We start from the raw sequence: 56,177 nt of genomic DNA on the forward strand, positions 1-56,177 counted from the left end.
GTCGATGCCGACCATCGCCGCCAGCTCCAGATGTCGGCTATTGCGCATGATCTTGATCATCAGGTCCGTGCCGATGTTGCCGGAGCCGATAATCGCGGCCTTGAGTTTTTCGGAAGCCATATGAATTCCTGTGTCAGGCGGAGAAAGTTGCGCAAACGCTGCCGAGGCCTTCGATTTGCGCGGTGTAGATGCCGGGTTCCCTCACGGCGACCATGGGCCCAAGCGCGCCCGTGAGCACCACGTCACCCGCGCGCAGCGGCGTGCCGAACTGGACCATGCGGTCCGCGAGCCACACGGCGGCGTTGAGCGGATTGCCAAGGCAAGCCGCGCCATTGCCGCGCGAAAGCACCTCGCCATCGCGCGAAAGCGCCATCGCGCAGGCCGCGAGGTCGATCTGCGAGAGCGGCACCGGGCGGCTGCCCACCACGAAGCGGGCGCTCGACGCGTTGTCGGCCACGGTGTCGACGAAGCGGATGTCCCAGTTCTGGATCCGGCTGTCCACCACTTCGATCGCCGCGAGTGCATACGCACTGGCGCGCAGAATATCGACGAAGGTGTGTTTCTCGTGCGTGAGGTCATGCTCCAGCACGAGCGCGATTTCCGCTTCCACCTTCGGCTGGATCAGTTGCGAAAGCGGAATCGCTTCGGCATCGCCATAGGCCATCGAAGCGAAGAGCGCGCCGAAGTCGGGTTGATCGACGCCCAGCTGCTTTTGCACCGCGAGCGACGTGAGGCCGATCTTGCGTCCCACGATGCGCTCGCCATTCGCTACGCGCAGATCGACGTTGGCTTGCTGAACGGCGTAAGCGGTGGCGATATCGTCCAGCGCAATGCCGCCCGCCGCGATCTCGCCGCGAACCGGCTCGATCGTGTTGCGCGACGCTTCGGCTTCGCGCAGGCGTGCGGCCAGCGCCGCGACACGTTTCAAATCTGTCATGGTGAGGCTCCGTACGTTCTGTCAAGCCGCGTCGAGCGTGGCGTGCATGGTGGCAAAACCCGCGATCCACTCGGGAATCTCGCGGTAATAGTCAAGCGTTGCGCGATACGGGCCATAAGCGGCCAGCGCCCCGAACGCCGCAACCCACGTGCGAATCTCGTGCGCCGACTTGCCGCCATCGCGCGTGATCGCCGCGTTGGTCATGCCGTCCACGGAGGTCAGTTCACCCGAGGCGAGCCGCTCGAGGAATGCGCGATCCCATGCGGGGTTGAGCGGATGCAACGGGCTATCGCCGGCCGCGAACGACTTCGCGGCGGCCACGGTGCGCGCCTGGCGCGCGGCGCGCGAATCGGGCGGCGGGTTGCGGCCCGCGATCAGGCGTTCGGCCACTTCAGGCGTCGCGCCAAGGAGTTCGGGCACCGGCGGCTCGTGCGAGATGCCGCCCGAGCCGACCACGAGCACGCGCTTGCCACTGCGCGAGAAGAAGCGGCCAATCGCATCGCCCAGCAAACGTGCGCGGCGCAGCGTCGCCATGGGCGGCGCGACGGAGTTGATGAACACCGGAATCACCGGGTAGCGGTCGAGGCCGCCGGTGAGCACTTCGAGCGCCTGCGCGCAGCCGTGATCGACCTGCATGCGATATGAAAGCGCCGCGTCGATATCGGCGTCGAGAACGCTTTGCGCGAGCGTATGCGCGAGTTCTTCGGGCACCGGCAGCGTGCCGGCCATGCTGTTGAAGTCGCCGATGGCCTCCGCACGTGCGCCGATGCAGAACGGCGGCATGACGTCGTAAAAGAAGCCGTTGAAGTGATCGGGTGCGAACGCAACGATCAGATCGGGGTTGAACGCTTCCACGCGTTCGCGTGCGGCGCCGCACACGCGCTCGACCTCGGCCACGACTTCAGGCGCGGGATCGAAATAGCCATGCAACGGCGTATGCGACAGGCATTCGAGGTGAATCGGCATGCTCATGCTCCTGCGGCGCCCGCGACGGCCACGCCGCGCACGGGACGGTTTTGCGGTGCGGCTGCGCCAGCTTCGCGCAGCGCAGGTTCGGCGGCGTCGGTCATGCCAAGCTTGTCCGCAAGCTCGACGAGCGCGCCGGAAACCTGCTGCGGCGTGCAAACGCCGGCGACAAAGCGGTCCGGACGCAGCAGCACGACCGACTCGGGCAGGCAGCTGAACCACGCTTTCAGCCGCCCCTGCACGTCGCCGAGCGCGAGCACGCCCGGGGGCACGTCGTCGGCGTATTCGAGTTGCACGTCGGGCTTCGCGAACACGAAACGCACGCCCAGCCGCTCACACAGCGCGCGTGCTTGCGGCGTGAGACCGAAGGTCGGGTCCGCGCCCCAGGCGAGCACCGCGAAACCATTGCCGATCGCATCGTCGAGGCGCACTACGCGACCATCGGCGAGCCGCACGCGTGGCTGGATGAACATGCGCCCCACCGGCGAAGCAGCGAGCCGATCACGGCCATGCGCGAGACGGCCGATCAGCGAGTCGCGCTTCTCGCTCATCAAGCCGAGCAGGCGGCCCGGCGCCGAGTTGCCCGAGCGCTCCAGCATGCTCGCGAACCAGCCGCCGGTTTTTTGCGGCGGCGGCAGCAGCACGACGCCCGCTTCATAACGCGGCATCGGCTTGAAGCGCATTTCCACGAAGTAACGCTTGACCGCAGGAAACACATTCATCGAGCGCACGAAGGCGTCGCGAAAGCGCGCGCCAAAGCGCGTGGTCGGCGCGAAGATATCGCCCGCGACTTCGGAGAGGTGGATCATCGAGCGCGCATGCGCGCGGCGCTCCACGGTGTAGCTGTCGAGCAGCCGGCCATCGGCCTGGCCCTTCGCGACCATCGCGAGCTTCCAGCCCAAATTGTTCGCGTCACGAATGCCGCTGTTGTAGCCCTGCCCCTGCCATACGGGCATGATGTGTGCAGCGTCGCCGGCGAGCAGAACGCGGTCTACGCGGAACGTAGCGGCCAGGCGCGCGTTGTGCGTGTACACGCGCTTGCGGATGTAGTCGACCTTGTCGGGATCGGCGACTACCTTGCGGATCAGCGCAGCCATGTTCTCGGGCTTCGAAAGCGCTTCCTCGGTCTCGCCCGGCATCACCATGAATTCGAAGCGGCGAATGCCATGCGGCAGCGCAGCCGAAACATAAGGGCGCCGATGATCGCAATGCATGTAGACATGCGGCGAGCCTATCGGGTCGTTGCGCACATCCACCACGATCCATTGATTCGGCTTCGTGCGGCCTTCGAAGGGCACGTTCAGCGCGCGGCGCACGAAACTGTTGCCGCCGTCGGCGCCCACCATGTACGCGGCGCGGATCGTGCGACGCTCGCCGTTCGCGTCGCTCACGTCGATCGTCACGCCCTGCGCGTCCTGCTCGAACGCGTCGACGGAGTGGCCAAACAGCACTTCCACGTGCTCGAATCGATCGAGGCCTTCGTAGAGCACACGGTCCGCGAGCGGCTGGATGAACGCGTTGCGGCGCGACCAGCCGAATTCGTCGGTGCGCGGCTCGATCGAGGCGAAGCAGTGACCGTCCTTCGTGACGAAGCGCATCCAGTGGTCGGGCGTGGTGTGCGGCAGCAGCGCGTCGGCCAGGCCGATCGACTGGAACACGCGCAATGCTTCGTCGTCCAGACCAATGGCGCGCGGGTAGTCGATGATCTGGTCGAGCTTCTCGACGAGCGTGACACGCACGCCTTGCAGGCCGAGAATGTTGGCGAGGGTGAGGCCGACCGGACCTGCGCCGATGATGGCGACGTCGGTGGCAATCTGGCGGGGGCGGATCGTATCCGCCGCCTGGGCGAGTGGGGTGTTCATGTGTCTCCTTCTCGCGCGACTTATGCGGTCGCTGCGGATGCTGACAGGTCGTGCCTGAAAACGGATCACCCGCTTGAACGCTGTGTCGAAGCCCGGTGAATGGAAGCGAGTCTAGGTTCCACCCGTTGCGCGCTCAACATTTTTAGAGAAATGTGCATAGAATGCACATAGTTGATTTTTAAGGCGTTTTCCGATGACGAAGTATGCAAACGTGCGAGGGCTGGCGCGCGGCCTCCAGGTGCTCCAGGCGCTCAATGCCATGGAGAACGGGCGCGCGACGAGCCAGCAGCTGAGCGAGGCCACCGGCCTGCACCGCACGACGGTGCGGCGCTTGCTGGAAACCCTGGTGGAAGAGATGTTCGTGCGCCGCAGCGCGTCGGACGACAGCTTTCGTCTGACGATGAACGTGCGCGGCCTGAGCGAAGGCTTCACCGACGACGAACGGATCGCGACCATCGCGCCGCCGATCATGGCGCAAATGCTCCAGCGCACCGTGTGGCCTTCGGACCTCACCACGCCCGACGGCGATGCCATGGTCATCCGCGAGACCACGCACCGCTTCAGCCCGCTTTCGTTTCACCGCGCCATGGTGGGCCGCCGCCTGCCCATCCTGCTCACGGCCGCGGGGCGCGTGTACTTCGCGATGTGCCCCGAGGCGGAGCGCGAAGATATTCTCGAGCTGCTACGCGCGGGCACGGGCGGCGAACAGCAGCAAAAACTCGCGGCGGACAAGGCCTTCATCCGCAATCTCGTGCGCCAGACGCGCACGGATGGCTTTGGCTCGAATCACGGCGACTGGGCTGACCAGCGCAAGATCGGCGCACTCGCCACGGCGATCGAGACGCAAGGGCGCGTGCTCGCGAGCCTCAATGTGATCTACCTGGAGCAGGCTATCAGCCCGGCCGAGGCAGTGCGTCGCTTCGTGCCCGAACTGCAGCGCGCCGCGCAGGAAATGGTGGCGGCGCTCGAAGCGCAAGGGGACGCCGGCCGCTAGTATCGGCTTTATCTCCAACCGGGAGGAACCATGGATCAAAGCGGAGACTTCATTGTGCGCACCATGTCGGCTGACGAGGTGGCCATGTCGGTCGAATGGGCGGCTGCGCAGGGGTGGAACCCCGGCTGGCATGACCCGCACTGTTTCAGGGAGGCGGGCCCGGATGGCTTTTTCGTCGGTGTCTGGCGCGGCGCGCCGGTCGCGTGCCTTTCCGCCGTTGCCTACGACGAATGCTTCGGCTTCATCGGTCTTTACATCGTGAAGCCCGGGTTTCGCGGCAAAGGCTTCGGCATGCGAATCTGGCAGCACGGCATGCGTTATCTCGGAGCGCGCAACATCGGTCTCGATGGCGTCGTTGCCCAGCAGGCGAACTATCGGAAGTCCGGGTTCCAGCTTGCGCACCGCAACATCCGCTATCAGGGGCGCGTGAGCGGCATCGGGTGCGCGCATGTCTCGGCAGCGGCCAACGTGCCGTTCGAGCAGTTGCTTGCCTATGATCGCCAGTGTTTTCCCGCAGCGCGCGCGCGTTTCGTCTCCACCTGGATCGCGCAGCCGGACGCCGTTGCGCTCGCGACAGTCGACGCGGGCCGTGTCGCCGGATACGGCGTCGTGCGCCGCTGCAAGACGGGCTGCAAGATCGGCCCGCTCTTCGCCGACGACGCGGACGTCGCCACGGGACTGTTTCGCGCGCTGGCGGCGAGCATGCCCGGCGAGGTCATCGTGCTCGACGTGCCGGAAACGAATCCTGCTGCGGTCGCGCTGGCGCAACGGCACAACATGAGGAGCGTTTTCGAAACCGCGCGCATGTACACGAAGGACGCGCCGGCCATTGCGATCGATCGCGTGTTTGGGGTGACATCGTTCGAGCTGGGGTGAGTTCGGGAGAGTCCCGCCGATGCCTGCATCTATTGCGGGTTGGCGCTGCATTCGACCAGCCGCGCCTCGAGCAGGCGCGCGAGCGCCAGGCCGCCTTCGCGCATGATTGCATCGTGATTCCAGCGAAATGCGAGCCGCACAGGCGGCGCGAGCGCGAGCGCGTTCATCCAGGCACGGGCCGTCCTGACGTGCCAGTCATAGCGCACCACCGTGCGGCTGCCCTCGGCGGCGAAATGCCAGCGGCCCACGCCTTCAAGCGCGCCGCTGGCCTCCCCCTCCAGCGCAACGAGCGGCGCGACGCGCGTCACGCGCACGTCGATGATCACCCGATAGGGAAGCACGCCCTTCCACGTATATCGATGCACGGCGCCCAGACCATCGGTTTCGCCCGCCTGCAACTCGCGCACCGCTTCGACGCTCTTCCACCACCTCGGCCAGTTAATCGAATCGTGGACCGCGTCCCACACCTGCTGCACCGGCGCCTCGATGCACCACAAGGTGGTCAAACGGAATTCCGCCATCGCTCTCCTCCACTTTGCCTGCGATACGGCCACGCGTATTCGCGGGCAGGCCCGGCGCATGCGTGTATGTCCGCGCGAACATTGCGTAGCGCGGTGTTCCGGAATTACCCTTGGATCCACCATCGCATTCATTCGAGTATAGGAGGCACGATGCGCATGCAGGTAATCGGCGCGGGCCGCAAGGGGCTCGCACTCACGGCGGGCATCGCAGCGCAATGAGGGACGCACCGCCACCGGACCGGGATCTCGTTGCTGACGCACAGGCACGCTTCAATGCGCTGGCAAACTATCGGGTCAGGTTGAAATCGATATCGGCGGGCGAGGAAGCGGTCGAGGTGCGCTATGCCTACCGCAAACCGGGCTTCGTCCGGATGGATTTCATCCGCCCGCATGCCGGCGCGACGCTCGCCTACGACCCGGAAGCGGGGCAGGTCAAGCTTTGGCCATTCGGGTTCGATACGTTTCCGAGGCTCATGCTAAGCCCGGACAGCCGCATGATCCAGAGCCCGCAGGGTCATCGCATCGACCAGTCCGATATCGGCACGCTGCTCATCCATGTTCGTGAGCTTCAGCAGCATGGCGAGACGCAGCTCGTGGGCGTTGAGACTATCGGCATGTGCCGGGCGTCGCACGTGATCGTGACGTGCGGGCCCGGACGCGCAATAGCCGGCGTGTTCCGCTATGAGCTGTGGTTCGATATCGTCCATGGGCTGCCTGTCAAGGTCGCGAGCGAGAACCCGTCAGGCAAGCCGATCGAAACGGTGCTGATGGAAGACCTTCGCATCGACTTGCCAGAGTCGCAACTCGAACCGTTTGGCTAGTCACCCGGCCCAACGTGCGCACGCATTCAACTACCGAAATAGAGCGTGCAAAAGCTGACCGGACCGACACAGTTCGGCTCCGCCCTGCCAGCCGCCGAAGGTCCGGCGACGCCTGGCGCGCCCGAACCGATCATCTCTGTGCCGCCGCTTGAATTTTGCGGGTTGCCGGCCGCCTGCTGCACGGAGTCCTGGCGAACTTCTGCACCGGTGTTTTCCTGAGCGAACCCATTGGCCGCGGTGCCAGCCGTTGCAAGAATGGCAATGGAAAAGCCTAAGACAAGATGCGTGTTCATTTCGAATTCCTAAAGTTAAATCCCATGAAATTTCGCTTGCTGCATCATGCAGAACTCAGCTTGATTCGACTTTATTCTGGGCGGATCAGTCGCCAATCCGCCTACTGCACCGTGATGGTTGCCTTCATGTACGGGTGGATGCCGCAAAACACCTTATAGACCCCCGGCTTGTCGAACTTGAACTGAAAGGTGTCGTCCTGGTCGAGTGCCGCCGAGTGGAATACGCCTGCATCGTTGACGATCGAGTGCGGCTCGCCATCCATGTTTTTCCAGGTCACGGTCGTGCCGGTCTTGACCGTCAGCGACATCGGCGAAAACATGAAATTCTTGATGATGATCTCATCGGGGCCCTGGGCCTGCGCGGCAGGCGACGCTGCGGTCAATGCCACGATGAGCATCCCGCTCCAGACGGAGGGAATGCGGGTACGGCGAAAGAAAGCGGATAGCATGGCTTCGATCCTTGTTCAATGAATGAATAGCGTCGTCAAGCGAGGGTTTTGTCGGAGAGCGACGCGGCGAGCGGGTGGCGCGAGACGCTGATGCTGGTTACGCCAAGCATCTTTCGGAGCTGATCGCCTGGCACGGTAAGCGGCCCGGGTCCGGGACCATTGCCGGCCGTCGGCTGCGGATAGGCGGTCGAGCGCGCGGTATGAAAGGTGATATTGCCTTCCACCTTCGAAACGATCTGATGGATATGGCCGTTGATCACGGTGACCGAGCCGAATCGCTTCAAATACTCCATCGCCTGGCCCGCATCGCCGGTGCCCCAGCCCCAGGGTTCGTAGATCGTCCACATCGGCATATGCACGAACACCACGATCGGCGTGCTGGACGTGCGGCCCTTCAAATCGTTTTCCAGCCAGGCAAGCTGGTCCTCGCCCAGGCTTCCCAGCCCGTTTGGCTTGAAATGCATCACATTGACGAGCCCGACAAAATGCACGCCGTGGCTGTCGAAGCTGTAATAGCCCCGGTTGTCTGACGCCTGTCCGAAGCGCTTGAAGTATTCGCCTTGCGGTCCGTCTGTCACATCGTGCTCTCCCGGCACTGTGTGCAGCTCCGTGACGTTCAGCCCGGAGAGCAACTGGGACGCGAGATCGAACTCAGCCGGCTTGGAAAGATGGGTGATATCGCCCGTGTGAATCGCCAGGGCAGGCTTGACCGGCATGGCGTTGACGAAATCAATCGTCTGTTTGAGCGTGCCCGCGACATCGGGATTGGCTTCCTTGTTGAAGCCAATGTGCGAGTCGCTGATCTGCAGGAACAGCGGCATGCCGGAAGCCGCCGACTTGTCCTCGGCGCTGGCCGCGAGGGCTAGATGCACGGGCGTGAGGACGCCTCCGGCCAGCACAAACACGGTGCCCGCGCCACCGAAGGCGAGACATTTCAAGGCATTGCGGCGCGACGGTTGGGAAGGAAGATCTGACGACATGATGTCCTCTCGACTGGGTTCAGGAAGCCGCCCGCCGGTTCGATCCGGAGCGCCTCCAGGGCGGGGTTCAAGTGCAATACCGCCCATGCGGCCGCTTTATTCCCGCTTTATTCCCGATTTATTTCTGCTTTGTTCCTGCTTTGTTCCTGCTTTGTTCCCCAACCTGGATACGTCACCTCATTGTCCGCGGCAACGCGCACGGACGCAGGCCCGATGCATCTGCCTGCCCTCACGTCTCGCTCGTCGAATCCGGGAATAACCGGCACGGGTTCGCGGTATTGCAGTCGTGGCACACGAAATGAGGGAAACGAAATGGACATCATCGACAGGGCTCGCGCATCGGGATTGACCGTGATCCTCGACGGCAGGATTGGCCGCGAGGAATACCAGAGCGTATGCGGTTCGATATCGGCATTACAGCGCTTCGCCGAATCGCTGCGGCAATGCGCTGTGCACGAGCCGGACGGCGCCGCGCAACGGTCGACCGCGGCTGGCGCGTCTGGCCACAAATCTGGCCACGAATCTGGCCGTGGATCTCGCCTGTTAGTCCGGCGCATCGACAAACCTGCGGGAATAGTGGGCGCCATGGCGACGCCCGCTCCAAGGGTGTCGCGCATCGCTTGTCGGAGGCGCAAGTGAGCGTCAGGGTGCAATCCGTTCTGCGCTGGCTTCAACTGGGATCGGGCCTCGTGATGCTGACTTATCTCCTTCTGCACCTGGTCAATCACGCGCTCGGGATCTGGTCGCTCGACCTGGCCGGGCGCGGTCTCGTCCTCGCGCTGCGGCTCTGGCGCAGCGTACCTGGAACGATCGCGCTCTACGGTGCAGCAACCCTGCATTTCGCGCTGGCGTTGCACACGCTATACGGGCGGCGCCAATGGGCGCTGCCGCCTGCGCAATGGATCCGACTCTGGGCAGGGCTCAGCCTGCCGCTCCTGCTTATCCGCCATGCCGTGACGACCCGGCTTGCGTCTTCGCTCTATGGCTTCGAGCCTGACTACGAGCGCGTCATTGTCGTGCTGCTTACGAGCGGCACGCAGGGCCTGCAACTGGCGCTGCTGGCGCCCGGCTGGATCCACGGATGTCTTGGGCTGTGGTTCCGGTTGCGCCACTTTCCGTGGGCGCGTCGCCTGCAGCCGGCGCTGCTGGCGCTCGTTGTGCTGTTGCCGCTGCTGTCCGCAGCGGGCTTTATCCGGATGATGCGAGAAGTCGTTGGGCAGCGTCGCATGCTTGCGCCTGTCGACGCTACGCTCGCGATCCATCAGGCAGCCCTCAATGCCACGCGTCACAATCTCGTCGCTCTGTATCTGGCATTGATTGCCAGCGCGTTGATCCTGGGCCAGTTGCGCAATGCCTTCGAACGTCGAAGGCTGCGAAAACATCCGGTGAGCACCCGCGCCTGAGCTAGCTGTTTTGTTAGTTGTTTTAATGATCAAGCGAAAACTCAAGAACCCGCCAGGCGCTTTGACTGCCATACGGCAGAAGCCGGCGTGGAGGAACAGTGTGGATGAGACCAATAGAGACGCCGCTGGCGCGCCGCGCGACGACGCCGCCCGCAGCCGCCGTTTCCAGCAGATGGCGTTGCCGCATCTCGACGCCGCGTACAACCTTGCGCGCTGGCTGAGCGGCAATCCCAGCGACGCCGACGACATCGTGCAGGAAGCGTTCATGCGTGCCTTCCGCTTCTTCGATACGTTTCGTGGCGACACCGCGCGCCCCTGGCTGCTGGCGATCGTGCGGCGGACCTGGTATACGGAGTGGCGGCGGCGCAAGTCGTCATACGAGGTGGCCGAGCTTGACGACAACCTCGACGACGCCACGATCGACGGCTGGAGCGCCGCATGCGCCGATCCGCAAACGCTCCTCATCCGCGACGAGGACACACGTCTCGTGCATGCGGCGCTGGAGCAGTTGCCGGTCGAGTTTCGCGAGGTGCTGATACTGCGCGAACTGGAGGAGCTGAGCTATCGCGAGATCGCGGAGCTTGCCGACCTGCCCGTGGGCACCGTGATGTCGCGCCTGGCGCGCGGGCGCCGCAAGCTGGCTACGCTGCTGGGCGCATTGCAGGCGCGTGGCGTGAAGCCGCCGTCTCGCAGCGAAGCCGCTAACGACCGGCGAAGCCGTGCATCGGGCGATGCGCGCGACCTGCCAGGCGCGTTACGCGGCGGCGTGGCCCCACGCAACAATCGAGGCGGAATCGGAAAGGAGATGCCAGATGGACTGTAAAGATGCAAGGCCGCTCCTGGACGCGAGCGTCGACCGGGAGTTGTCCCCACCCGATGAACATCGTCTGCAGCAGCACGTCGAGGGCTGCGACGCATGCCGTCGCGAATGCGAGGCGGTGCGCGCGATCAACCGCGCGATGCGCCGCGCCGAGTATTACCGTGCGCCCGAAGGGTTGCGCGCGCAGATAGCCGCCTCGTTACCGGCCGCCCCGCTGCCGGTCGATGTGGATGAAACGCGTGACAGGGAGGCCGCCACGCGTAAACAGAAACGCTTTGCGTGGCTCGACGGCTGGCGGATTCCGCACGCTGGCGGCTTCGGAACAGCCGCCGGCAGCGCTGCCTCCGCCAAAGGCGTGAGCGCCGGCTGGCTCGCGGGGCTCGCGGGGCTGGCGATCGCGCTGTGCGTGGTGGCGGCAAGCGTGGTCCTGACGCTGCCCCGTCCGGTCGGCAACAGCCCGTTCGTCGACGAACTCGTGTCGAGCCATGTCCGGGCCCAGCTTTCGGGACGCGACATCGACGTCATTTCGTCCGATCAGCATACGGTGAAGCCGTGGTTCAACGGCCGGATCGACTATGCGCCTCCGGTCGAGGACCTGACTGCGAGCGGCTTCCCGCTGGTGGGAGGCCGGCTCGACTACCTCGGACATCGGCGGGTGGCGGTCCTGACTTACCACTACCGCAAGCATGTGATCGACGTGTATGTGTTCCCGGACTCCGGCCAGGCTATTGCGGGTCCGGCCGAAGCGATTGACCGCGAGGGCTACGCGCTGGCGCGCTGGCACGATGACGGGATGACCTGGTGGGCGATCACGGACGCTGCTCCTGAAGCGCTGAGCGCGTTCGAAGCGGCGTTGAGGGCTAGACTAACGAGCCCCAACGAATAGCACGCAGTGAATGCGCCCCCTTCTGGCTATTGGCATTCGCGATCCGATAAAGAAATTAAGTTAGCACACGCTTTATTGTCCTTGTCATATACATATCAGTACGCCGAGCAATGACAGATAACTAACGAAAAACCGGAAACGCGACTCGATGTCCACCGCCTTCGCTCATACAGTCGAAGCGAGTTTTGCGACGCTCACGCCCACGGCCAAGCGCATTGCCAGTTATATGCTGGCGAATCTGGAGCGCCTCGGCCTGGAGACGGCGGATCAGATCGCGCAACAGACGGGCACGAGCGGCATTTCAGTCGGGCGCTTTCTGCGCAGCGTCGGCTATCGCAATCTCGACGACCTGAAGCGCGAATTGCGCGGCGCACAAACCCGGCCATGGTGCATCACGGATCGCCTGGACGCCTGGCGCAGCGAGCGCTTCGACGGCTACGCGAACGGCGTGGAAAGCTCGAATGACACGGCGCTCGCACACTCGCTCGATCTCGAGGTCGATGCAATCCGCTACGTGTACCAGCTTGCGCTAGGCGACACCTTCGCCCGCGTCGCGCAGCGCATTGCCGCTGCGGATGCCGTCTTTATTCTCGGCATTCAATCGACGCGCGGCATTTCGAATGCGTTCCACAGTTACCTCGAATATTTGCGGCCACGTGTGTTCTTTTCCGATGGCATGTCGGGCTCGTATGTGGAGTCGCTGAACTCGGAGTTCGCGTCGCCGTATCTGATCGTCACCGACACGCGTGCCTATTCGCGCATCGCGCGCCGCTATTGCGAGGCGGCGGCACGGCGCGAATTGCCATTCGCGCTCGTCACCGATCTCTATTGCCCGTGGGCGCGCGACTTCGCCTGCGATCTGCTGCAGGTGAAAACCGATGTGGGTCAGTTCTGGGACTCGCTTGCGCCGCTCACTTGCCTGTTCAACCTGCTGATTACGTCGATTGTCGAGCGGCTCGGCTCCACTATCGACAAACGTATCGCGCGCAACCGCGAGTTGCAGCGCGAACTCGATCAATTCGATCTCTGACGATCATGACCGATACACCTCACCTCATTCACATCACACCGGAAACGCACGGGGTCGAACTCGACCTCGTGTATGCGACCGATCGCAATTTCACCGGCAAGGTGATCTACAAGGAAGCGCACGCCCTGCTGCTCGCGCCCGCTGAAGCCCGATTGCGCAAAGCCGTCGAACTTGCTGAAAGCGTCGGCATGAAGCTGCGCATTTTCGATGCGTACCGTCCGCCGCAAGCACAAAAAGTACTGTGGGATTTTCTGCCCGATCCCACGTATGTCGCAGAACTTGGCCGCGGCTCGAACCATAGCCGGGGTACGGCGCTCGATCTCACCTTGATCGACAGCAACGGTGAAGCGCTCGACATGGGCACGGGATTCGATGCCATGATCAAGGCGTCCGAGCACTTCCATCACGGCTTGCCTCAGCATGTGCAGCGCAATCGCCTGCTGCTGCTTGGCATCATGCATGCGGCAGGATTCACGCATATTCCAGGCGAATGGTGGCATTACGAAATTCCGGGTTCGCGCTCGCTGCCCGTTATTGACAATAGCGAAAGCGGCCCCCTGAAATTGATGTAATCGCGTTCTGGTTCTTTGCTGTCCGTCTGCGGGTTTCTCACCGCTTTTTCTCTCGATACGGAGCGAGTATGAATCTGGTTTTGCGCAATGCGCTGGCGGCAGTCGCGGTGGTGTCCGCACTGACGCTTACGATGACGACAACAAGTACTGCATTTGCGGCGACGCCCAAAGACATGCTGGTGATCGCCACCACGCTCGACGAATTCTCGACGCTCGATCCGGGCGAAGTCTATGAGCTCGTGCCGGAGGAATATGTCGCGAATACCTATGACCGACTGGTGCGCGTCGATCTGAAAGACCCGGCGAAATTCAATGGTGATGTTGCGCAATCGTGGACGGTCAGCCCCGATGGACTCACGTTCACGTTCAAGATTCGCCCGGGTCTCAAGTTTCACTCCGGCAATCCGCTAACAGCCGATGATGTCGCGTGGTCGATCCAGCGCTGCGTACTGCTCGATAAAGGTGCCGCGGCGGTATTGCAAGGCATTGGCCTGACCAAGGCCAACGCGCTGCAAAACGTCAAGAAGATCGACGACTCAACCGTCAGCATTACGACCGACCAGAAATACGCGCCCACGTTCGTGCTGAATGTGCTGGGTGCGTGGCCCGCGTCGGTGGTCGACAAGCAGCTCCTGATGTCGCATCAGAAAGGCAACGATTTCGGCAACGAATGGCTGCGCACGAGCGAAGCGGGCTCCGGCGCGTACAAGCTCGTCAAATGGACCGCGAACGACAGCCTCATCCTGCAGAAATACGACGGCTACCGGCTGCCGCTCGCGATGAAACGCATCGTGATGCGCCATGTGCCGGAGGCCGCGAGCCAGCGCCTGCTGCTCGAAAACGGCGACGCCGATGTCGCGCGCAATCTGAGCCCCGACGATCTCGCCGCATTGACCAAGGCCAACAAGGTGCAGGTGATGTCGGTGCCGCAAGCGACCTTGCTCTACCTCGGCCTGAACGTGAAGAACCCGAATCTCGCGAAGCCGGAAGTGCAGGAAGCCATGAAATGGCTGATCGACTATGACGGCATTCAGAAAAACGTGACGAAGAGCACGTTCAAGATTCATCAAACGTTCCTGCCCGAAGGTTTCCTCGGGGCGTTGAATACCAATCCGTATCACCGGGACGTTGCCAGGGCCAAGGCGCTGCTCGCCAAAGCGGGCTTGCCCAATGGCTTCAACGTGACGATGGATGTGCGCAGCGCTTACCCGTACAACGAAATTGCGCAAGCCATACAAGCGAATCTCGCGCAAGGCGGCATCAAGGTCGAGATCATTCCGGGCGACAACAAGCAGACGCTCGCGAAGTATCGTGCGCGTCAGCACGATATCTATATCGGCGAATGGTCGGCGGATTACATCGACCCGCACAGCAATGCGCAGGGCTACGCATGGAATCCGGACAACTCCGACAAGTCTGCGTACAAGATGCTCGCATGGCGTAATTCGTGGGACATTCCGGATCTGACGAAACAGACCAATGCAGCGCTGGCCGAATCGTCGACGACCAGGCGCGCGCAACTCTATCAGACGATGCAAAAGGAAATGCTCGCCAGGTCGCCGTTCGTCATCATGTTCCAGCAGGTGTCGCAAGTGGCGATGCGTCCGGGCGTATCGGGCCTCGAAGTCGGTCCGATCAACGATCTCGTGTCGTATCTGCATGTGAAGAAGCAGTAAGCGCGCGAGACATGTCAACGACGACCACTCCTATTGACCAGATACGCGCTGCGTCCGCACGCAGCGCGACCGTGCGCTGGACGTTGCGCGTGCTGCGCTGGGCGCTCACGCTCGCCATCACGTTCACGGGCTTGCTGGCCGTGACCTTCGTGATCGGCCGCAAGGTGCCGATCGATCCCGTGCTCGCCATACTCGGCGACCGCGCGTCGGCGAGCGCTTATGCGGCCGCGCGCATTCAGATTGGACTCGACAAGCCCCTTGCCGAGCAGTTTTTCATCTACGTGCGCGCGGTGCTGCACGGCGATCTGGGCGTATCGCTGCTGACGGCCAATCCCGTGCTCGACGACATCAAGCGCGTCTTCCCGGCCACGTTGGAGCTCGCGACACTGTCGACGATCATCGGCGTATTGGCCGGCGTGCCGCTCGGCGTGATTGCTGCGACACGGCACAACCGCTGGATCGATCACGTCGCGCGTTTCATCGGCCTGATCGGCAGCTCGGTGCCCGTGTTCTGGCTCGGCCTGATGGGGCTGCTGTTGTTCTATGCGAAGCTGCATTGGGTGTCGGGGCCCGGAAGAATCGACCCCGTGTTCGATGGCATGGTCGATACGCACACGGGCAGCCTGTTGATCGATTCGCTGATCGCGGGGGAATGGGAGGTGTTTTTTAATGCACTGTCGCATATCGCATTGCCCGCTGCGATATTGGGCTACTACTCGGTCGCTTATCTGAGCCGGATGACGCGCTCGTTCATGCTCGACCAGTTGAACCAGGAGTACATCACGACGGCACGCGCAAAAGGCTTGCCCGAGCGGCGAGTCGTATGGGTGCACGCCTTCGGCAATATCGCGGTGCCGCTGCTGACGGTGATCGCACTGTCGTATAGCTTTTTGCTCGAAGGCTCGGTGCTCACCGAAATCGTATTCGCGTGGCCGGGCATCGGTTCGTATCTGACTGGCGCGCTGCTCAACGCCGATATGAATGCCGTGCTCGGCAGCACGCTCGTGATCGGCATGACCTTCATTGCGTTGAACCTGCTGACGGATGCGCTCTATCGCGTGTTCGATCCGCGCGCCCGCTGATGCAACGGAGATTTGCAACGTGCGTCCACCTGTTGAAACGTCAACGCAGGACTTGCCGATGAACATGCCTCGCCCAACGTGGAGAGCCTGGCTGCTGACCGATACGCCCGCTTCGCGCAGGCAGGCGGCGCTCGGCCTTGCGTATCGGCGCTGGCGGCGTTTCTCGGGTAATCCGCTATCGGTGTTCGGTCTGTCGATCCTCGTGCTGCTCGTGATCGTCGCCGTCATCGGTCCCTGGATCGCGCCGCATGATCCGCTTCGGCAGGTGTTGTCCGACCGTCTGCTGCCGCCCGGCTCGGCCTCTCATTGGCTGGGCACCGATCAGCTCGGACGCGATATTCTTTCGCGCATCATTTACGGCTCGCACCTGACGCTGTCGATTGCGATCCTCGTTGTCGTGGTCGTCGTGCCGATCGGCTTGCTGATCGGTACGACGGCGGGCTTCTTCGGAGGCTGGGTCGACATCGCGCTGATGCGCGTGACGGATATCGCGCTGGCGTTCCCGAAGATCGTGCTCGCACTCGCATTCGCCGCGGCATTGGGGCCGGGCGTGTTCAACGCAGTGATCGCCATTTCGATTACCGCGTGGCCCGCGTATGCGCGGCTTGCACGCGCCGAAACGTTGAGGCTCGTGCAAGCCGATTTCATCCACGTCGCGCGGCTGCAAGGCGCCTCGAACCTGCGCATTCTGCTGCGCTATATCGTGCCGCTGTGTTCGTCGTCGGTGATCGTCCGCGCGACGCTGGATATGGCGGGCATCATTCTGACCGTCGCGGGCCTGGGTTTTCTGGGGCTCGGCGCACAACCGCCCAGTCCGGAATGGGGCTTCATGGTCGCGTCGGGCCGCAACGTGCTGCTCGACGCGTGGTGGGTGGCAACGCTACCGGGCTTCGCGATTCTGCTCGTGAGCCTCGCATTCAATCTGCTCGGCGACGGCTTGCGCGACGTGTTCGACCCCCGCCATGGAGACTGACGTGGTGACTGATGTGAGCACGAACGAAACGCGCTCGCCGCTCTGTGAAATCGACGATCTGCGCATCGCATTTCGCACGCACGACGGCGCGCTGAATGAGGCCGTGCGCGGTCTCTCGCTGACGCTGGATAAAGGCGAGCGGCTTGGCATCGTCGGTGAATCGGGTTCGGGCAAGTCGCTGACGGGCCGTGCGCTGCTCGGACTTCTGCCGCCTGCCGCGCATTGCACCGCGACAACCTTGCGCTTCGACGGAAACGATTTACTGACTATGCGCGCGGCCAGGCGCCGCCGTCTATGCGGTCAGCAGATGGGCATGATCCTGCAGGATCCGAAATACTCGCTGAACCCGGTGATGACTGTTGCGCAGCAAATGCGCGAGGCGTTCGCCCTGCATGATCCGAAGCTCGACCGGCGTGCGATGCGTGAGAAGATCATCGCGGCCCTCGAAGCGGTGCATATTCGCAACCCCGCGCGCGTCGCGGATTCGTATCCGCATGAGCTTTCCGGCGGGATGGGACAGCGCGTGATGATCGCGATGATGGTGTCGACGGGACCCCGCCTGCTGATCGCCGACGAGCCGACCAGTGCGCTCGACGTGCTCGTATCGATGCAAGTGCTCGCCATACTCGACGAGATGATCGCCAAACACGATACGGGGCTCATTTTTATCAGCCATGACCTGCCGCTCGTGATGTCGTTCTGCGATCGTGTGGTGGTGATGTATGCGGGGCGGGTGGTCGAAACCTGCGCGGCGCGCGATCTCGTGCATGCGCAACATCCTTATACGCGCGGGTTGCTTGCCGCGAATCCTCCGCTTGCCAACCCGCCTGCCGAATTGCCCGTGCTGTCGCGCGATCCTGCATGGCTCAACGACACGCAAGGAGCGTCCGCATGATCGACGTCGATGCGTTGACCGTGCGCTTCAAGACGGCCGCGGGCGCGGTCGATGCCGTGCGCAATGCGAGCTTCCATGTGGCGCAAGGCGAAGTGTTCGGGCTCGTCGGCGAGTCGGGTTCCGGCAAGTCGACCATTCTTCGTGCGCTGAGTGGATTGACGCCTGGCACGCAAGGAACGGTGCGCATTGCGCAGCAAGGCGGGCTCGCGCAAAAGCGCGCTGTGCAAATGGTGTTTCAGGACCCATATGGCTCGCTGCATCCACGCTTCACTGTCGATCAGACATTGCGCGAACCGTTGCGTATCACCGGCATCGGCCAGCATGAAGAACGCATCGTCAATGCGCTGCGTGAAGTCGGGCTCAATGCGTCGTTTCGATTTCGCTATCCGCATCAGCTCTCGGGTGGGCAGCGGCAACGCGTGGCGATTGCGCGCGCGCTGATCGTCGAGCCGCGTGTGTTGCTGCTCGACGAGCCTACATCGGCGCTCGATGTCTCCGTGCAGGCTGAGATATTGAACCTGCTCAAGCGCCTGCATCGCGAGCGTAATCTGACGATGATTCTTGTCACCCACAATCTCGCCGTCGTGAGCTTTCTGTGCTCGCGTGTTGCGATCATGCGCAATGGCGAGATCGTCGAAGAACTCGATGTGGAGAAAATCAGAGCGCAACAGGTCGATAACGAGTATTCACGCAGCCTGTTGCTCGCGACGACCGGCTATCAGCGCAAGGCCGTCGCGGCGTTGGGTATCGACACGGCGCTTTAAAAGCGCGCGAGGTCGGCTATATGTTTGCCAGAACCCAACAAAGCCCTCAGGTGCGAGTCGCCGTGGCCACGTTACGTGGCCGCAGCGTCATCATGATCATGTACAGGCCGCCGCCGATCAATACGCCGAAGAACCAGCCATAGATATTCCACCAGGCCGGCAGCAGGTTGGTGAAGTTGGGCAGGAAAGTCGAAAACACGCTGCCGACCACCGCGGCGGCGACCGCATTGACGTTCCAGCCTCCTTCGTAGCGGTACTCGCCGTATTCCTGGTAGAGTGCCGCAACGTTGATGTTGCCCTTGGCCAACAGATAGTAGTCCCCGAGGATTATCCCGAGTAGCGGGCCCATCGTGGCGCCGACCGCATTCACGAAGTGCGCGGCGCCGCCTTCCCACGGCGCAAACGGGTAAAGCACCAGCGCGATCGCCGCCGCGATGTAGCCGCCCAACTTGAAGCTGATGCGCTTGGGGAACACGTTGGAGATGTCAAATGACGCCGAGACGAAATTGGCAACCACATTGATGCCGAGCGTGGCGACTGCGAAGGTCAGCGCCGCGATGAGCGCCAACACCCAGCTCTCGAACTTCGCGGAGATCTGTTCGGGGTGCAGCAGCGCTTCGCCATACACCTTGAAGGCGGCGATGGTGGTGATGCCGGCGACCAGCGAGAACGCGATCAGGTTGACCGGCAGGCCCCACAGATTGCCTTTCTTCACTGCACTGCGGTTCTTCGCGTAGCGCGAGAAGTCGCAGAAGTTCAGGTACAGCGCTGCGAAGTAGGTGATCCAGGTCGCACCCACGGCCATAAGCGCCCAGAACGAACCGGGCTCGCCGCTAATGCCCGCGTCCCGGGTCTTCTCGAGCAGCACATTCATCGGAATGCCGTGGCTGAACGAAAAGCCGCCGGCCTTGATGCACAAGCCGACCGCCAGGATCAGCATCGCGACCCACACCGCCGGACCGGCCCAGTCCTGGAATCCGCGCACTGTCTCCATGCCTTTCTGGATGATGAGCAGCTGCAAGGCCCAGATGATCACGTAGCAGATCACCTCCAATCCTGAATGCCCGAGGAAGTGCGTGCCCTTGTGGAACTGCATCAGACTATCGCTTCGGATCAGCAGTGCGACTATCGCGCCCGAAGCCGCCGCGGTCTGCGCGCCGTACCAGAAACAGGCCACCACGGCGCGCACGAGAGCTGCCAGATTGGCGCCCCATACGCCGAAGGAGGCGCGCGCCAGCACCGGGTAAGGCACGCCGGTCTTTTCGCCAGCGAAACCAATCAGGTTCATCAGCGCGAAAATCACCAGCGAGCTGAGCCCGATGGCCAGCACGAAGTTGATAAAGCTGCCGCACAGCAGGAACAGGCTGGCAGCGAGGTAGTAGCCCCAGAGGCTGTGCACGTCCGAGGTCCAGACGTTGAAGATGCTGAAGGCACCCCAGTTGCGCTCCCTGGCGGGCGCCAGATCTTCGTTGTAGAGGCCGGGGGAAGGGTTACGGATGTCCATCTGTCGTCTCCTCTGGGTTCGTGGAACTCAGGCAATACCGCCGGGCTTTGTGCAATTGCCCTTAGCTGGCTGAACCGCTTCCATCGGCTGGCCGAAGACCGCGAGCGATCGCCCGCAACCATGGTCTGCCTGCACTTCGCCATAGTCTCCTGGCTAATGCTTGTCCATTTTGCGGCCTTTAACAAGCGTGCCTTTGGCTTTCCCCTGCACGTCTATAGCTTATCGATGTTTCCAATGTAATTTCTCACATTTTGCCTAATATTCAAGCGTGCGTGAGGCACCCCGGCCCGCGCACAACCTCCAAGCCCGCGCTCCCGTGCGGGCGTTTTTTCATCTGCGGAACCGCGGTTCTCGGGCCCAGCGGCGGTTTTTTTCGGCTCGGGATCCTTGGTCATAATGGTCAGTCGAATGCATAGCTCCGACGAGGTGCGGCAAGGCCGAAAAACCAGCGAGCAGCGGCTGCGTGAGCCGGTTCTGGCCGGCGTGGGCAATGGGCCATATTGGAGAAACTCCCGTGATCGGCTTGAAGCGATTTCTCGACGAAAACAAGCTTCACCTGATATTCGAAGTGAGCCTGTGGTTCAAGGCCGTATTTGCACTTTCAGAAATGGTTGCCGGTATCGCCACGTACTTCGTGACCCAGCGGCTCTTTCTGACGCTCGTGGTCTGGGTTACCCGGGATGAGTTTGCCGAAGACCCTCACGATCTCGTAGCCAACTTTCTTCTCCATTCGGTACAGCATCTTTCCGTCGGCACCCAGAAGTTCGCAGCCCTCTATCTGCTCGCCCACGGCGTGACCAAGCTCTGGCTGATTATTGGCCTGCTGCGCAAGCGCCTCTGGTATTACCCCGTATCAATGGCCGTTTTTGGCTTGTTCATCATCTACCAGCTCTACCGGTTTTCGTTCACGCATTCGATCTGGCTGCTGCTCATTACGGCATTGGACGTCCTCGTTCTCGCTCTCACGTGGCACGAGTACCGGCATCTTCGAAACGCCGGCTTTCATCCAGCCGTCAATCCGCCTTCGGCGGACTGACCGCCAACCACTCATATGTTGGGTCACTGCGCGTGCGCGGCGCCTTCACGCGCGCTCGCTTGCACCGTCACTTCCCCAGATCACATTCAGCGCCTCCAATGTCGCCTGGATCGCCGGGTCGCCGCTGCGGCCTTCGGCGTAGACGAATGACACTTGCGTCGTCGCCCGATGGTCGCCAAAGAACACCGCCTCCCCCGCATCGCGCGCTTCGAGCGCCAGGGCCTCGCGCATCAAGCCGACGCCCACGCCTGCCGCAACGAGCACACGCATCAGTTGCTCATGATCGGCCTCGACCGTTTCGACCGGTTTGATGGCAGCACGCTGCAGAATCTCGTTCAGGACTTCCTGATGGCCGCTGCGCGGCGCCATGCGGATCCATGGCTTGTCCGCGAGCCGCTCCAGCGCGCAATCCTCGAAGCGTTCCCACGAAGCCGGCACGACGAGACGAAACGTCATCTCATCGAGCACCTTCATGCGCGTCCCTTCGGGCCGCGCTTTGCACACGAGCAGTGCCGCGTCGATTTCCGCGCTGCGCAGCGCGTCGACGAGCCAGCTCGTGCGGCCAACCTGCAGGTCGATCTTCAGGCCCGGATGCCGCGCGACCATTTCCGCGAGCAAGGGACCCACGCGCAGCACGGCGGGGTCGAGCATCACGAAGCCGACGCGCAGGCGCCCTTCAATCTGGGCACGAAAGCCGCGCGCCGCGTGAACGAACTCGCCGAACGCCTCGATCGCCTGTTGTGCTTTGCCGAGCAGCGCCTCGCCGCTTTGCGTGAGCGTCACCGACGAGGTTGTGCGCGAGAGCAGCCGCACCTCGAGTTCCTCTTCGAGGCTTCTCAATTGCCCACTGACGGCCGGTTGGGTCACGTGCAGCGCTTCGGCGGCTTTGGTCACGCTGCCAAAGCGGGCGACTGTCACAAAAGTGCGAAGTTGTCGAATGTCCATGGGTTTGCGTTCGCTGTGTCCTTCAGAAGGCGCGCTTATGAGCTTTATCGAGGAAAGTGATTTCCCCGCTTCAGACGCCGCAATTATTCTGGGCTTCACGGGACGCACCGGGCAATCCGGACGCGCCCGAAGAATGAGATCAACGATTCCCGGAGACAACATGAGTGCATCCATCCTCCCGCAACAGGCAGCCGAAGGTTTGTGCGCGCTGAGCGCGACAGAAGCAGTCGAGCTCCTGAAGAAGCGCGAGGCATCGCCTCTCGATTTCGTCGATGCAGCCATCGCGCGCATCGAGGCCATCGATCCTGTCGTGAATGCGCTGCCGTTGCGCCGCTTCGAGGCCGCACGCGACGCTGCGCGCCGTTTTCCGAAGCCCGATGACAGGCTGGCCGCCATGCCCGGCTACCTCGCCGGTCTGCCGATCGCGGTCAAGGACTACAACGATCTCGCGGGCGTGGCAACCACCTATGGCTCGCCGATTTTCAGCAACAACATCGCGCAGGTTTCCGACCTGACCGTCGCGAATCTCGAACGTCAGGGCGCCATTGCGCTGGCAAAATCCAACGTGCCCGAATTCGCCGGCGCCAACACCTTCAACACCGTGTTCGGCGCAACGCGTAATCCGTGGGATACGCGTTTGAGCGTCGGCGGGTCGTCGGGCGGCTCGGCGGCCGCGCTCGCGTCGGGCATGGTCTGGCTCGCGACCGGCAACGACCTGGGCGGCAGCCTGCGCATTCCCGCGAGCTATTGCGGCATCGTCGGCATGCGACCGAGTGTCGGGCGCGTGCCGCGCCCGGTGTCCGCGGTGCAATACGATCCGTTGTGGGTCGAAGGCCCGATGGGCCGCACCGTCGCCGACGTCGCGCTGATGCTCGACGCCCAGGCGCACTTCGACGCCCGTGATCCGCTCTCGTGGCCACGCCCGGCTGTACCGTTCGCCGATGCGGTGCGGCGTCCGCGTGCGCCGCGACGCGTCGGCTTCACGCCCAATCTCGGCCTCGGCCAGGTCGAGCGGCAAGTCGTGCGGCTGTGCGAGCAGGCCGCATTGCGCTTCGCCGTGCACGGCGCGCAGATCGATGACGGGTGTCCTGACTTCGCCGGCGGCATCGAAGCGTTCCAGACCTTGCGCGCCAATCTCGTTGCGGCCGTACGCGGGCCATTGCTCGATACCGCACGCGAGCGTATCTGCCCCGAGATCATCTGGAACATCGAAAAAGGATTGCAGCAAAGCGGCGCGGACGTAGCCCGCGCCGAGCGCGTGCGCGGCGAGCTGTTCAATCGTGTGAGCGCGTTCTTCGGCACTTACGACATCCTTGCATGCCCGACCGTTGCGGTCGCACCGTTTCCGGTCGAGCAGCGCTATCCGCGCGCGATCGACGACACACCGCTCGATTCGTATATCCACTGGATGTATCTCACGTTCGTGTTGACACTGACCGGCTGCCCCGTGATCTCGATTCCCGCCGGCTTCACCGACGACGGCAGGCCAGTCGGTCTGCAGTTGATGGGCCGCCCGCGCGGCGACTTCGAGCTGATCGCCGCCGCGCATCTGCTGGAAGAGACGCTCGCCGTTTCTCCATTGCCGGCCCGGAGCACCCCGCAAACCGCAGCGTGACGGCGCACCGGCAATCTTCGTAGTTCCGTCACCCGCATAGAGACAGAGTCAGGAGACGATCATGTCGTTCGACAGCAAGCCTGTAGCAAACGCGCCTGCGCTGCACGAGCAAGGCGATGAAAACCCACCAGTCCTCGAACGCATCGCTTTGCGCGTCACCGCGTGGTGCGAGAAGTGGTATCCCGATGCCTTCGTGTTCGTGTCGCTCACGGTGCTCGCTGTCGCGCTCGGGGCGCTGGCGGCCGGTGCGTCGCCACGCACCGTGGCCGTGTCGTTCGGCAACGGCTTCTGGAGTCTGATTCCGTTCACCATGCAAATGGCGATGGTCGCGATCACCGGCTACGTGATCGCGAGCTCGCCCCCCATCGCCCGCCTCGTCACGCGCGCCGCGCGCGTGCCGGCGAGCGGCCGCTCGGCAGTCGCTTATGTGGCATTCCTCAGTGTGCTCACATCGCTTCTGCATTGGGCGATCAGCCTCGTATTCGCGGGTCTGCTCGTGCGCGAGCTGGCGCGGCGCACCGACCTGCGCATGGACTATCGCGCGGCAGGCGCGGCAGCGTATCTCGGCATCGGCGCCACCTGGGCGATGGGCCTCAGTTCGTCTGCGGCGCAACTGCAGGCGAACCCGGCGAGCATCCCGCCCTCGCTACTGCCGATCACGGGCGTCATCCCGTTCAGCGAGACCTTGTTCCTTTGGCAGAGCCTGACGATCGCACTCGCGCTGGTGGTGACCTCGACGCTGATCGCATGGTGGACCGCGCCAGGCCCCACGCGGGCCAAAACCGCCACCGAGCTCGGCATCGTGCTCGACACTATCGACGACGCCCTGCCCCCGCGCAACGTCCCGGAGAATGGCTCGAATACAGCCCCGCGCTGATTCTGGTACTGGTCGCGCTCGGCGGCGGCTGGCTCGTCAACGAGTTCGCCAGCAAGAACTGGCTGGTCGCGATCTCGGGGCTCAATACGTACAACCTGATTTTCCTGATGCTCGGCATGCTGCTGCATTGGCGTCCCAAGCGCTTTCTGCGCGCTGTCTCGAAGGCCGTGCCGGTCACCGCAGGCGTGCTGATCCAGTTTCCTCTCTACGGCGCGATCGCGAGCATGCTGACTTCGGCGAAAAGCGCGACGGGCGCGTCGCTCACGCATTACCTCTCGACCCTGTTCGTGAGCATCGCGTCGACGGACACCTTCGCGCTGGTGATGGGCGTGTATTCGGCGGTACTCGGATTCTTCGTGCCATCGGGCGGCGGCAAGTGGGTGATTGAAGCGCCATATGTGATGCAGGCGGCCAACGCGCTGCACGTGCACCTGGGCTGGGCCGTGCAGATCTACAACGCAGCGGAGGCACTGCCGAACCTCATTAATCCGTTCTGGATGCTGCCCTTGCTGGGCATCCTCGGACTGAAGGCACGCGATCTGGTGGGATTTACGTTCGCACAGTTCGTTTGCGGAACGCTGCTGGTGCTCACGATGCTCTGGGCGCTTGCACCGACGCTTGTTTATCATGCGCCGGTGATGCCATAAGCAGCGTCACGCCGCGCAAATCCCATTACGGTATTAAGGTATCCGCATTGCTGGAGCGAAGACACCGCGGCTGAACGCACCTCGGGCCCGCGCGGGCGAAGTTCGCTACGTTGGGCGCGCATCATGCAATGGACGCTACGCGCGCTGCATCCCTGATCGGCTGGTCAGCACCATCGCAATACCGCCAAGGATCGCTGCGGACGCCGCCGTCAGCCGCAGTGTGATGGCTTCCGAAAGGAACGCCACGCCGCCAAATGCAGCGATCAGCGGCACTGACAACTGAACGGTAGCGGCTCGCATGGCGGAAAGCCTGCTCAGGGCCGCATACCAGATGACATATCCGATGCCGGACGTGAGCGCGCCGGAGGCAATGGCAAGGGCGATTCCGGTGGTGTCCGCGTGAGCGTGGGCCGTGACGATAAAAGGCAGGCTGAGCAAGAAAGCCAGCGGCGCCGCCCGCACGAAATTGCGCGCTGTGGCGGCGAGCGGGTTGCCCACTCCGCGGCCGCGCAGCGAGTACACGCCCCATGCCGCGCCCGCGACGGCCATCAACGTAGCCCCGAGGACCGGCGGCGCAGCGACGCCCGGCGACACCAGGTAAACGAGCCCCGCGACTGCGAGAGCGAGACCGAGCCACCCCAGGGGGCCGAGTTTTTCGCCGGAGCGCAAGCCTGCGCTGAACATCGTCAGTTGAACCGCGCCGAACAGAATCAATGCACCCGTGCCCGCGGACAAGGTGAGATAAGCGAAAGAGAAGAACACGACATACGCAAACAGCATGGCCGCAGCGAGCCAGTCGGTACGCCCTGGCGAGGAACTTTGCGACCTGAATCGCACGACGACGGCGAGCGTGATCGCTCCGGCAATCAGCCTGATGCCAGCGAAGCTGACCGGATCGATTTCCCCTTTCTGCAACGCGAGCCGGCACAACAATGAATTGGCCGCGAAGGCGACCATCGCCGTTGCGGTCAGGATCGTTGTCTGCAAGGTGAGCCCGCTACCGCGCCCTTTATGCATGAGTCGCCACCAGAGTCACCGCCCACGACAGCGACGCCACGCTCCCTACTACGGCGGGAAAGCGTCGCGTACCGTCGCCTCTCAAAGTTGGCCACGTGCTCCAAATCCGCAGCACCGCGGTCGCCGCCTTCCATCGCGTACCACGTGTGTGCTATTCGAACGTAACGAGAGCTTCCGGCGAAGGTGGCAGGGACGTCACGCTGACATTGGAAAAGCCGGCTTCGCGGCCCATCTGTTCGAGCTCGCGCGCCGTGTACGCGTCGCCTTGCGGCGTGGATGCAAGCATCACAAATGAGAACGCGGCGGCGAAGGGCGGCGACACGCGATCCTCGTCTGGAACAAATTCCACCGCCAGGGCTCGCCCGCCGGGTCCGAGGCTTTTGCGGACCTTCGAGAGTATTTCGACGCAAGTTGGCGGATCGAAGTGATGCAGGAAGTTCGTGACCAGAGCCAGATCGAAATCCGTGCCCCAATCGACTTCGAATGCACTGCCGGCGACCGTGCGGTAGCGCGCATCGACCCCAGCGGCTACGGCGTGCTCCATCGCGACCTCGAGAACCGGCTGCCAGTCGGTCGCCACGACTTCTGCGCCGGGAACCGCCTTGGCAATCCCGATGCCGAACAGCCCATGCCCGGCCGCCACATCCAGCACGCGATTCGGTGCCCGCGGCCAGCCGCTCACCTGTTGCGCGATGCTCTGTGCGGTTTGCGCCACGAAGGGGGCCATCGACCGTGCAAATTTCACCCAGACGGGATGGTCGGGCGCGATGTTGGCCAGTCCCATGGCCCCGCCGTTGCGAACGAACGCGACCGGGTCCTCGAGCCACAGTGCCATCATTTCGGGAGCCGCGAGGAAATCCACGATGCTTCCTATCCAGGCGGGCGAGGCAGTCGTCAGGAATGCCGAAGTCGACGGCGTTAATTGATAACGTCCCGCTTCCTTCTGCAGAAATCCGTGCACGGTCAGGAAGTCGCAGAGTATGCGCACACCGCGCTTTGCGGCCTTTACCCGCTCGGCTATACGCTCCAGGTCGCCGTGTTCCTCCGCGATCGCGGTGAAGAGATCGAGCGCCACTGCGGCTTTCACAGCGGCCGTCTTCTGGTAGGCCATCGTGGCATCGATAAAGGACTGCGGGGAGATGTCATCCATGATCGGTAGCCTTTCACAAGATACCGTGCAAACAGGTTTTGATTCGCGTTTTTGTTCACGGGATTGCAGCTCGTGCGTGAACGACGGAGCTCTTGAGAAGCCTACGCGAACAATGGTGCCGCGTCGAGTTCCCAGTTGCCTTCTCAACCGCGGCTTGCCTGCTTTTGTGCAGAAACCCACATACACGTGCCCGTTTTTTTCCGTAAATGTATTCGTCGGGCAATACCCGCCGTGACCATCCGCTCAGATCTCGAGTGCTCCTGATCACACATGAGCCGGGCCTGCATGCCAACCAGGACCGCAGGCGTAAAAACGAAGCGATGCCCATTCGCCCTTGACCAGAGCGATATAAAAGGCATCAAACGGGGAATTGAAAAATGAAAAAGCCTTGCATTCGCTCGGGGCGAACCACCATTGCCGCGTTCTGTAGCGCCAGCCTGCTGCACGACAGCGACACGCATGATGACGGGTATGATCCGGGCGACTGGCTGGTCGTGCTGACGCTGCTCTATTTTGTTCCCTCGATCATCGCGCTCAGTCGCCGCCACCGCCACCGCACCGCGATCAGACGTCTCAATGCGATGTTTGGCTGGTCCGTGCTCGGCTGGATCGCCGCCTTCATATGGGCACTGGTCTCCCGCGGAAAGGGACTGGCGACGCCGGCCACGGCTGCGCCTGAGTCTATGGGAGACGTTCCTGAACATTTCGCGGCCCAGTTGCTACCAGGCATCGTCGAGCGCGATCTCACGACTCGATCTCTCTAGCCACATCGATCAGTTGTTGCGCGCACGCGTCGTGATCTGCACGAAATCGGCGGCAATGTGCGCGCCGCCGTAGCGCGCTTGCATCTGCTTCAACTGCTGGCCAACGGCGGCGAGATACGCCGCGCGCGGCTCCGACGCCGGACGTAGCGCGTCGAATAGCGGCGCGGGCGTAATCAGCAACACGATCATCTCGGTGCCGAACGGCTTGTCGATAATCCAGTCGCCCGTGCTGCCGACCGTCGCCGAAAACCCCGGCGGCGCCTGGTTGTCGCGCTCGTGATTGCTCGGCACGAGATGCACGACGCTGCCGTCGAGCGCGTAATAGTCCACGTTGACATACGAGTCGTAGTGCGGCGTGGTGATGTCGACGATGAGCGGGCTTCCTTGCATGAATTGCGCGTCCAGCGGCCGCGTATGGATTGTCGCCTCGCCGCCTGCCTGACGATTGGCGCGCCAGTACGGCGCGAATGCATTCACGACCTCGCAGTTGTGGTTTTCGATGGCGCTCACGTCGAGCCTGGCGCCCTGTGCACCCGGTATTTGCGCGAGTGCGTCGCGCATGCGCGCCATGCCGTCGCCGGCACTGGCGAAACCCCGGACCTGGAGCGCCTGCGCCGGCAGCGACGCCGCCAGTGCCGAACACGGGATACGGGAGAGCGTCGAATTAAGCGTATCCAGCGCGGCCGCGCCAGGCACGGCGGCAACCAGGGTGGCGCTTGCAGCGGGCGCTTGCGCCGCCGCGCTTGCGGCAGGTGCATTCGCCACCACGGCGGCCGGCGTGGCCGCGATCACGGGCGCGCCGGCATTGGAAGCGCTTGCATGCGGCGCTTCATTGCCGGACAGCGCCCGGTAGCCAATCCAGAGCCCTCCGGCAAGCACGACGGCGCCCGCGCCCAGGGCCCCCAGCCGCGCGGCAGGGAATGCCGGCGCGTGTGCGAGCACGCCCATGCCCTCGAGAAACTGATTGACGCTCGCCGTACGCGACGCGCGGTCAAACGACAGCGCGGCGCTCAACGTGCGCCATTGGGTGCGATCGAGCCCCTGGGGCCGCTCGGCACGCATCTTCTCGCTGCGCGCCTGGGTGGCCGACTTGCGCTTGAACGGATGCGTGCCGGTGAGCAGTTCGTAAGTCACGCAGGCGAGCGCATAGACATCGTCGCGCGGGTCGGGCTCGCGATGCTCGAACATCTCGGGGCTCGCATAGGCGGGCGTGATGCCACCGAGCGTCGCCGGATCGAAGACGGTCACGTCGGGGTCCTCTTCGGGCCGCTGGAACACGCGGGCAATGCCGAAGTCGATCACCTTGACGTCGCCGCCATCGGTGAGAAAGACGTTGGCGGGCTTGAAGTCGCAATGCACGAAGCCGCGCTCGTGCGCATACGCGAGCGCCTGCCCCATCCCGGCGATGATGGGCCGGGCCTTCCCGAATGGCATGCCCGCAAAGCCCTGCGCGCGCAGCACCTTGCTGAGCGGCTGGCCGCACAGATACTCCATGGTCAGATAGACGAGCGGGCCATCGCGGTCGAAGTCGTACACCGTGACGATGTTCCGGTGCGCGAGCGTCTGCGCCTTGCGGGCCTCGCGCTGAAGCGCGATCAGCGAAGTCGGCTGGCCGCGAAACTGCACGTTGAGCACCTTGATCGCAATGTACGGCTTGCGGTCCGAAGCTTCGAGCTTGCGCAGGTCGAGGGCCTTGTAGACCGTGCCCATGCCCCCCACGCCCAGGCATTCTTCGAGCACGAAGCGCCCGTTGAGCGTGTCGCCAATGCCCTTGATGTGCTCCGGCGCGTCGGCCGCATGGGTGGCGCGCGCCGGCTGCGCCTGGGCCACCGAAGCGCTCTCCTGGATGCGGGTTTCGTCGCTGGTGGTCGCCGTGCTGTCCTGGCGGCGTTCGATGCGCCGAAGGACTTCCGTGTAGACGGCATCGGGCAGCGGATGGACCGTCTGCGTCGCGTCCATCGCCTCGCGCAGGCGAGCGCAATTGGCCACGTCAACCGCGAGCACGTGGTCGATCTCGGAGTAGAACGCCTCGCGTGAAAGCGTCCCGCTCTGGAACGTCTGGATCAGCTGCGAAAGGCTCATCATTCGTCTGCCGTCAATTCATCAGGCTGGCCAACGCATTCGCAACGCACGAGCGCGCCGCGTTTTCGACGTGTCTTAAGTGAGATTAATCTGCCGCAACGCGCAGCGCAATCGGTGCCTGAGCTATGCGTGGCGCCCGCACACCAGCCACGCGAGCGAAATCCGTCGCGTGTTGCAGCAAACCCAACGCCTTTGCCGCGTGCTGTTGGGCGCCGGCCATCTGCGCCGCTGCCCGCACACGCTGCCCGGCATGGCGCGCGAGCGCGATGCAAGCGCGCCAGGCCCCGTCGGACAAGGCGCTTCGCGATTCGTGCGGCGAGCGCAGGCGGTTTGGCAAGCCCTGGCACATCCTGTGCATTAAGAGAACCGAGCCCGCAACACATTGCAGCTCAACTACCCACCCCCGTATTTGCCATTCTGGAGAACTGTCATGAGCAAGCTGATGATCGCCGACCTGAGCGCCACCCAAGAACTCGACCGCCGCGCCATGAGCGCCGTGCGCGGCGGCAACCTGGGCCTCTGGCCCGTCTACTACCCCATGCCGGGCGTGAAGGTCGACACCACCAATTTCAGCGCCGAACAGCTGATCGGCCAGACCAACAGCATCGTGAGCAACACCGGCAACGACGTGGCATTCGCGACGAACATCAAGTCGACGGTCAACCCCGTGCAGAACGCTCACAACACGATCAACTTCTGATCGCGCCACGGCGGGACGATTGCACACGCTCGGTCGATGCATCGCGCCCGCCTGCGACCCACCTGTTTTCACTATTGGAGGCTTGCCATGTCTTCCATCGTTATTCGCGAGCTGGCCCCCGGCACCGAACTCGACCGCCGCGCCATGCTTGCCGTGCGCGGCGGCGCCAACAACCCGGCCTATGGTTATGGACCGATCGCCAGCATCAACGTATCGCCGACCATCCAGCAGAACATTCAACAAATTCAGGTGGTCAACGTCGCCGCGCTCAACAATATCGGCTACATCGGCGCGGGCTTCGGGCCGCTGAATCTCAAGGTCGATCCCTCGCAATACGCGAGCACGGGAGTGACGCTTTAAACGCCGCTTCACGCAACAAGACGCAGACGGTGCCGGGGTCCCGTCTGCGTCTTCTCGTGTGCCGCAGGCGAGCCGTTGCGCCGCCTTTCAAAAACCGTGTTGAAGACTCGGCGCCGAGCGCTCACAATCACACAGGCGCGCAGCGCTCCTCGCACTGCAGCCGGAAAGGCACGTTCGCGAACCCGTTATGAATGTGAACAGACCCTGAGGTGCTGCCTTTTCCCTTCGCATCCGCTCGCATGGAGCAGACCATGGGTATTCTCGTCATCAAGGATCTTCCGGAAAGCGTCGATCTGGACAAAGAGGCGATGGCCGCGATCACCGGCGGCGCGCGCGTCGTCTCGCACGAAGCGCTGCTCGCGCCGCGGCCCTTCATCGGGCTGCACGTGGGCGTCGTGGGCGTGCCAACGCCGCGCGGGCTGGCACCCGTCACTGCGGTTGCACCGCGCCCCACGCTGTTGCGCTGACTCCCCGCCTGAACGCTGCACGGTTCGATGCGCCGCCGCGTGCCCCGCAAAACGGGGCGCGCGTCACGCGGCGCGCGTCATCATGGCCGGACGATGGCTTGCCGGCGGAAATACGCACCACGAACCATTGCCGTGGCGGAAGAAGAAGATTGCAATCGTGCGCGCGGGATGAACGGCCTCGACGCAAACGTAGCGCAACCGGTTGTCCTGCATGCGGCTAAAGCGCACCACGCGCGCGGGCGCACAGGCGTTCGGCGCGAGCCACTTGTCGACGAGCACGCGCAGTGAAGATCCGGTGGGGTTCATGACGGTCTCCCGAACGAGTAGCGATGGCGGAGTCTGAACGTGACGATCACGCCGCCAGCATGGCGAACGCATCGCGGTGCGCCTGGGCGCGGCGCGCGCGAACCAGCGCGCGGACGACGCCAATGGCGGCAAGCGGGTGGGCGAAGCACGTGCGGACCTGTTCGCTGCGGCCCTTGCCGTCCACGCACCACGTGCAGAAGTGCTCGCAGTTGTTGGTCAGCAGGCGATAGTGGTCTTCGCCGAGACGCGAGCGCGCCCGCGCGACGGCTGCGCGGCCCGCGTATGCGGCAAACGGATGCCCGACGACAGCAACTTCATGGCCGGCTGCGAAGCGTTCGAGCGGGACTTCTTCGATCGGGCCGCGATGCAGCGACGTGCACAGACCCGCGTAGTGAACGACCCGGCCCGCGCCAACATAGATGCCGTGATGGCTATAGCCCGCGCGACGCGAGACCAGATGGGCGCCAAGCGGCAGTTCCCCGGCGGCGCTGATGTCTGCGCTGCTATTCGTCGGTTGAAGATCGAGACACATGGCTGGGTCCGTCTGGGTGGTTGTGGCTTCCCGTGATGCTGCGGGGTTTGCCGGTTGCCAACTACCCTGCATCAGCCATGCCAACGCTCTCGACCACGGCCGCATAAGGCTTTACGGGAAAGCACACGCAACGCTGGCCACCACCTGTTAGCCGCTTGCCAACGCATTCGCCTCATATCTGTTTGCGTCGATCCACCATTTCATCCTCGATCCCGCAGCCAGCGCGGTACGCCGCAAGTGTCGGAGTCCTGACAACGTTGGGAGGTCCGGGTGTTGGCGCGGCCATGACCATTGCGCAATGGGACCTCGTGGCACTAGCATGCACAGAACGCTCAGGCGCTCCGAAGCGCCTCGTCCAGCAGGGCTCCCGGCGATATGGCTTGCCCAGCGCCGGCGCGCGCCGCACAGTGGCATGATGCTTGCACGGTATGGGCGCACAGCCGCGCGTTCGCGGCCATCATCCGGATGGAGAACACCATGACCTCGCTCGCGATCACCGACCTTCACCTGCAACGCGATATCGACCACAAAGCGATGTCGTTCATCCGGGGCGCAGGTGCGCCGTGGGTGTTCGGCTGGATTCAGCCGTACCAGCCCGAACAGCCCTCCGCGTTCGGGCCCGTCATCAATCTTTACCAGACCAACAACACGTTCTACGCGAATCAGGTCGTCAATCAGTATCAGATGCTCGACGTAACCAACTCCGGGGCCAACTCGAACGTGACGGTGGGCGTGGGCCAGACCGGCAAGAACCACGGCCTCGTTTAGCCTGGAGGCATGATCGTGACAGCCGGATTGCGGTGGAGCTCGGCTTCGCGCACGGACATTGGCCGCGTGCGGGCGCTCAACGAGGACGCTTGTCTCGATCTGCCCCACCAGGGTCTCTGGGCCGTGGCCGACGGCATGGGCGGTCATACGGCGGGCGACCTCGCGAGCCAGGCGATCGTGCGGGCGCTTGGCACGCTTGGTACGCTCGGCACGCCTGGCGCGCCCGGTGCATCGAACTCGCTTGCCGCGATCAAGCGCGCCGCGCGCGACACGCTGCAAACGGTGAACCAGCAACTGCGCGAGGAAGCGGCGCGGCGGCGCGTGCGCGTGATCGGCAGCACCGTTGCCGTGCTGATGGCGAGCGGGCGCGAATGCGCCTGGCTGTGGGCGGGTGATAGCCGCCTCTATCTCTATCGCGACGCGCACCTCGAGCCGCTCACGACCGACCACAGCCATGTGGCCGAGCTTCGGGCACAGGGTCACCTGAGCGCCGAAGCGGCGCGCCACCATCCCTCGCAGCATCTGATCACACGGGCCGTCGGCGCCGCGAACTGGCTCGACCTCGACGAAGGCCATATCGCCGTGTGCGACGGCGATTGCTTTCTGCTTTGCAGCGACGGCCTCAGCAACGAAGTGCAAGCAGCCGACATTGCGCGCGCTCTCGAAGGCGGCGACTGCCAGCTCGCGGCCGATACGCTCGTCGACATGGCCTTGCAGGCAGGCGGGCGCGATAACATCACCGCGGTCGTCATCCGGGTCGAAGACCCCGACGCCGCGGATCATACGCTGGTGAATCCCGCCGTCGTGTCACCGTGAAGCACGCGGCCATAGGCTCACGTCTTCGCGCTCAGGATTCCTTGTCGCGATCCGTCTTGTCGGCATGACGGAAATCCTTCGAGTGGATGCCGTGCTTCTTGAGCAGCATCTGTAGATGCGAGCGGTTCATGTCGCAGCGGCGCGCCAGCTCCGCCACGGTGCCGCCGGTTTCATGCAGGCCGCGTTCGAGAAAGGCGCGCTCGGCTTCGTCGCTCGCGGCGCGCTTCGCGTCGCTGAGGGATAGCGGCGCGCCCAGCGCGTGCCCATCGACCTCGCGCAATGCCGCAGGCGCGGGCCCTGGCCGGATATCGTCGGGCAGATGTTCGAGGTCGGCGGTGTCGCCCGCGAGACACGACAACCGATAGACGACGTTGCGCAACTCGCGGATATTGCCAGGCCACGCATAGGTGAGCAGGAAATCGCGCAGCTTCGGTGTGAGCTTCACGGGGCGGCGCTTGAGCTGGCTGGCCGCCTCGTCGCCGAACCACGAAATCAGCAAGGGAATCTCGTCGCGGCGCTCGCGCAACGCGGGCAGCGTGACATGAATGACGCTCAGGCGGTAGAACAGATCCTCGCGAAACTGCCCTTGAGCGGCCAGCTCGCGCAGGTTCCGGTTGGTCGCGGCCACGATGCGCGTGTCCACCGCAATCGGCTCGTCGGAGCCCACGCGCTGGATCTCGTGCGCTTCGAGCACGCGCAGCAGCTTCACCTGCCCTTGCAGCGGCAGCTCGCCGATCTCGTCGAGAAAGATCGTGCCGGTGTGGGCGCTCTCGAACTTGCCCTTGCGGTCGCTCGACGCGCCTGTGAACGCGCCTTTGCGATGGCCGAACAGTTCCGATTCGAGCAGGTTGTCCGGAATCGCGCCGCAGTTGACCGAGATGTACGGCCGCTCCGAGCGGGCGCCGTTGGCATGGATCACCTTCGCCATCAGCTCCTTGCCGGTGCCGCTTTCGCCGTCGATCAGCACGGGCAGGTCGGTGGGCGCCGCTTTTTCCGCCACTTCCAGCGCCGCCAGCAGCTTCGGGTTGTCGCCGAATATGCCTTCGAAAATGAAGCTGCGCGCCAGGAGCGCCTCGCGCCGCCGGTGCGCGGAGGGCGAGAGCGCCTCGGGCTTGTCGAGCGATTCGGGCGCATCGGATACATCGGACAGATCGGCCGCCGCCTCGATGAAGCGCTCCTTGCGCGAAAGCTGCATGACTTCGTCGCGCAGTGCGTTCGACTGGTTCAGGAGCTTCTCGATCTCCGCGCGTTCGAGCCGCGGCGCCCAGCGCAAGGTGGAGCGCAGGATCTCGATCTTCTCGAGCAGTCCGGCATAAGAGAGCGTGGAGCTGCCGAATCCATGCGGGTCGAAGAGTTTCATGTCGCACTCAGCTGTTTCTGGACGAGCTGGTAGTACATGCCCTTGCGCTCGACGAGTTCTTCGTGCCGCCCCTGCTCCACGATGGCGCCTTCGTAGAGCACGAGGATTTTATCGGCCCGCATGATGGTGCTCAGGCGGTGCGCGATGATGAGCGCCGTGCGGCCCTGGAGAATATCGTGCATGTTCGAGAGGATATTGCTTTCGGATTGCGTATCGAGCGACGAGGTGGCTTCGTCGAAAACGAGCAGGCGCGGGTCGTGATACAGCGCGCGCGCGATGCACAGGCGCTGGATCTGCCCGCCCGAGAGACCCATGCCGCGCTCGCCCACCACCTGTTCATAGCCGAGCGGCATCTTGCTGATGAACGCGTGCGCGTCGGCCATGCGCGCCACTTCCTCCATGCGGCGCCAGTCCGGGCTCGGGTCGCCGCAAGCGATGTTCTCCGCGATCGTGCCTGAGAACACGAGGTTGGTCTGCATCACATAGCCCACCTGGGCGCGAAAGTACGCGTGGTCGATCGCGCTCATGTCGTAGCCGTCCACGTTGATCTTGCCTTCCGTGGGCGCATAGAAACCCACCAGCAGCTTGGCGAGCGTCGTCTTGCCCGAGCCGCTGCGCCCGACGATCGCCACCATCTGGCCGCGGCCGATCGAGAAGCTGATGTTCTCCAGCACATAGGGCGTTTCGTTGCCGCCATAGCGGAAATACACGCCGTTGAATTCGATGTCGCCCTGCACGTCGGGCAGCAGCACGCGCGAGCCGAGATCGGCGGGCTTTTGCTCGGGCTCGATGTCGAGCACGTCGCCCAGGCGCTCCATGGCCACCGCTGCATCGTTCATGAGGCTCCAGAGGCCCACGAGGCCCATCAGCGGCGCGAGCACGCTGCCCATGAAGGCGTTGAACGCAATCAACTGGCCGATGCTCAACTCCCGATCGAGCACGAGCGTGGCCCCCACCCAAAGAATCACCACCGTGGTGGCGGCGTTGAGCAACTGGCTGCCGAGACCCACCAGAATGTTGAAGGCCTGCGCGCGATACTGCACTTCGAGCGACTTCGCGTACTTGCGCTCCCACTTCAGGCGCACCGCTCTTTCGATGCCCATGCCCTTCACGGTCTCCACGCCGCCGAGCGTTTCCATCAGCATCGAGCGCGCGTCCGTCGATACGGCGAAGACCTCGCGCGCATAGCGCTTGATTCGCGGCGTGGCGATCGCGGTGAGCGCCATGATCGGTATGACGAAAGCAATCAGCAGCAACGTGAGCTTCACGTTGTAGAGAAACATGATCGTGAAGTAGATGAAAATCATCAGCAGATTGAGCGCCGTGGTCACCGTCGATTCGGTGAGGAACGCGCGGATCGTCTGGTTCTCCTGGAAACGCGCGAAGATATCGCCGGTTTTGCGGCGCGCGAAGAACGAGAACGGCAGCGACATCGTGTGCTTGAAGAATTGCGACATCATCGCGAAGTCGAGACTGCGCACCATGAAATTCGATAGATGCGCGCGTATGGTCGCCATCAACTGCGTGAACACGTGCGAAATGACGAGCCCGACGATCAACAGATGCAACAGGCTCACGTTCTGGTGCACGATCACGCTGTCGAGAATGTTCTGGATGATGAGCGGCGGCACCACCCCTAACATCTGGATCACGAACGTCGCGAGGAAAAGGTGCGCGAGGATCTTCCGGTACGGCAGCAGATAGCCGATGAAGCGCACCCACGGCGAGCGTGACGCCACTTGCGCGCCCGTGGTTTCGCCGGCGGTGAACAGCAGGCATGTGCCGTTCCAGCCGCGCTCGAACGCTTCCACGCTCAGCTTGCGAAAGCCCAGCGCCGGATCGGCCACCCTCACCCACTGCTTCGACACGCCATAGACCACGATATAGTGGTAGCCCTCCCAGTGCGCGATAAAGGGCAGCTCGAAGCCTTGCAGCGCCTCATAGGTGCACTGCACGCCGCGCGTGGTGAAGCCGAGCGCCTCGCCGGTGCGCGCGAGGCTCTCGAGCGTCGCGCCCTGCGTGGTCACGTTGGCGAGATCGCGCAGCTTGCCCAGCGTCATCGCAATGCCGTAGTGCCGGCAGATCATCGCGAGGCACGCCGCACCGCAATCCATCTCCTCCGCCTGCTCGACCAGCACGAAGCGCTTGATGATGCGCTCGTTGAATTTCGCATCCGCGCCGGTGTCGATCGCGAGCGGGTGGCGGCGGCGCTCCGCCAGCTTCTTCTGGCGCTGCAACTCGCGCTCGGTGAAGCGCACGCGTTCTTCCAGCACCTCGCGCAGCTTCGGGTTGCGTTCGAGCATGAAGTGCACGGTCTTCTCGGGAATCACGAGCAGCCGCACGTCGGTGAGCGCGGTCACGCTCGCTTGCTGGTCCTGGCGCAGCAAGCACGCGCGTTCGCCAAAAATCTCGCCCGCGCCCAGCTTGCCCAGCTGGTACACGTTGCCCTCTTCCTCGCGCGCGATGCTCACTTCCCCCTGACGCACCACATAAAGCCGCATGTCGCCGCCCGCGCCCTGACGCACGACCTCCTTGCCCGCGCTCACGCGCTTGACGCCGACACTCGACACATATTCTTCGAGCTCTTCGCGCGAGAGCTTGCCGCGCAAATCGAACAGCCGCGAAACGAAGCCGCCCGCGGAGCTGATCGCCACATAGCTCGTCACGAACGACTGCGCGGCGGGGTTCGCGGCCAGCAACGGTTCGAGCGCCGCGCGCGGGATGCAGAGCACCTCGGTTTTCGCGGAGGCCCGCACCGAAACCTCGTGCCAGTAGTCGCGCAGCATGGCGATTTCGGCGAACACCTCGGGCGCCTTTCGCACGCCGAGGCTGGTCTCCTTGCCGCGCTCCTCGGCGATCAGGCGCACGGAGCCCGAGCGAATCACGTAGAGTCCGGCCGCGGGGTCGCCGCGCTTGCACAGCGTGTCGCCGAACGCGTAGCTGCGCGTTTGAACCTGCGCGGCGAGGCGGTCGAGTTCTTCGCGCGAAAAGAGCGAGAGCGGTTCGACCGTCGCGAGAAACTCCGCCAGCGTGGGTGCGCTAGCCGGTGCGGGCGCCTGGGTATCCATCTGCGGGGCTCCGCGTATTCAATGCGCGTCGATGATGTGTTCCTGCGCGCGCTCGGCCAGCCATTCCTCGCGCAACAGCCGGCGCACTTCGGAGGAGACTTCCGCATCCAGCGTCGCCGGATGGTTCGCACTCACGCAGAAGATCTCGAAGAACGAGCCGTCGGGCGCGGGAAAGGGCCCGAGCAGGTCCCCCACCTGCGCGTTGAACACCTTCGCTTCGATGTCGGTCTTGAGCGAGCCGCGCAGCACCTTGCCGATCACGCCGCCGCGCTCGCTCGTATCGGCGATCGAGTGCTCGCGCGCCATTTCGCCGAACGCCTGCGGGTCGTCTTCGAGAATCGACATCACTTCGCGCGCCTTGCCTTCGGAGTCCACCACGATATGGCTCACCTCGATGCTGTCGAACTTCGGCGAATTGAGCTTGAAATAGCTTTCGACGGCCTCGTCGCTGCAGATCTGGTCGAAGGTCTTCTCCTGATAGAGGGTGTCGGTAATGAAGCGCTCGAACTCGTCCAGGCTGATGCCGAACACGTCCAGATAGCGATTCATGTCCGCTGCGCGATGCAGCCCGCGCACGCGGCGGAACTGGTCGGCACGCTGCTGGATTTCGTCGGCGCTCACCTGCACGCCCATTTTCTTCGCCGCGATGACGGTGAGCCGGTCGCGCACCTGCTGCTCGACCAGACTCTCGAACTGCCCCGTGAGCTTGAGCACCCGGATGAAATCCTCCGTGCCGATCACCTCGTCATCGATACGTACGATTGCCGTCATCTCGTTCCCCTGAGTTTCAGATCCTGATTCGTGAGTTCCGGGTCGCGGCCGCCCACCCCGCGAGCTTCAGCCCGCGACCTGCCGGAACGGGTCCAGCGCGAAATCGATGAGCCGCCGCTCGCGCACGACGATCTCGGCCGTCGCCGTCATGCCGTAGCGCAGCGGATACGTCGTGCCCGCAATGGAAAAGTCATCGCGCGCAAGGCGCACGCGCCCTTCATAAACAGGCTCGTGCGTTTGCGCCTGGGGCTTGGTGGCCGGCGAAATATATTCGAGCGTGCCATCCACCACGCCATAACGCTGATAAGGAAACGCGTTGAACTTGAGCTTCACGGGCAGCCCTTCGTGCAGAAACGCCCGGTCCTGCTCGGCAATCGCCACCTTGACGACCGGGCGCGCGTTGGCGGGCGCAATGCCGCCCAGCGGCGTGTTGGCCTGAATCTTGTCGCCGGGCTGCGTGGTGGTCACGTCCGTGATGACGCCCGAGACCGGCGCGAGCACCAGCAGGAAGTTGTCCTTGTCGATGTTCTCGAAGCGGATGCGCGCCGCGGCGTCGGCGGCCAGCCGCGCCGTCTGCACCTGCAGGCGCAGCTTGTCCTCGGTATTGGCGATTTCGCGCTCGGTGGCATCGTATTCGATACGCAGATTCGTGAGCGTCTCGGCACTGCCCTGAAGCTGCGCCTTCGCCTGCGCGAACTCGTGGCTCGTCTGCGCCTGCAGCGCGGCAAGCCGCGCCTGGGCAATCCGGTAGTTGTTGTCCGCCTGCAAAAACGCGCTGCGCTTTTCTTCTACCTGGCTTTGCGAAATCCCTCCGCCGCCGGGCAGCGCAAACAATCGCTCGTACTTGTCCTGCTCTTCCTTCGCGAGGTCGCGCACGTGGCGCGCGTTGTCGATGTTGCCGCGCGCTTCGTCCAGCTGTGCGTTCTCGGCCTGCTGCAGCTTGCTCGTGCCTTCCGCAACGCGGTTTTCATGCGCTTGCTCTTCCACGTCGATCTGCGCCTTGAGCGCCTCGGCCTTGCGCACCATGAGCGCCTTCTTTTCGGGGAACTCCTTCCACTCGCGCTCGGCGTCGTCAAGCTTCAGGCGCGCGTCGAGCGCGTTGGTTGCCGCCTGGATCGCACCGCGCGCATTGATCCGGCCAACCACGTCGTCCTTCTCCACGGGCTGGCCCTCGGCGATATAGATATCGACCAGCTCGCCGTCCACGGGCGCATAAATGCGGCGCACCTCGGACTCGGGCGAGAGCGTGCCCGGCGCGCTCACGATCACATCCGCGCGGCCGACGAACGACCAGGCGAGCCCGCAGACCACGAGCGCCACCAGCGCGATGATGGTCGCCTCGATCAAGCGCCATGGCCGCGCGGTCAGGATCGCGAGGCCTTCCTCGCTGTGATCGTCGAGCGCCTCGCCAAGCGGCCGGGGCGGCTCGGGCGCAGCAGGCACCACCGCGCGTGACTGGAGCGTGTGCAGCGCCGCGCGCAGGCGCTCAACGAGCCGGGGCAGCTTCACCGTGGTCTCCTGCCGATGCGAGCCTTTCAAGCCGGGCCGCATGGGCCGCGAATTGCGGCGTGGCGAAGTGCGCCGCGGCGAGGCGCTCACGCACCGCCTGCACATGGCCGGCGTGCGCCTCGCTGTCGATCTGCTGATACTGGTCGAAGTCGGCGCGCACGGCGTCGAGCCCGGCCAGCCGCGGGTAGCGTTGAGCGTAGTCGGCCAGCATCGCGGCGAGCCCGTCGAGACGGTCGCTCTCCAGCGCCTCGCCGATCGCCTGCTTGATGCGCTCGAGCGCGGCGACGTAGACCGAGTCGTCGCTTTGCAGCTTGCGCAAGTGGCTGAGCGCATCGGCATAGACCGTCGCAAACGCCGGCACGTAGGCCGAAATCCGGTCGAGTGCGCGCTGATGCTCGCCGGGGTCGTCGTTCCAGCGGCTCGTGATTGCCCGGATGGGCGCTTCGTCGCGATAGATGCGGATCGGCGCTTGCGGGCCGCCGCGCCCCAGCACGAACGACTGCAGCGCGCCCATCCAGCCGATGTTCTCCACGAGCGGCGCTGCGTCCGGGTTGTGGCGCGCAAGCGCGCGCATCGCCTGCACGATGGCTTGCGCGCGATCGAACGCATGCTCATTGATGGCGGCGATCCATTCGGGCACCTTCGCCTTGACGAGCGCTTCTGTCCCCATCGCGCGCCACGCAGCGTCGTCCGGGTAGCGTGCGAGGTGCTGATCGGCGATACGCGCCGCGCTTTCATATTGGCCGCTCGCGAGCAAGGCTTGCATCTCGCGCTGCGGCGCGCCCTGGAAGTACGTCACGGCAACCAGAACGACGAGCGCGGCCAGCACGCCGCCGCCCCACCAGCCAAGGCGGCGCATGTCGATGCGCCCGCTGCCGCCCAGCGCTTCGCTCAACTCGCAGAGAAACACTTCGAGCCGGCCGCGCCGGCGCCGCGCGTCCGGCGCCGGTTCGGGCGCGCGCGCGGGCGCATCGGGGTTGATCTCGTCGTCCTGCGCGGGCACCGGCGTGCAGAAGATGTCGAGAAACGAGTGCGCGGTGCCGACGAACGTGGTGCGCTCAGGATCGAACACACCATCGGTGCCGGAAGCGGCGGCGGCATGGGGATCGCCAGCAGGCGCGACCGCGCCGGGCTGGCGCGTGGCCGTGACGGTGGAATCGGTTGACGACGCGCTTTCGAGGCCGACGCGGTAAGCGAAGTGGTCGCCGCCGAACGCGAGCCGCTGCCCTTGTGCCAGCCGCACTGCGTGCTCGGCGAGGCGCTGCCCGTCAACGAACGTGCCATTGGTGCTGTCGAGGTCTTCGACGTATACGGCATCGTCCTCGGCGTAGATGTGCGCGTGGCGCCGCGAGAGGTAGTTCACCTGATGCGGCCAGGCCTCGCGATACTGGGCGAAGGTCTCGTCGGCCTTGCTCACGAGAAACGGAAAACTGCTGATGACGATCGGCTGCAAACCCAGATCGCCGCGTTCAGGCGTGAGCGTCACGATGGCCGAGCGCACTGCCGCGCGCGCCGCGCGAGGGACGAAACCCACGCGGTATCTGAGTGTGCCCGCAAAGCAGAGCTCGTCGCCGTCTTTCAGGACGTGGGGCTTCTGCGTGACTTCGATACCGTTGACCGCCGTGCCGTTCTTGCTGTCCAGGTCGGCCACGTAGGCCACGCTGCCTTCGCGGAAGATGCGCGCATGACGGCGCGAAACGTCGACGACCAGTTCGGGCCGCGCGGACGCGAAAGGCGGCTGCGTGCGCCCCACGGCGAACAGATCCTTGTCGATGCGGATCTCGCCCAGTTCCGGATGGGATATCGGCCGAAGCACGATATCGAAGGTCCGGTCGAGTGTGGTCTGCCTCTCAACAATCGGAGCGGCACTCGAAGCGGCAATCGAAGCGACGTCAGGCACCATGATTCCGCCAACGATCAGCATTGGCCCGCCAGACTGCGCGCAGCACGAGCGCTGCGTGCGCACCGGCGATCCGTGTGAAGCCGCGCGCCCTGCACATGGCGATCGGAGTGTGAGAAAAGTGTAGGCGACGGATCGCGGGAATCAAACCACTGGCGCGTCCCGCCGCGTTGCGCGTGCTCACCCTCGCTCACCTTGCCGGGGCTGCGGCCACAGCCGACGATGCCACGTTGGTCACTTCGACAGCAGGCCACCCGCCGCCGATTGCCTTATAGAGCGTGACGGTGTCGCTCAGGATCTGTTCGTGATTGGCGAGCAGCGATAGCTCCGCGGAAGCGAGCGAACGTTCGGACTCCAGCACTTCGAGCTGAGAGACGAGCCCTTCCTTCAACTGGGCCTCCACTTGTGCCGCGACCATGCGCAAACGCTCGTTCTGCTGGAGCAGCTCGGTGCGCTGCTTTTTGTGCGCGTCGAGATTCACGAGCGCATTTTCGACTTCCTCGAAGGCCGTGAAAACCACCTGACGATACTGCTCTTCAGTCACCTTGCTTTGCGCCTCGGTCGTCTTGATGTGCGCATGCACTCCCGGATCGAACATCGGCAGGTTGATGCTCGGCATGAAGCTGAAGGTGAAGGCCTTGAACAGGTCGGAGAGCGAGAATGCGGCCGTGCCGCCGCGCCCCGTGAGACTGATGGTCGGCAATTGCGCGAGCCGCGCGGCGCCCACTTCATCATACGATTCGAGAATGCGGAACTGCGCGGCCACTACATCGGGGCGGCGTGCAAGCAACTGGGCGGGCAGCCCCATCGGCACGTCGGGCAGCTTCACGCGCTGGCGCAACTGGCCCGCCGGCATCTTGAACTCGCCCGCCGGCACGCCAATCAGCGTGGCCAGCGCGTTTTCCTCGGTATCGCGCGAGCGGTGCAGCTCGAGCAGCTCGTTCACGAGGCCGTTGATTTCGGCGCTCTGGCGCAGCACCTCGGTCCTCGGCGCCACACCATTTGCATACATCTGCTCGTAGATCGTGAGAATTTGCTTGTTCTTGTCGAGCGTCTGTTGCTCCTCGCGGATTTGATCGTCGAACTGGAGAATCTGGAAATAAGTGGTCGCCACATTCGCAACGAGCGTGAGCCACCCCGCGCGCCAATCCGCCTCGCTCGCGTGGTATTCCGCCTTCTGGGCCTGCACGCCTTTTTCGACCTTGCCCCAGATGTCGATGTCCCAGTTCAACTGCGTGCCGACGCTATAGGTCTTCGTGAGCTTTTGCCCCGTGCTCTTTTCGTAATCGATACCCGCGCCCGCATCGAGCGTGGGCAGCGCGCCGGCCTGCACTTCGCCGATCTGCGCACCGGCCACGCCAATGCGTGCCGCGAGAATCTTGATGTCGACGTTGCCCGAGATCGCCTTGTCGATCAGCGTGTTCAGGTACGGGTCGTTGAAGGCTTTCCACCATTGCGCGTCGACCGTATCCGCCGCGGAAACAGCGCCGTGCGCGTGCGCCCAGGTTTGCTTGGCCGGCATGTCGGGGCGGTGGTAAGCAGGCGTGCTGAGATCCGAGCAACCGCACAGCAGCGCCGCACTCAATCCCGCCAGGCCCATGAAGCGCGCCAGCAAACCCATCGTGCTGCAACGTGCAGGTGCGGGAAACGGCGTGTGCAACGGCATGTGCAACGGCGAAAGCGGTGTGTTCACGATCGACTCCTTGAGCGGAACGCGACGGCGAGGCGGTATGGGATGGGAAGCGAAGGCGGTGACGTGGAAGCGCTTTCGCTTCCACGTCTTGCAGCAGGATCAGAAGAAGTTGATCGTGTTCTTCGCCGTCTGCACCGGATTGACCGACGAATGGATGCCCGATACGAACGCCACATCGTTGCCAGTGTTGCTCACGATATTGTTGGTCTGGCCAATCAGCTGTTCTGCGCTGAAGGTGGTGGTGTCGATCTTCACGCTCGGCGCCGGGTAGTAGACCGGCAGGCCCAGGTAGCCGCCGCGGACGGCGCTCATGGAACGGCAGTCGAGTTCCCGGGTGGCGCTCAGGTCGGCGATCATCAGCTTGCTCATGACAGTTCTCCAGATAGGTAAGGTGCCAGGTGTTGGCGTTTGAGCTGCAATGTTGCGGGCTCGCTTCCATTAAGGCATGAGGCGTGCCAGTTGCGCGGCCGCGCGCCGGCAAAGCCGCGCAACGCCCGCTGCATAGGGACTTCGCCGATGTTCACGGGTGTGCCGAACACCTGAACCGATGCTCGCGGGCCACGCGCGCTGATGGGCGCGCGCCAACTCAGCACGCGAATTGTGTTGGCGCGGCGCCGACACTGAAGCGCCGGGTGTTGAGCGGGTTGCTGGGTGAGGGACTGAAAGCGGGCAGCGAGCGTGCGCTCGCTGTGGATTTGATGACGCCTGGCGCTTGGGCGCGCTTTATCGCGCGCGCCAATGCCCGGTAATCAACTTCGTATGGATCACTTAACGTATAAGGTGATCTTCTTCGAATAGATCGGTGGATTGTGCGGAATGTGATGAGCGTCGCCCATCAGCAGCTGTAGCGTATGCTTGCCCGGCGGCAGCTGGATCGTGGTTTCGGTTTCGCCCGCGCCGAAATGCAGATGGTTGCGGTCCGAGGGAATGGGCTGATCCATTGGCGGCAGGTCGGTGTCGATCAGCAAATGGTGATGCCCGGTGTTCTTGAACTCGACGTCCTTGGGCGCCACGCCCATGTAGCGCAACCCGAACCAGACGCGAAACGGTTTGCCGGCCGGCATCACCTGGCCGTTGTTGGGCCAGCCGATATAGGCGATGGCCTTGGGGTCGGCCGGGGTCGTGCCCGCGTGCGCCGCGCCGCCAAGGAGCAGCACGAGGCTGGCCGCAAAAACACGGACAAAGACAAGAATCCTGTTCATGGCATGCACTCCCGCATCTGGCTGCAAACAGCCAGTAAGCCCTGCTCCGCTACTTCACCGTGATCGTGATCTTCTTCGAGTACACGGGTGGATCGTGCGGCACGTGGTTGTAGTCGCCCATCAGCAACTGCAGCGTGTGCTTGCCCGGGGGAAGCTCGATGCGGGCCTCCGTTTCGCCCGCTCCGAAATGAAGATGATTGCGGTCCGACGGGATCGGCTGGTCCAGCGGCGGGAGATCCGTGTCGACGAGCACGTGATGATGGCCCGTGTTCGCCCGGTTCACGCCCTTGGGGCAGACGCCCATGTTGCGCAAACCCATGCGTACCCAGAACTTGCCGTTTGGAATCGTTGCTCCGTCCGGTGGCCAGATGATGTAGACCTCGGCGCCCGGCGGCGATGGGGTGCGCTCGGCAAACGCCAGACGCGGTATCAGAACAACCGCTGCCAGTGCCAACAAGGTTTTTCTTCGTTGCATCTCGTTGCTCCTTCTGCGGCGATCCGCACGCTGCCTCGCGATCCGGCGCGTGATGTACAGCTTAGGTCGGATTCCCCCGGATGCACATATATCGGCGCGTGTGCGCCGCCTTCGTTTCAACCGCTTCATTCATCTCATGCATCGCCCGCACGCGTGCTATTTTGTAGTTGTATACGAACAGTGTTTGTGTCTGTACCCTGAAGCGTCAATAAGGCAGCACACCTCTGTATGAGAAGCCGATGCCTTCCAGGGTTTTCCTGATTTGCTGCGGGTTTGCTCCTGATGTTGCTCCTCGTGTTGCGTGATAGGGAGAACGAACATGTGGCGGCGATTGGTGCCTGTGTGCCTGTTGGCCTCGCTCAGCCTGAGCTCGGCGACCCTCCCAGCCATGCCGGCAACGCATGGCCGTCCGGCTCCGGCAAGCACGCTGCACGCCGTGGCGCTGCGAGCGCATTTCAGCTACGCGCGCGCGATACCCGCTGTCCATTCCGGTAACGATTTTGCTGTCATGCGCGTTGGCCTGATGCCCAAGGACACCTCGGAAGAGTACGAGATCACGTTCTGGAATTCGGTCAAGGACAGCCAATACGCGAGCGACTATGAGGCGTATCTGAAGGCGTATCCGAACGGGCGCTTCGCGCCGCTCGCCCAGGCGCGTCTTGCACGCTTGCGCGCAATGGCGTCGAAAGCGCCCGCTGCGCCAGCAGCACACGAGGCGAGCGGTGCTGCAAGCGCGGCACCCGCGCCGGCCACGCAAGCGAAGCCCCCGCCTCCCGCAGCCGCACCGCCAGCCACGCAAGCGAAGGCCGCTCCCCCTGTAGCCACGTCGCCATCCGCGCAAACGAAGGCGCCGCCAGCCGCAGCCGCACCGCCAGCCGCACAAGCGAAGCCGGCGCCCGCCGCCGCAGTAGCGGTTCCCGCAGCAGTTCAAGCGGCGGTGCCTGCGAAGACCAATGTCGTCGCCGTCAAGCCGGGCCCGCACGATATTCAGGACTGCCCCGCTTGTCCGTTGTTGATCGCAGTAACGCCGGGCAACTTCATGATGGGCAACGAAACCGACGACCCATCGGAAAAACCCGTGCACCGCGTAACGATTGGCCACGGCTACGCGCTCGCGAAATATTCGGTGACCGTGGCGCAGTGGAACGCGTGCGTCATCGCCGGCGCTTGCCCGCGCTTGTCGAGCGATAGCAACGCCGCGCCGAATGCCCCCGTGCGCGACCTGAGCTGGGACGACGCGCAGCAATACGTGAAATGGCTCTCCAGGATCAGCGGCAAGCCCTACCGCCTGCCGACCGAGGCCGAGTGGGAATATGCGGCGCGCGGCGGCACCGCAACGCGCTACTGGTGGGGCAACGAAATGCGCAAGGGCACGGCGAACTGCAAGGATTGCGGGCCGCCGTGGCGCGTGGAAGCCCCCGACGATGTCGGCTCTTTTGCGGCCAATCCCTATGGCTTCTACGACATGGCCGGCGGGGTCTGGGAATGGGTGAGCGACTGTTGGCACAACTCGTACAAGAACGCCCCCGACGACGGCCGCTCGTGGGACGAGCCCAACTGCCAGGCGCGGGTAATCCGCGGCGGCTCCTGGCGAGACGGCGCAGGCTATATGCTGAGCGCCACGCGTTTCAAATACGACAGCAGCGTGCGTTACAACGCCAATGGATTTCGTGTGGCGCGGGACATGCAATAGCGTGTGCCATAGCGCGGCCACGCGGTGCAGGTGTCCTCAAAGACAGTCCGAATCATGTAAGCACACCCGTAAGGATTCGATTTCCATACGTGGAGACGCAGCATGGCTTGCGATGTTTCCCTCACCCGCCGAACCTTCCTCAAGGCCATGGGCAGTGGCGCATTCACGGTCTCGGTGAGTTCGATCACGGCGTTGACCGGTGCGTGTTCTGCCCAGCGCACACAAAGCGAACCCGCCGGAACGATTGGCCCGGGCACCCACGCCACGCCAGAAGCCGCGGCACCGGAGAAAGCCGTGAATGGCATGCCCGCATGGGCGCCGAAGCCCGGCAAGGCGCGCTGGCGTATCGAAGGCGTGCGCAAGGTCACGGGAGCGAAGATCTACGCGCGCGACTTCAAGGCACGCGACTTCGCGGGATGGCCGAAACAGGAAAACTGGCTATACGCGCTGCGGTGCAATTGCATCGACAAGAAGGTCGAGGGATTCGATCTCAGCGTATTGCCTCGCGAGCTTCGTCCCATTGCCGTGATATCCAACGAGACGCTAAACGACAATCACATTTATCTCTCGACCAAGCCGGATCCGAGAAAGAACAAGGATATCTATCTTTTTGCGCAGCCAGGCGACCCGGCGGATTGCTACGGTCAGCCCGTCGCCCTGTTGATCTTCGAAGACTTCGATACCTGGCGCCGCGCGAAAAAGCTGCTCGAATTCAACGATGCGGTCATTCGCTATGGCGCAACGGTATCGCGGGACAACCAGCCGCCGCCCTTGTTTTCGTTGCCCAAACTCTATGTGCGCGACGACGACAAATCGTTCTCTAACATCCGCATGGTTACGGACACCAATGGCAACCCAACCGACGCGTTCCGCAGCCAGAGCAAAACCGTGAGCGACGAGATTCGCGCGCTGGCGAGGCGCAATGTCGAAAGCAGCGCCTGGCGCCAGTTCGACGGCGCGTTTCAGACACCCGCAATCGACCCTGTCTTTCTGGAACCGGAAGCGGGACTGGCCTGGTATCAGCAGGACGCCGGCGTGCTGCAACTGGTGCTCGGCACACAATCGCCACGCGACGACGCCACCTCTGCCGGCAGCCTGTTTGCCAATAGCAAGATCCATATCGATCACGTGCATGTGACCGGATGTTATCCCGGCGGCGGCTTCGGCGGCCGGGACAAATCGTACTTCCCGCTCTATCTTGCGCTTGCGGCGCCGTTTGCGAAGGGGGCATTGCGCTGGCAACAGTCACGCTACGAACAGTTCCAGGTAGGCCTGAAACGATCCGAAACCGAATTCACGGAGTCCATCTGGGTGGACCGCAATGGCAAGCTCCAGGCATTGGACAGCACGTTCAAGCTCAATGGCGGCGGCAAGGCCAACCTGTCGGGTGCCGTGGGCGACCTCGCGGCGATGAGTTCGATGAGTTGCTACGACATTCCGCGCGCGATTGCGCAAAGCTCGGTGACCTGGACGCCCGAGGTGTTCGGTGGTTCACAGCGCGGCTTCGGCGGCCCGCAAGCCTTTCTGGCCATCGAAACGTTGCTGGACGAGGCCGCCCAGTCTCTGCACAAGAGCCCATTTGAGATTCGCCGCGACAATCTGCTTGTCAAAGGCCGTGGCAAGACGCTGACCGGCGCGCCCATTCTGTTCGACCTGCAACTCGAAGAACTGCTGAACCGGCTCGAAACTCACTCGCTGTGGCGCAACCGGGAAAGCACCCGCGCGCAAAAGCGCAAGCAAGGATTGCGATATGGCGTCGGGCTCGCCATGTCAAATCAAGCCTACGGCACCGGGAAAGACGCTGTGTTCGCGATGGTGCAGATTCAGCCGGATGCCGACGTGCGCGTGCTGACGCACTACACCGATATGGGCAATGGCGCGGCGACCACATTGGGACTCGCACCCGCCACATGGCTCGGGCGCAACGCGCAAGAAATCGTGATGAGCGAGGTCGAGGCGTTCGCCTCCATTACGGATTTCAACTACCGGGCGCTCGGCCAATGGCCGGACGACAGCCGAAGCTATCCCATTTCCGGGCCGTTTGGGTCGTCGAGCGCGTGCCTCGGGGCATTCCATCACTATCAGGCCGTGGATCGCGCGGCCATGGTGCTGATGTTGCAGAGCGTGCTGCCCGCCGCGCGCCAGATATGGGGCAACGCGCGCATTGCGCCGCAAGCGCTCAAGTGGACGAACGGAAAGCTGACGGCCCCTGGCCGCCCGTCACTCAGCTGGTCCGCCTTGCTCGACGAAATGGAACGCATGCAGCTGCCCACCGTGGCGGCCGTCCACGTGACCTACGCGGGCGATTTCTGGAGACGTCAGTACACCTTCAAGTCCGGAGCCGCCGAGATGGATTGCGACTTCGTGGCAGTCGGCACCGATACGCGCAACCTCAAGCCGTTGCCTCACGGTGCGCTGATCGCGCCGCACGACGCAGTGGGATACGGCCGGACCAACTATGCGCCCGCTGCCGCGCTGGTCGCGCTAAGCGTCAGCCCAGCCAGCGGGCACGTCAAGATCGAGCATGTCGTCACCACGCTCAGCGCCGGCCGGCTGATTTGCCCTGAGATCGTCGAAGGTCAATCGCAAGGCGCTGTTGCAATGGCGATCGGCAACGTGCTCAGCGAAGCGTGCCCGCTCGGCGACCAAGGCCCCGGAAACGGCAAGTGGAATCTGGACCAGTACCTGATCACGCGCATGACCGACGTGCCGATCCAGGAACTCATCACGCTGCCGCCGCCCGCGGACAAGGATCGCCATGGGGCACGCGGAATCGGCGAGGCCGTCATGTGTCCCATCGCGCCCGCGCTGCTCAATGCGCTGGCCATGGCAACAGGGCGCCGCTTCAGGCAAACACCGGTGACATCCGGGATGATTCGGGAGGCACTGGCATGAGCGGACGTGCGGTGCAGATTCACGTGAACGGGCAAGCGGTCACGGTTCCAGCGGCCGATGCCGATATGAGCCTCGCTGAATTCCTTCACGAACGCATGGACTTGACGGGCACCAAAGTGTGCTGCGGCATCGGCGTATGCCGTGCGTGCACCGTAGGCATGCGTAGCGGCCAGGACGCGTTGATGGAAAAAACCCTGGCATGCGTGACGCCCGTCAGCGCCGTCGCGGATCAGTACATCTATACCGTAGAGAGCCTCGCGCAAGGGGCCACGCTCTCGCCGCTGCAACAGACCTTCCTCGAATCCTTCGCGTTTCAATGCGGGTACTGCACGCCCGGTTTCCTGATGGCGGCCACCGCCATGCTCGAACATTTGAAGGCCTACGGCACCGATCAACTCGAAGCGGCCATCGATACCTGGGTGGGCGGCAATCTGTGCCGCTGCACCGGCTACGTCAAGTACCGCGATGCCATCCGCAAAGTCGCGCAACAGCACATGAAAGTCGGAGCGTGAAGATGCGCCGAGCGATCCGGCTATTCGCACTGGCCTGCATCATGGCCATGCCGCTTGCGGCCAGGGCTCGCGAACAGACATTGCTCGAATACGCCGAGCAATGCGCGAAGGAAATCGGCGCAATTCCCGCCTTCGACTGCAACGACGGAACGGACATACCCATTACGATCAACGGCAAGCCTCCCGCGAAAAATGAATCTCCACGGCTGTGCGACAAGCCCTCTTTACTTCACCCGGACTCCGAAGTAACGGGACAGTGCATCCCGTATTCGAAAATTCTGAATCTATCGCGCGGCAATACGCAGATCGCCGCGTACTGCCGTCGCAACACGCTGCGCGCCGACACGAATCCAAACTATGACGAAGTCGACATCGTCATGCATCACTCTGGCAACGGCAAGACCTGCTGGTTCCAATCCGCACCCGCTTCGGGCACGAAAGGATTCGATGCAACCCGTGTGCCGCCGCCCAACGAGAAAAGGCCGCCGCCAGGCCGTCCCTCCGCGGTCGAATTCTGGATGAGTCCCGCAAAGGTTGCAGCGGAGAAGCCCACCTGCGTGTCCTGCCACGATGCCGGACCGTTTGTCTTCAGCCCGTATATCGGGCAGGTCTGGGACAAGGTGCCCACCGACCCATGGGGGAGATATTCGAACATCGGCGCGGCATTTTCATCGCATCGCCTCACGACGATCACCACACCGGGCAACGCCTGTATCGGCTGCCACCGGATAGGCAGCGAGAAGAGTTGCACGGCCTATATCGGCCTTTCGGCGGGCAAGCTTTCCGCGCCTGGGAACGACACGCTCGCCAACCGTTATCCGCTTAGCCACTGGATGCCGACCGACAACACCATGAGCGAGGCGCAATGGAATGAGGCAAACGTGAAATCGGTCGAGGCCTTGCTGGCCTGCTGCAATGACAAGGCACACAAAAACCCGAACTGCAGCTTCAGTCCCGTTCCAGCAAGTTCGAAGGCGAGCTACGGTAAATGACGCCACGATCTGTTTCGAACGCAACGACGCCATTTTGTCATTGCAATTCCAGCCTCTGCCCCCCGAGCCGCCATGCGATATTTTCGCGCGCGCGCACCTCGCAGCGTGAATGGAAGTAATCGGTCAGGTAGATGCGTGGCCGCGCGAGCAAGCCTCGCAGGATCTTGCTCTCTTGCAAGGCGTAGGCGTGGTCGTCAAGGTCCGGGCGTTCGGCTCTCAGGCGCATGCCGTCTTCCTGAAACCGGCGACGCGGTGCGCCGAGCGCCGCGAGATCGATATCGCACGCAAAGCGCGAATCCAGTTCGACTGGAACGCGGGTGTGCCGGGTCGCGAGAATCGCGTCGCAAATGCGCTCGCGCATCACCATGCGATCGTCGGCCCGGCGCAGCACCCAGTCGACGCTGCGCTGTTCGTTATCCTGAGCGCCGGGCACGTATATCACGTCGTGGCACCATAGGGCCAGCTCAACGACATCGCGGCGCTCAATGGCATCGCGCGCCAGATCGAAATCGCGCAGGCAGCGTCGAACGTGACGCAACGTATGATAGTGACGGCCCGGTTCCCCATAGCGACGCACGAGATCGGCATACACGGCGTCGGCGTGCTGCCCCCCGTTGCGCGACCACAACTCGACGAAGCGCTCCTGCCTCAGGTTCACCCTTGCTCCTTTGCGCACCGCGCGTCCTGGCACCGGTCTTGCGCAGCCGCTATCGACAGCCTCAGAGAAATTCCTTGCGAATGTCGATGCTCGAGCGCCGGCCTATATCGACATAGTGCCTCGCGAGCCACGCATCGGCTTCCTTTCGGCCGTTGTCCCGCAGTTCGCACAGGAAATTCCAATCCGCGTTGTACTTGCTCGATACGCTGAGCGCGCACATTGCCGCGTCGGAGCGGATCGAATGAATCAGCATTTCCTTCATTTCTTCGCGCGCGAACTTACCCTTCTGGATCAGATCGGTAACGAACGCGATCGCGCGCATTTCGCGCATCAACGACGAGTTGAAACTGATTTCGCTGATCCGGTTAAGAATCTCGGCCGCCGTGACCGGCACCCCGCGCCGCACGAGCGGGTTGATATGGACGATCACCACGTCGCGCGTCTTGCAGTGATAGATCAGCGGATAGATGGCAGGGTTGCCCATATAGCCGCCATCCCAGTAGTGCTCGCCTGCGATGGTGACCGCCTGGAACAGCGTCGGCACACAGGCGGAGGCGAGCACGGCGTCCGCGCAGACGTCCTCGCCCGTGAAGAGGCGGATCTTGCCCGTCTCCACGTTGGTCGCGCAAAGGTATAGCAGGATCGGGCACGACTTGCGCAGCGCCGCAAAGTCGACCTGGCGTTCAAGTACTTCCCGCAGCGGATTCAGGTTGTGCGGATTGAACTGGTAGGGCGAGAACATTCGCAGCATCATGTCGGCGAATGCATAGAGCGGCGAATGGTCGAGCCCGAAGCTGTGCGACCCCTTGAGCCACGGCACCCAGCGCAGCGGGTTATAGCGTTCCGCCGACTCGGCAACCGCATGCCAGAAGTCGTGCAGTGCCTCGCGCGCGCCGCTTTCGCCGCCCTTCAACAGCCCGTACGCCAGCACGGCGCCATTCATTGCACCGGCGCTCGTCGCGCTTACGCCTTCGATCGCGAGTCTTTTGTCTTCGAGCAGGCGGTCGAGCACGCCCCACGTGAACGCGCCGTGCATCCCGCCGCCCTGCAATGCCAGCGCGATCTGCTTTGGCGCTGCGGGATCGTTGTCTCTTTCACGGCTTGCTGTCTGCTTCGTCGCCATGGGTCGCCTCGCTGGCGGGTTAGCCCCGTCCTTCGTCGTTTGTTCGCACGTTGCTCGATGCTAGCGCGTCGAGCAACGCCTTGGCTTCTCGCAGATCGCCGGTGTCGAAGCCCTCCGTGAAGTGGCCGACAGTCTCGGACAGCACCTGCGTTGCCTCGCCTGATCTGCCTTCACGCTGCCACAGACGCGCGAGACTCGACGCCGCGCGCAGCGCCAGTGAGTGGGCACCTTGCGCGCGAGCCACGGCAATCGCCTTGAGAAAGCAAGCTTGCGCGTCTTCGCTGGACGAAGGCATGCGTTCGTCCTCGCTCAACGCCGCGAGCAGCAGGGTTCCCTTGAGCCGATGCAATTCAGCCTCGTAGAAACGCTCACCGGTTGCCTCTGTGATCGCCATGGCCGCATCGAGCGTCTGCAGGCCGCCCGGTATGTCGCCGGCCCGCCACTGGCACTCGGCGAGCAAGGCCAGAAAGTAGGAGCGATGTTCCTCACCACCCGCTGACCGTTCGGCGTCCAGCCCCCGGCGCAACTGGGCGAGGCCCTCCTGCAGGCTTCCCGGTTCGATGCGCGCCCAGCCCGACAAAATGGTGCCCCACGCGAACCAGTACGGCAAATCGTGCTCGGTCGAGACGGCGATGGCCGCTTCGGCTCGCTCCTTCACCAGCGCAGCCTCGCGCCGAAGCTGGTGCAGCTCGGCTGCGTAACCCAGCGTGAATGCCAATGTCGGCCCGTAGGCGTGCCTCTGCGCGAGCACGAGCGCCTCCGTGCTTCGCTTGAGCGCCTGATCGGGATAGCCCTGCAGCCAGCGTATCAAGGACAGGAAATTCAACGCCCGGCTGCCGGGGTCCACGCCATGCGAGACGGCATGGGTCCGATGCCGCTCGGGATCGTAGAGGGTCAGCGCCTGCTCTTCGTGCGCGGCAGCAGCGTCCAGTTCGCCCAGCAGGAACAGGCAGGCACCGAGTGCACCGTGTGCCTCCATGAGCCAGTCCAGATCCTTTGCCTGCTGCGCCATGCGCAGCATCTGCTCGCCCAGATCGCGCGCCACCGCGTACTGCGCACGCGTCATGTTATGAATTCGCAAGCCAAGGAGCGCCGCAAAAAGCTGCGGCACCTCGCCGAGTTGTTCACCGAGCTGCCGGGCTCGCGTGTAGGTCGCCGCCACCTCGGGCGCCCCATAGCCGCGCACGTTCATCAAGGCGGGGCCCAGCGAGAGCAACAGCGTCAGCTCGCGCGACGCGCGGGCAGGCGTATCGGGCAATCGCTCGAGCAGACCCAGGGCGGCGCCGAGATGGTGCATGGCGTCCGGATGGGCGCCGTGCCTGAGCGCTTGCTGCCCGGCGCGGTGCAGGTATTCCACCGCCTTGGGAATGTTGCCGCTCAGGCTGTAGTGATGCGCCAGTTCGCTGCAGTAGTCCGCGATGCGCGCGGGGAACAGCGCCTCGATTGCCTTCGCGGTACGCTCGTGCAACACGCTGCGCCGCTCCGTGAGCAGAGAGTGGCCCGCCACCTCCTGCGTCAGCGCATGCTTGAACGAATATTCGACTTCCGGGTAGGCGGGCCGCTCGTAAATGAACTCCGCGGCTTCCAGGTGCGCGAGCAGCGCGCGCAGATCGTCGTCGGTGCGTGCGAGCTGTCCGTCGCAGATGCGCTGGACCAGGCTGAACGGAAACTCCTTGCCGATCACCGCGAGCGTTTGCAGCAGTTCCTTCTGCATGAGCGGGAGGCGGTCGATACGTGAGGCGAGCACGCCTTGCACCGTGGTCGGGATATGCAGCGCGGAAGGTATCCTGTCGACGCGATAACGCCCGGGCTCGCCGTGCAAGGTGCGCTCCTCCACGAGCGTTTGCACCACCTCCTCCATGAAGAACGGGTTGCCCTCGGTCTTTTCGAGGATGCGCTGCTTGAGCGGCAACAGCGAGGCATGCTCGCCGAGCAGCGCC

Annotated in this window: 53 protein-coding genes and 1 pseudogene (2 of these 54 running past the window's edge); 27 read left to right on the forward strand and 27 right to left on the reverse strand. The window is 63.7% G+C overall.

Features of this window, described 5'->3' with window-relative positions; translation table 11 throughout:
• The 4 genes in view from P5W99_RS23580 to P5W99_RS23595 are tightly spaced (at most 21 nt apart) and all read right to left on the reverse strand, a layout consistent with a single transcriptional unit that may run on beyond the window.
• Positions 1–120 carry the 5' end (the start) of an acetaldehyde dehydrogenase (acetylating) gene (locus P5W99_RS23580; RefSeq protein WP_421025796.1) on the reverse strand. Its footprint begins 831 nt before the window's first position, so only the first 120 of its 951 coding nucleotides appear in the window; the start codon lies at positions 118–120; its stop codon lies beyond the left edge, outside the window.
• 13 nt (positions 121–133) lie between these two features.
• Positions 134–937, reverse strand: coding sequence for a 2-keto-4-pentenoate hydratase (locus tag P5W99_RS23585; protein WP_434663243.1), 804 nt, complete (start codon positions 935–937; stop codon positions 134–136).
• Between the two features lie 21 nt (positions 938–958).
• A complete protein-coding gene (locus tag P5W99_RS23590) occupies positions 959–1,903 on the reverse strand; it encodes a 3-carboxyethylcatechol 2,3-dioxygenase (protein WP_421047803.1) in 945 nt (314 codons plus the stop codon).
• Positions 1,904–1,905: 2 nt separating this feature from the next.
• Positions 1,906–3,765 carry a bifunctional 3-(3-hydroxy-phenyl)propionate/3-hydroxycinnamic acid hydroxylase gene (locus P5W99_RS23595; protein WP_434663246.1) on the reverse strand — a complete coding sequence of 620 codons (1,860 nt, stop codon included), beginning with the start codon at positions 3,763–3,765 and terminating at the stop codon, positions 1,906–1,908.
• A gap of 193 nt (positions 3,766–3,958) precedes the next feature.
• Between P5W99_RS23595 and P5W99_RS23600 the strand changes: the two genes are divergently transcribed.
• Together P5W99_RS23600 and P5W99_RS23605 are read left to right on the forward strand one after the other, a co-directional pair.
• Positions 3,959–4,759 (forward strand): DNA-binding transcriptional regulator, encoded by an 801-nt coding sequence (locus P5W99_RS23600; protein ID WP_434663249.1) that lies wholly within the window; start codon positions 3,959–3,961, stop codon positions 4,757–4,759.
• Between the two features lie 30 nt (positions 4,760–4,789).
• On the forward strand, positions 4,790–5,635 hold the full coding sequence (locus tag P5W99_RS23605) for a GNAT family N-acetyltransferase (protein WP_434663252.1): 846 nt from the start codon (positions 4,790–4,792) through the stop codon (positions 5,633–5,635).
• A 29-nt stretch (positions 5,636–5,664) separates the two neighbouring features.
• Here P5W99_RS23605 and P5W99_RS23610 read toward each other — a convergent pair whose 3' ends face one another.
• Positions 5,665–6,156 carry an SRPBCC family protein gene (locus tag P5W99_RS23610; RefSeq protein ID WP_421025802.1) on the reverse strand — a complete coding sequence of 164 codons (492 nt, stop codon included), beginning with the start codon at positions 6,154–6,156 and terminating at the stop codon, positions 5,665–5,667.
• Between the two features lie 215 nt (positions 6,157–6,371).
• Between P5W99_RS23610 and P5W99_RS23615 the strand changes: the two genes are divergently transcribed.
• The gene (locus tag P5W99_RS23615; RefSeq protein WP_421025803.1) at positions 6,372–6,977 is read left to right on the forward strand and encodes a DUF1571 domain-containing protein; all 606 of its coding nucleotides are present in this window, start codon (positions 6,372–6,374) and stop codon (positions 6,975–6,977) included.
• 26 nt (positions 6,978–7,003) lie between these two features.
• Here the strand turns inward: P5W99_RS23615 and P5W99_RS23620 are convergent, their stop codons facing one another.
• The 3 genes from P5W99_RS23620 to P5W99_RS23630 all read right to left on the reverse strand — a co-directional run bounded on the left by P5W99_RS23620 (position 7,004) and on the right by P5W99_RS23630 (position 8,699).
• Positions 7,004–7,270 (reverse strand): hypothetical protein, encoded by a 267-nt coding sequence (locus tag P5W99_RS23620; protein WP_421025804.1) that lies wholly within the window; start codon positions 7,268–7,270, stop codon positions 7,004–7,006.
• 101 nt (positions 7,271–7,371) lie between these two features.
• A complete protein-coding gene (locus tag P5W99_RS23625) occupies positions 7,372–7,668 on the reverse strand; it encodes a cupredoxin domain-containing protein (protein ID WP_421027026.1) in 297 nt (98 codons plus the stop codon).
• Between the two features lie 86 nt (positions 7,669–7,754).
• A complete protein-coding gene (locus P5W99_RS23630) occupies positions 7,755–8,699 on the reverse strand; it encodes a metallophosphoesterase family protein (protein ID WP_421027027.1) in 945 nt (314 codons plus the stop codon).
• Positions 8,700–9,011: 312 nt separating this feature from the next.
• On the opposite strand from P5W99_RS23630, the gene P5W99_RS23635 reads away from it, so the two are divergent.
• From P5W99_RS23635 to P5W99_RS23685, 11 genes are all read left to right on the forward strand, one after another.
• Positions 9,012–9,338, forward strand: a complete 327-nt coding sequence (locus tag P5W99_RS23635; protein WP_434663256.1) for a hypothetical protein — start codon at positions 9,012–9,014, stop codon at positions 9,336–9,338.
• 8 nt (positions 9,339–9,346) lie between these two features.
• The gene (locus tag P5W99_RS23640) at positions 9,347–10,102 is read left to right on the forward strand and encodes a hypothetical protein (RefSeq protein WP_434663259.1); all 756 of its coding nucleotides are present in this window, start codon (positions 9,347–9,349) and stop codon (positions 10,100–10,102) included.
• Positions 10,103–10,202: 100 nt separating this feature from the next.
• Positions 10,203–10,925, forward strand: coding sequence for an RNA polymerase sigma factor (locus P5W99_RS23645; protein ID WP_421025805.1), 723 nt, complete (start codon positions 10,203–10,205; stop codon positions 10,923–10,925).
• Positions 10,915–11,808, forward strand: a complete 894-nt coding sequence (locus P5W99_RS23650; RefSeq protein ID WP_434663262.1) for an anti-sigma factor family protein — start codon at positions 10,915–10,917, stop codon at positions 11,806–11,808. Before P5W99_RS23645 ends, P5W99_RS23650 begins: the two co-directional genes overlap by 11 nt.
• Positions 11,809–11,956: 148 nt before the next feature.
• The gene (gene sapR, locus P5W99_RS23655; RefSeq protein ID WP_421025807.1) at positions 11,957–12,838 is read left to right on the forward strand and encodes a sap1 transcriptional regulator SapR; all 882 of its coding nucleotides are present in this window, start codon (positions 11,957–11,959) and stop codon (positions 12,836–12,838) included.
• A gap of 5 nt (positions 12,839–12,843) precedes the next feature.
• Positions 12,844–13,410, forward strand: coding sequence for a D-alanyl-D-alanine dipeptidase (gene ddpX, locus P5W99_RS23660; RefSeq protein ID WP_421025808.1), 567 nt, complete (start codon positions 12,844–12,846; stop codon positions 13,408–13,410).
• 68 nt (positions 13,411–13,478) lie between these two features.
• A complete protein-coding gene (locus P5W99_RS23665; protein ID WP_434663265.1) occupies positions 13,479–15,086 on the forward strand; it encodes an ABC transporter substrate-binding protein in 1,608 nt (535 codons plus the stop codon).
• A gap of 11 nt (positions 15,087–15,097) precedes the next feature.
• The gene (locus P5W99_RS23670; RefSeq protein ID WP_421025810.1) at positions 15,098–16,168 is read left to right on the forward strand and encodes an ABC transporter permease; all 1,071 of its coding nucleotides are present in this window, start codon (positions 15,098–15,100) and stop codon (positions 16,166–16,168) included.
• 58 nt (positions 16,169–16,226) lie between these two features.
• The gene (nikC, locus tag P5W99_RS23675) at positions 16,227–17,141 is read left to right on the forward strand and encodes a nickel transporter permease (RefSeq protein WP_434663268.1); all 915 of its coding nucleotides are present in this window, start codon (positions 16,227–16,229) and stop codon (positions 17,139–17,141) included.
• Positions 17,131–18,036, forward strand: a complete 906-nt coding sequence (locus P5W99_RS23680) for an ABC transporter ATP-binding protein (RefSeq protein ID WP_421025812.1) — start codon at positions 17,131–17,133, stop codon at positions 18,034–18,036. The genes nikC and P5W99_RS23680 overlap by 11 nt, the downstream gene beginning before the upstream one ends.
• The gene (locus tag P5W99_RS23685) at positions 18,033–18,800 is read left to right on the forward strand and encodes an ABC transporter ATP-binding protein (protein WP_421025813.1); all 768 of its coding nucleotides are present in this window, start codon (positions 18,033–18,035) and stop codon (positions 18,798–18,800) included. Before P5W99_RS23680 ends, P5W99_RS23685 begins: the two co-directional genes overlap by 4 nt.
• 46 nt (positions 18,801–18,846) lie before the next feature.
• On the opposite strand, the gene P5W99_RS23690 is transcribed toward P5W99_RS23685, so the two are convergent.
• On the reverse strand, positions 18,847–20,304 hold the full coding sequence (locus P5W99_RS23690; protein WP_434663272.1) for an NCS1 family nucleobase:cation symporter-1: 1,458 nt from the start codon (positions 20,302–20,304) through the stop codon (positions 18,847–18,849).
• A 514-nt stretch (positions 20,305–20,818) separates the two neighbouring features.
• Between P5W99_RS23690 and P5W99_RS23695 the strand changes: the two genes are divergently transcribed.
• The gene (locus tag P5W99_RS23695) at positions 20,819–21,340 is read left to right on the forward strand and encodes a DUF2127 domain-containing protein (RefSeq protein WP_421073331.1); all 522 of its coding nucleotides are present in this window, start codon (positions 20,819–20,821) and stop codon (positions 21,338–21,340) included.
• A gap of 45 nt (positions 21,341–21,385) precedes the next feature.
• Here the strand turns inward: P5W99_RS23695 and P5W99_RS23700 are convergent, their stop codons facing one another.
• On the reverse strand, positions 21,386–22,285 hold the full coding sequence (locus tag P5W99_RS23700; protein ID WP_421025816.1) for a LysR family transcriptional regulator: 900 nt from the start codon (positions 22,283–22,285) through the stop codon (positions 21,386–21,388).
• A 160-nt stretch (positions 22,286–22,445) separates the two neighbouring features.
• Here P5W99_RS23700 and P5W99_RS23705 point away from each other — a divergent pair, with 160 nt between their 5' ends.
• Positions 22,446–23,900, forward strand: a complete 1,455-nt coding sequence (locus P5W99_RS23705) for an amidase (RefSeq protein ID WP_434663274.1) — start codon at positions 22,446–22,448, stop codon at positions 23,898–23,900.
• Positions 23,901–23,961: 61 nt separating this feature from the next.
• Positions 23,962–25,424, forward strand: a pseudogene (locus P5W99_RS23710) (short-chain fatty acid transporter).
• Between the two features lie 135 nt (positions 25,425–25,559).
• Here P5W99_RS23710 and P5W99_RS23715 read toward each other — a convergent pair.
• Together P5W99_RS23715 and P5W99_RS23720 are read right to left on the reverse strand one after the other, a co-directional pair.
• On the reverse strand, positions 25,560–26,441 hold the full coding sequence (locus P5W99_RS23715) for a DMT family transporter (protein ID WP_434663276.1): 882 nt from the start codon (positions 26,439–26,441) through the stop codon (positions 25,560–25,562).
• 151 nt (positions 26,442–26,592) lie between these two features.
• Positions 26,593–27,591, reverse strand: a complete 999-nt coding sequence (locus tag P5W99_RS23720) for a methyltransferase (RefSeq protein ID WP_434663279.1) — start codon at positions 27,589–27,591, stop codon at positions 26,593–26,595.
• 377 nt (positions 27,592–27,968) lie between these two features.
• On the opposite strand from P5W99_RS23720, the gene P5W99_RS23725 reads away from it, so the two are divergent.
• Entirely contained in the window at positions 27,969–28,355 is a 387-nt protein-coding gene (locus P5W99_RS23725) for a superinfection immunity protein (RefSeq protein WP_434663282.1), read from the forward strand.
• Between the two features lie 9 nt (positions 28,356–28,364).
• On the opposite strand, the gene P5W99_RS23730 is transcribed toward P5W99_RS23725, so the two are convergent.
• Positions 28,365–30,440 (reverse strand): serine/threonine-protein kinase, encoded by a 2,076-nt coding sequence (locus P5W99_RS23730; RefSeq protein WP_421025823.1) that lies wholly within the window; start codon positions 30,438–30,440, stop codon positions 28,365–28,367.
• A gap of 427 nt (positions 30,441–30,867) precedes the next feature.
• Here P5W99_RS23730 and P5W99_RS23735 point away from each other — a divergent pair, with 427 nt between their 5' ends.
• The 3 genes from P5W99_RS23735 to P5W99_RS23745 all read left to right on the forward strand — a co-directional run bounded on the left by P5W99_RS23735 (position 30,868) and on the right by P5W99_RS23745 (position 31,964).
• Positions 30,868–31,137 carry a hypothetical protein gene (locus tag P5W99_RS23735; RefSeq protein ID WP_421025824.1) on the forward strand — a complete coding sequence of 90 codons (270 nt, stop codon included), beginning with the start codon at positions 30,868–30,870 and terminating at the stop codon, positions 31,135–31,137.
• An 87-nt stretch (positions 31,138–31,224) separates the two neighbouring features.
• Positions 31,225–31,497, forward strand: coding sequence for a hypothetical protein (locus P5W99_RS23740; protein ID WP_421025825.1), 273 nt, complete (start codon positions 31,225–31,227; stop codon positions 31,495–31,497).
• A 251-nt stretch (positions 31,498–31,748) separates the two neighbouring features.
• Positions 31,749–31,964, forward strand: coding sequence for a hypothetical protein (locus tag P5W99_RS23745; protein ID WP_421025826.1), 216 nt, complete (start codon positions 31,749–31,751; stop codon positions 31,962–31,964).
• A 63-nt stretch (positions 31,965–32,027) separates the two neighbouring features.
• On the opposite strand, the gene P5W99_RS23750 is transcribed toward P5W99_RS23745, so the two are convergent.
• Positions 32,028–32,270 (reverse strand): hypothetical protein, encoded by a 243-nt coding sequence (locus tag P5W99_RS23750; RefSeq protein WP_421025827.1) that lies wholly within the window; start codon positions 32,268–32,270, stop codon positions 32,028–32,030.
• Between the two features lie 46 nt (positions 32,271–32,316).
• Positions 32,317–32,802 carry a lecithin retinol acyltransferase family protein gene (locus tag P5W99_RS23755; RefSeq protein WP_421025828.1) on the reverse strand — a complete coding sequence of 162 codons (486 nt, stop codon included), beginning with the start codon at positions 32,800–32,802 and terminating at the stop codon, positions 32,317–32,319.
• Positions 32,803–33,279: 477 nt separating this feature from the next.
• Between P5W99_RS23755 and P5W99_RS23760 the strand changes: the two genes are divergently transcribed.
• Positions 33,280–33,570, forward strand: a complete 291-nt coding sequence (locus tag P5W99_RS23760; protein ID WP_421025829.1) for a hypothetical protein — start codon at positions 33,280–33,282, stop codon at positions 33,568–33,570.
• A 9-nt stretch (positions 33,571–33,579) separates the two neighbouring features.
• Positions 33,580–34,386: a PP2C family protein-serine/threonine phosphatase gene (locus P5W99_RS23765; protein ID WP_434663289.1), complete on the forward strand. Its 807-nt coding sequence runs from the start codon at positions 33,580–33,582 to the stop codon at positions 34,384–34,386.
• A 31-nt stretch (positions 34,387–34,417) separates the two neighbouring features.
• Here the strand turns inward: P5W99_RS23765 and P5W99_RS23770 are convergent, their stop codons facing one another.
• The 9 genes from P5W99_RS23770 to P5W99_RS23810 form a co-directional block, all read right to left on the reverse strand.
• Complete coding sequence (locus P5W99_RS23770) at positions 34,418–35,746, reverse strand: sigma-54 interaction domain-containing protein (RefSeq protein ID WP_421025831.1); 1,329 nt, start codon at positions 35,744–35,746, stop codon at positions 34,418–34,420.
• Positions 35,743–38,814 carry a peptidase domain-containing ABC transporter gene (locus tag P5W99_RS23775; protein ID WP_421025832.1) on the reverse strand — a complete coding sequence of 1,024 codons (3,072 nt, stop codon included), beginning with the start codon at positions 38,812–38,814 and terminating at the stop codon, positions 35,743–35,745. The genes P5W99_RS23770 and P5W99_RS23775 overlap by 4 nt, the downstream gene beginning before the upstream one ends.
• An 18-nt stretch (positions 38,815–38,832) precedes the next feature.
• Positions 38,833–39,585, reverse strand: a complete 753-nt coding sequence (locus tag P5W99_RS23780) for a peptidylprolyl isomerase (RefSeq protein ID WP_421025833.1) — start codon at positions 39,583–39,585, stop codon at positions 38,833–38,835.
• Positions 39,586–39,651: 66 nt separating this feature from the next.
• The gene (locus P5W99_RS23785; RefSeq protein WP_421027029.1) at positions 39,652–41,031 is read right to left on the reverse strand and encodes an HlyD family efflux transporter periplasmic adaptor subunit; all 1,380 of its coding nucleotides are present in this window, start codon (positions 41,029–41,031) and stop codon (positions 39,652–39,654) included.
• Between the two features lie 40 nt (positions 41,032–41,071).
• Complete coding sequence (locus P5W99_RS23790) at positions 41,072–43,018, reverse strand: FHA domain-containing protein (RefSeq protein WP_434663293.1); 1,947 nt, start codon at positions 43,016–43,018, stop codon at positions 41,072–41,074.
• A 166-nt stretch (positions 43,019–43,184) separates the two neighbouring features.
• On the reverse strand, positions 43,185–44,615 hold the full coding sequence (locus P5W99_RS23795) for an efflux transporter outer membrane subunit (protein ID WP_421027030.1): 1,431 nt from the start codon (positions 44,613–44,615) through the stop codon (positions 43,185–43,187).
• A gap of 171 nt (positions 44,616–44,786) precedes the next feature.
• On the reverse strand, positions 44,787–45,056 hold the full coding sequence (locus P5W99_RS23800) for a hypothetical protein (RefSeq protein WP_421025835.1): 270 nt from the start codon (positions 45,054–45,056) through the stop codon (positions 44,787–44,789).
• Between the two features lie 395 nt (positions 45,057–45,451).
• Positions 45,452–45,889, reverse strand: coding sequence for a DUF4399 domain-containing protein (locus P5W99_RS23805; protein WP_421025836.1), 438 nt, complete (start codon positions 45,887–45,889; stop codon positions 45,452–45,454).
• Between the two features lie 49 nt (positions 45,890–45,938).
• Positions 45,939–46,364 carry a DUF4399 domain-containing protein gene (locus P5W99_RS23810; protein ID WP_421025837.1) on the reverse strand — a complete coding sequence of 142 codons (426 nt, stop codon included), beginning with the start codon at positions 46,362–46,364 and terminating at the stop codon, positions 45,939–45,941.
• A 319-nt stretch (positions 46,365–46,683) separates the two neighbouring features.
• Between P5W99_RS23810 and P5W99_RS23815 the strand changes: the two genes are divergently transcribed.
• The 4 genes from P5W99_RS23815 to P5W99_RS23830 all read left to right on the forward strand — a co-directional run bounded on the left by P5W99_RS23815 (position 46,684) and on the right by P5W99_RS23830 (position 52,456).
• The gene (locus P5W99_RS23815; RefSeq protein ID WP_434663297.1) at positions 46,684–48,057 is read left to right on the forward strand and encodes a formylglycine-generating enzyme family protein; all 1,374 of its coding nucleotides are present in this window, start codon (positions 46,684–46,686) and stop codon (positions 48,055–48,057) included.
• 102 nt (positions 48,058–48,159) lie between these two features.
• Complete coding sequence (locus P5W99_RS23820) at positions 48,160–50,952, forward strand: xanthine dehydrogenase family protein molybdopterin-binding subunit (RefSeq protein WP_434663299.1); 2,793 nt, start codon at positions 48,160–48,162, stop codon at positions 50,950–50,952.
• Positions 50,949–51,464, forward strand: a complete 516-nt coding sequence (locus P5W99_RS23825; RefSeq protein ID WP_434663302.1) for a (2Fe-2S)-binding protein — start codon at positions 50,949–50,951, stop codon at positions 51,462–51,464. The genes P5W99_RS23820 and P5W99_RS23825 overlap by 4 nt, the downstream gene beginning before the upstream one ends.
• A 41-nt stretch (positions 51,465–51,505) precedes the next feature.
• Positions 51,506–52,456: a hypothetical protein gene (locus P5W99_RS23830; protein ID WP_434663305.1), complete on the forward strand. Its 951-nt coding sequence runs from the start codon at positions 51,506–51,508 to the stop codon at positions 52,454–52,456.
• 37 nt (positions 52,457–52,493) lie between these two features.
• On the opposite strand, the gene P5W99_RS23835 is transcribed toward P5W99_RS23830, so the two are convergent.
• From P5W99_RS23835 to P5W99_RS23845, 3 genes are all read right to left on the reverse strand, one after another.
• The gene (locus tag P5W99_RS23835; protein WP_421025842.1) at positions 52,494–53,114 is read right to left on the reverse strand and encodes an HD domain-containing protein; all 621 of its coding nucleotides are present in this window, start codon (positions 53,112–53,114) and stop codon (positions 52,494–52,496) included.
• 61 nt (positions 53,115–53,175) lie between these two features.
• Positions 53,176–54,237 carry a patatin-like phospholipase family protein gene (locus tag P5W99_RS23840; RefSeq protein WP_421025843.1) on the reverse strand — a complete coding sequence of 354 codons (1,062 nt, stop codon included), beginning with the start codon at positions 54,235–54,237 and terminating at the stop codon, positions 53,176–53,178.
• A gap of 19 nt (positions 54,238–54,256) precedes the next feature.
• Positions 54,257–56,177, reverse strand: the 3' portion of a protein-coding gene (locus P5W99_RS23845) for an adenylate/guanylate cyclase domain-containing protein (protein ID WP_434663309.1). It continues 1,556 nt past the right edge of the window; 1,921 of the gene's 3,477 nt are visible here — the last part of the coding sequence; its start codon lies beyond the right edge, outside the window; its stop codon occupies positions 54,257–54,259.

This window comes from Paraburkholderia sp. A3BS-1L (genome assembly GCF_051125215.1).
GTDB lineage: Bacteria > Pseudomonadota > Gammaproteobacteria > Burkholderiales > Burkholderiaceae > Paraburkholderia.

What these genes read in the sequence shown, in the direction of transcription:
- P5W99_RS23590 (WP_421047803.1), bottom strand. Translation starts at nt 1,903, where the DNA reads ATGCCGATTCACCTCGAATGCCTGTCGCATACGCCGTTGCATGGCTAT.
- P5W99_RS23780 (WP_421025833.1), bottom strand. Translation starts at nt 39,585, where the DNA reads ATGACGGCAATCGTACGTATCGATGACGAGGTGATCGGCACGGAGGAT.
- P5W99_RS23800 (WP_421025835.1), bottom strand. Translation starts at nt 45,056, where the DNA reads ATGAGCAAGCTGATGATCGCCGACCTGAGCGCCACCCGGGAACTCGAC.
- P5W99_RS23715 (WP_434663276.1), bottom strand. Translation starts at nt 26,441, where the DNA reads ATGCATAAAGGGCGCGGTAGCGGGCTCACCTTGCAGACAACGATCCTG.
- P5W99_RS23610 (WP_421025802.1), bottom strand. Translation starts at nt 6,156, where the DNA reads ATGGCGGAATTCCGTTTGACCACCTTGTGGTGCATCGAGGCGCCGGTG.
- P5W99_RS23685 (WP_421025813.1), top strand. Translation starts at nt 18,033, where the DNA reads ATGATCGACGTCGATGCGTTGACCGTGCGCTTCAAGACGGCCGCGGGC.
- P5W99_RS23840 (WP_421025843.1), bottom strand. Translation starts at nt 54,237, where the DNA reads ATGGCGACGAAGCAGACAGCAAGCCGTGAAAGAGACAACGATCCCGCA.
- P5W99_RS23725 (WP_434663282.1), top strand. Translation starts at nt 27,969, where the DNA reads ATGAAAAAGCCTTGCATTCGCTCGGGGCGAACCACCATTGCCGCGTTC.
- P5W99_RS23820 (WP_434663299.1), top strand. Translation starts at nt 48,160, where the DNA reads ATGGCTTGCGATGTTTCCCTCACCCGCCGAACCTTCCTCAAGGCCATG.
- P5W99_RS23805 (WP_421025836.1), bottom strand. Translation starts at nt 45,889, where the DNA reads ATGAACAGGATTCTTGTCTTTGTCCGTGTTTTTGCGGCCAGCCTCGTG.
- P5W99_RS23665 (WP_434663265.1), top strand. Translation starts at nt 13,479, where the DNA reads ATGAATCTGGTTTTGCGCAATGCGCTGGCGGCAGTCGCGGTGGTGTCC.
- P5W99_RS23605 (WP_434663252.1), top strand. Translation starts at nt 4,790, where the DNA reads ATGGATCAAAGCGGAGACTTCATTGTGCGCACCATGTCGGCTGACGAG.
- P5W99_RS23720 (WP_434663279.1), bottom strand. Translation starts at nt 27,591, where the DNA reads ATGGATGACATCTCCCCGCAGTCCTTTATCGATGCCACGATGGCCTAC.
- P5W99_RS23745 (WP_421025826.1), top strand. Translation starts at nt 31,749, where the DNA reads ATGGGTATTCTCGTCATCAAGGATCTTCCGGAAAGCGTCGATCTGGAC.
- P5W99_RS23770 (WP_421025831.1), bottom strand. Translation starts at nt 35,746, where the DNA reads ATGAAACTCTTCGACCCGCATGGATTCGGCAGCTCCACGCTCTCTTAT.
- P5W99_RS23630 (WP_421027027.1), bottom strand. Translation starts at nt 8,699, where the DNA reads ATGTCGTCAGATCTTCCTTCCCAACCGTCGCGCCGCAATGCCTTGAAA.
- P5W99_RS23700 (WP_421025816.1), bottom strand. Translation starts at nt 22,285, where the DNA reads ATGGACATTCGACAACTTCGCACTTTTGTGACAGTCGCCCGCTTTGGC.
- P5W99_RS23585 (WP_434663243.1), bottom strand. Translation starts at nt 937, where the DNA reads ATGACAGATTTGAAACGTGTCGCGGCGCTGGCCGCACGCCTGCGCGAA.
- P5W99_RS23795 (WP_421027030.1), bottom strand. Translation starts at nt 44,615, where the DNA reads ATGGGTTTGCTGGCGCGCTTCATGGGCCTGGCGGGATTGAGTGCGGCG.
- P5W99_RS23815 (WP_434663297.1), top strand. Translation starts at nt 46,684, where the DNA reads ATGTGGCGGCGATTGGTGCCTGTGTGCCTGTTGGCCTCGCTCAGCCTG.
- P5W99_RS23750 (WP_421025827.1), bottom strand. Translation starts at nt 32,270, where the DNA reads ATGAACCCCACCGGATCTTCACTGCGCGTGCTCGTCGACAAGTGGCTC.
- P5W99_RS23765 (WP_434663289.1), top strand. Translation starts at nt 33,580, where the DNA reads ATGATCGTGACAGCCGGATTGCGGTGGAGCTCGGCTTCGCGCACGGAC.
- ddpX (WP_421025808.1), top strand. Translation starts at nt 12,844, where the DNA reads ATGACCGATACACCTCACCTCATTCACATCACACCGGAAACGCACGGG.
- P5W99_RS23775 (WP_421025832.1), bottom strand. Translation starts at nt 38,814, where the DNA reads ATGGATACCCAGGCGCCCGCACCGGCTAGCGCACCCACGCTGGCGGAG.
- P5W99_RS23620 (WP_421025804.1), bottom strand. Translation starts at nt 7,270, where the DNA reads ATGAACACGCATCTTGTCTTAGGCTTTTCCATTGCCATTCTTGCAACG.
- P5W99_RS23670 (WP_421025810.1), top strand. Translation starts at nt 15,098, where the DNA reads ATGTCAACGACGACCACTCCTATTGACCAGATACGCGCTGCGTCCGCA.
- P5W99_RS23755 (WP_421025828.1), bottom strand. Translation starts at nt 32,802, where the DNA reads ATGTGTCTCGATCTTCAACCGACGAATAGCAGCGCAGACATCAGCGCC.
- sapR (WP_421025807.1), top strand. Translation starts at nt 11,957, where the DNA reads ATGTCCACCGCCTTCGCTCATACAGTCGAAGCGAGTTTTGCGACGCTC.
- P5W99_RS23810 (WP_421025837.1), bottom strand. Translation starts at nt 46,364, where the DNA reads ATGCAACGAAGAAAAACCTTGTTGGCACTGGCAGCGGTTGTTCTGATA.
- P5W99_RS23600 (WP_434663249.1), top strand. Translation starts at nt 3,959, where the DNA reads ATGACGAAGTATGCAAACGTGCGAGGGCTGGCGCGCGGCCTCCAGGTG.
- P5W99_RS23650 (WP_434663262.1), top strand. Translation starts at nt 10,915, where the DNA reads ATGGACTGTAAAGATGCAAGGCCGCTCCTGGACGCGAGCGTCGACCGG.
- P5W99_RS23790 (WP_434663293.1), bottom strand. Translation starts at nt 43,018, where the DNA reads ATGCTGATCGTTGGCGGAATCATGGTGCCTGACGTCGCTTCGATTGCC.
- P5W99_RS23635 (WP_434663256.1), top strand. Translation starts at nt 9,012, where the DNA reads ATGGACATCATCGACAGGGCTCGCGCATCGGGATTGACCGTGATCCTC.
- P5W99_RS23740 (WP_421025825.1), top strand. Translation starts at nt 31,225, where the DNA reads ATGTCTTCCATCGTTATTCGCGAGCTGGCCCCCGGCACCGAACTCGAC.
- P5W99_RS23680 (WP_421025812.1), top strand. Translation starts at nt 17,131, where the DNA reads ATGGAGACTGACGTGGTGACTGATGTGAGCACGAACGAAACGCGCTCG.
- P5W99_RS23830 (WP_434663305.1), top strand. Translation starts at nt 51,506, where the DNA reads ATGGCCATGCCGCTTGCGGCCAGGGCTCGCGAACAGACATTGCTCGAA.
- P5W99_RS23825 (WP_434663302.1), top strand. Translation starts at nt 50,949, where the DNA reads ATGAGCGGACGTGCGGTGCAGATTCACGTGAACGGGCAAGCGGTCACG.
- P5W99_RS23730 (WP_421025823.1), bottom strand. Translation starts at nt 30,440, where the DNA reads ATGATGAGCCTTTCGCAGCTGATCCAGACGTTCCAGAGCGGGACGCTT.
- P5W99_RS23735 (WP_421025824.1), top strand. Translation starts at nt 30,868, where the DNA reads ATGAGCAAGCTGATGATCGCCGACCTGAGCGCCACCCAAGAACTCGAC.
- P5W99_RS23625 (WP_421027026.1), bottom strand. Translation starts at nt 7,668, where the DNA reads ATGCTCATCGTGGCATTGACCGCAGCGTCGCCTGCCGCGCAGGCCCAG.
- P5W99_RS23595 (WP_434663246.1), bottom strand. Translation starts at nt 3,765, where the DNA reads ATGAACACCCCACTCGCCCAGGCGGCGGATACGATCCGCCCCCGCCAG.
- P5W99_RS23705 (WP_434663274.1), top strand. Translation starts at nt 22,446, where the DNA reads ATGAGTGCATCCATCCTCCCGCAACAGGCAGCCGAAGGTTTGTGCGCG.
- P5W99_RS23615 (WP_421025803.1), top strand. Translation starts at nt 6,372, where the DNA reads ATGAGGGACGCACCGCCACCGGACCGGGATCTCGTTGCTGACGCACAG.
- nikC (WP_434663268.1), top strand. Translation starts at nt 16,227, where the DNA reads ATGAACATGCCTCGCCCAACGTGGAGAGCCTGGCTGCTGACCGATACG.
- P5W99_RS23760 (WP_421025829.1), top strand. Translation starts at nt 33,280, where the DNA reads ATGACCTCGCTCGCGATCACCGACCTTCACCTGCAACGCGATATCGAC.
- P5W99_RS23690 (WP_434663272.1), bottom strand. Translation starts at nt 20,304, where the DNA reads ATGGACATCCGTAACCCTTCCCCCGGCCTCTACAACGAAGATCTGGCG.